Source organism: Blastococcus sp. SYSU DS0617 (assembly GCF_054051075.1).
Window position 1 is genome coordinate 279,610 of record NZ_JBJHAO010000002.1, and the last position, 55,686, is coordinate 335,295.

The window sequence follows — 55,686 nt, forward strand, 5'->3', positions numbered from 1 at the left end:
GTCTGGTCACGGGGCTGGACACCGACCCCGTCCGGACGACCCTGATCCGCTCCCTGGTGGACTTCGCCACGGGGCTGCAGGCCCGGGTCGTGGCCGAGGGCATCGAGACCGCCGAGGAGGCGGCCGCGCTCCGCACGCTCGGCGTGCACTACGGGCAGGGCTGGTACTTCGGACGGCCGGCCGTCCCCGGACCGCGCCCCGCGCACGACGCCGAGCCCGCGAGCGGCATCCCGCTGCCCCGGCATGGTCCCGAGCACACCGGGCCGGTCGACCGGGCGGTGTCGGCCTGAGCCCTCAGTCGCCCGGCGGAGGAATGATGGGCGGCGCGGTCGGCGGCGGTGCGGTCGGCAGCGGTGGGGTCGTCGGCGCCGGGCCGCTGCCCGGCTCCTCGTCGACCTCGGTGATCTCCGCGGCGACGTTGCACTCCGCCAGGTTGACCTCCAGCCGATCCTGCAGCGGCTGCAGCTGACGCACGATCTGGTCGAGCCGGCCGGCGTTGAGCTCGCTGAGCGCCTCCCCCAGGTCGTCCACCACGTCGAACACGTCCTGGGCGGCGTTGACGGTGCGCAGGCACGCGGCGTTCACCACGACCTCACCGGCGGTGTCGACCGGTTCGTCACCCGGTGACGCGTCCGCGTCGCCAGGCGCCGTGGTCCCCGTTGCGTCGCCCGTCGCGGCGGGTGGAACCGTCCCGCCGCCGCTGAGCAGGCCCACGAGCAGTGCCCCGGCCAGCAGCCCGACGACGAAGGCGAGACCGGCCGCCCACCAGCGCGCCGCTCTGGAGAGCCACTGCGGTCCGCCCGGTGACCTGGTCGCGGAGTCGGCCATGCTCGTCCCTTCGTCGCCAAGCACGTCCTGAGCCTCGCCGCTACCCTCCGATCACGGGAACCAACCCGTGAGGCCGCCAGGCTGGAGGCCACGTGAACGCGCCGGCAACGCCCCCCTGGCGGATGCCGTGAGCGCGCCCGCCGCCGGCCGGCCGCGTTCCTGGAAGCCGCTCCGTGCGCTGGCCCGTGGCTACCGCACCGCTGTCGTCTCCGGCCGCTGGTTCGTCGTGCTCGGCTGGATCATCGGCACGGTGCTGGTCTCGACGAATCTGCCGGCGCAGAGCAGCGGGCCCGGTGGTGGAGGCATCGGGTCCCTCGTCCCCGAGGACAGCGAGGCGTTCGCCGTCCAGGAGCGCAGCCTGGACATGTTCCGGATCCCGGTGCTGTCCCAGACGGCGGTCGTGGTGACCGACCCCGGAGGGCTCAGTGCCCTGACCCAGGCCGATGCCGCTCTCTGGGCGCTCTCCTACAGCCAGCGGTTCCTGGACGGCACCGGACCGACCGGCCGCGGCAACATCGCCGCGGCAGTGCCCATCCCGACGTCGACGCCCGACACCCTGGTGACCTACCTGTACGTCACGGGCGGCACGTCGCTGGCGCAGGCCGCCGCCCTGGCCGATGAGTACGCGGCCCACTTCAACAACCAGGACTCGGTGCGCACCTACGTGACGGGGGTGACCCCCGCCCAGGTCCGCCAGGCCCACTACCTCGAGACCCGGCTGCACGTGTTCGAGATCGCCACCCTCGTGCTGATCTCGCTCGTCGTGGGAGTGGTCTTCCGCTCGTTCGTCGCGCCACTGGTGGTGCTGTTCACCGCCGGGCTGGGCTACCTGGTCGCGATCCGCCTCCTCGGCCTGATCGCCGCACAGCTGGGCTTCTCGCTGCCCGACCAGCTGCAGCCGCTGATCGCCGCACTGCTCATCGGCGTGATCACCGACTACTGCGTGCTGTTCTTCTCCGGCCTGCGGCGCGAACTGGACGCGGGCGCATCCCGGCTGGACGCCGCGCGACGAGCGGTCGCCGTCGAGGGGCCCATCATCGCCGTCGCCGGCATCACGGTCGCCGCCGGGACGGCGGCGCTGCTGGCGGCGGACTACAACCTCTTCCGCGCCTTCGGGCCGGCGCTGTCCCTCGCCGTCATCGTCGGCGTGCTCGTCTCGCTGACCCTCGTCCCCGCGCTGCTGGCCATCCTGGGCAGATGGCTGTTCGTGCCCAACCAGGGGCGGGTGGTGTCGCAGGGGGCCGGGCGAGGCGCGGGCCCGCTCGTCCGCATCGTCATCAGCCGTCGGGGCGCGGCCGCGGCAGCGGCGATCAGCCTGGCGATCCTGACCCTGGCAGCCCTGCCGCTGACCCACATGCGGCTGGACCTGTCCTTCACCGGCGGACTGCCGGACGACGACCGGGTCACCCGCGGTGCCATGGCCCTCGAGGACGCGGGCATCCGGGGTGTCGAGGCGCCCACCGAGATCATCATCGAGCAGCCGGGTATCGCCGGCCGGCGGGACCGGCTCGAGCGCCTGCAGGAACTCATCGAGTCCCAGCCGGGCGTGGCCGAGGTGCTGGGCCCGGCGCAGAATCCGCTGCCCGACAGCTACGGCGTGGTGTTCACGCCCGACGGCGGCGCGGCCCGCTTCGTCGTCATCTTCGACAGCGACCCGCTGGCCGCCCCGGCCATCGCCGACCTGGACCGCCTCGAGTCGCGGCTCGCCGGCCTCGCCGCGGAGGCAGGGCTGGGCGACGTCGACCTGGCGGTGACCGGCCAGACTGCGATCGCGGGCGAGCTCGCCGACCTCACCTGGGACAACCTCCGCGTCACGCTGCTGGCCGTGGTGATCGTCGAGCTGGTCATCCTGATGGTCTTCCTCAGGGCGATACCGGCGCCGGTCGTGCTGATGTTCTGCAGCGCGCTGAGCGTCGGGTCCGCGCTCGGGCTCACCGTCCTGGTCTTCCAGGACTGGCAGGGCGACCCGGGGCTGACCTTCTACGCCCCGTTCGCCACGGCCGTCCTGCTGCTCGCGCTCGGCTCGGACTACAACGTCTTCGCCGTGGGCTCCATCTGGGAGGCGGCCTCCCGGATGCCCCTGAGCAAGGCCATCGCCGTGGCCATGCCCAGCACCTCGCGGGCGATCAGCGCAGCCGGCGTCATCCTGGCCGCCACCTTCGCGATGGTGGCGATCATCCCGCTCGACACGTTCCGGCAGGTGGCTTTCACGATGGCCGTGGGGCTGCTCATCGACACCTTCCTCGTCCGGCCGGTGCTGACTCCCGCCGTCCTCACCCTGCTGGGTTCGGCCTCGAGCTGGCCCAGCCGCCGGATCCGCACCGAGGCGGTGTCGGCGGAGGAGCTGCACCGCACCGCCGTGGCCGCCGCCCGCGAGCCGCACCAGTCCCGGACCGGGCACGCGGCCGAGACCGAGATGGCCGGCCGGTGAGCACCGCTGCGCCGCAGACCGGCGACGCGAGGGCACCGAGCCGCCGGCTGCCACGCAGGTCCACGCTGCTCCTCGCCGCCAGCGTGCTCGCCGGGATGCTCCTGCTGCTGTGGGGCGTCGACCGGCTGGCCCGCTGGGGTGCCGAGGCGGTGCTGACCGACCGGATCGCGGCGGAGACCGGGGTGCGGACTCCGCCGGAGGTCGAGATCGACGGCCGCTTCGTCCTGCTGCAGATGCTGCGCGGGCGGTACGAGGACGTGCACGTCGGGCTCGAAGGGATCGCCTCCGGCCCGCTGCGCATCGAGCGGCTGGACGCCGACCTCACCGGCGTCCGGCTGTCCTTCCACGACCTGCTGTACCGCAACCCCGTCCCCATCTACGTCGACAGCACCGAGGAGCGGGCCACCTTGCGGTACGACGACCTCAACACCTACCTGGAGCTCACCGGCCGGCCGGTGCGCATCGAGAACGCCTCCGACGGCGAGGTGCGGCTGACCGGGTCGGTCCAGATCTTCGGGCAGGACGTCTCCGCCTCGGCCCAGGCCGGGCTGACGGCCGACGACGGCCGGATCCTGGTGCAGCCCACGGAACTGCGGACCGGGACGGCGCTGGACGGGGCCAGCCGGCTGCTCCTGCAACAGCGGTTCGGATTCGCGGTGCCGGTGGACTCGCTGCCTTTCGGCCAGCGCCTCACCGCGATCGAACCGCAGGAATCGACGCTGGAGATCGAGGCACGGGGCGACGGGGTGCTCATCAACTCGTGACGCCGTGCCGCCCCACCACTGCGCACAGCGACGCAATGTTGCACCCCGGTGGAGAATCCGCATCCGTCCAGCGGCGTGGGAGCCGTCGCCCTAGCCTCGATCCATGTCCACAACACGCAGTTCGAGGCTCGCGGGCGGTGCCCTCGCGGCCGGACTTCTCCTGCTTCCCCTGACCGGCTGTTCGGAGGACGCACAGGACACCACCGCCGCCGGGGTGACCAGCGCGGCGGAGTCGGCAGCCGCTGCGGCCACGTCCGCGGCGGAGTCGGCGAGCGAGGCCGCGGAGTCGGCGAGCGCGGCCGCGTCGTCGGCGGCCAGCGCGGTCAACGAGCGGGTCGACTGCTCCGGCGATTCGTGCTCGGTGACCGTGAGCACCGGTTCGGACGTGGAGGTCCTCGGGCTGCAGCTCTCCCTGCAGAGCGTCGAGGGAGACCAGGCGACCGTGACCGCCGGAGACAGCACGGTGACCTGCGGCGACGGAGAGACCGTGAGCGTCGGGCCACTCAGCCTCCAGTGCTCCGACATCACCGACGACAGCGTCACGCTGAGCGCGTCGCTGGGCTGATGTGAGCAGCGGTCCCGGCGCTCACGCGCCGGGACCGGGCAGCAGCCCGCGCTCGACCGCGACCATGACCGCCCGGGTCCGGTCGTCGACGCCGAGCTTCGCGAACACCCGCAGCAGATGCGTCTTGACCGTCGCCTCCCCGATGAACAGCTGCCGCCCGATCTCCGCGTTGGTCAGCCCACGGGCCACGCCGGCGAGCACCTCCACCTCCCGCGCGGTGGGGGCGTCGACGGCGGGCGCGCGCATCCGCGACACCAGCCGGGCCGCGACCGGTGGCGCGAGCACCGTCTCGCCCCGCGCGGCCGCGCGCACGGCGTCGGCCAGCTGCGGCAGCGGGGTGTCCTTGAGCAGGTAGCCGGTCGCGCCCGCCTCGACCGCCCGCACGATGTCCGCGTCGGTGTCGTACGTCGTCAGCACCAGCACCCGCACCGCCGGGTGGTCGGCCGCGAGCCGGCCGGTCGCGGTGGCGCCGTCCATCCGCGGCATCCGCAGGTCCATCAGGACGACGTCCGGAGCCAGCGACGCCACCATCGCGAGCGCCTCCTGGCCGTCGCCGGCCTCGCCGACCACGTCGATGTCCGGCTGCGCCGCCAGCCACCCGACCACGCCACCCCGGACGACGGGGTGGTCGTCCACGACGAGCACGCGGATCACGGCTCGACCCCGGTCATCGGACCGGTACCCGCACCGTCACCCGGGTCCCCTCCCCCGGGGCCGAGCGGACGTCGACCGCCCCGCCGACCTCCTCCGCCCGGTCGCGCAGCCCGGCGAGCCCCACGCCCGCGGACACCGCAGGGTCGAAGCCCACGCCGTCGTCCTCGACGTGCACCGACACCTGCGCGCCGTCCCCCGAGCCGACCCGGCTCATGCGGAGCACCACGGCCGAGGCCGCGGCGTGCCGGCGGACGTTGGCCAGCGCCTCCTGCGCGCCGCGCAGCAGCACGATCTCCTCGGCCCGGCTCAGCGCGGGGCCCGTGCTCCCGAGGGCCGCGGTGTCCACCCGCGTCACGATGCCGGTCTCGCGGCCGAACCGCTCCGCCAGCCGCTGCAGCGCCTCGACCAGCGTCGCGGAGTCCAGGGCGACCGGGGCGAAGGCCGCGACCATGGCGCGGGCCTCGGCGAGGTTCTCCCGCGCGACCTCCTCGATGACGGCCAGGCGCTCGGCCGCGGCACCCGAATCGCCCGGCAGCACGGCGGCCGCCGTCTGCGCCAGGACGACGATGCTGGTGTACCCCTGCGCCAGGGTGTCGTGCACCTCGCGGGCCAGCCGCTCGCGCTCGGCGACCATGCCCTGCTGGTGGTGCAGCACCGCGAGCTCGGCGCGGGTGGACTCGAGCTCCCGGATCAGCGCCGCCCGCTGATCGCTGTGCTCCAGCACGCTGAACACCCACGCCCCCATCGCGAGGCTGAACGCCACCCCGACCAGCGTCTGCAGGTCGAAGGGCTCGGTGCCCTGCGCCCAGTGCACCGTGGGGCCGAGGGCTGCGGCGGCACCCAGCGCCAGCGTCCACAGCACCCCGCTGCGCAGGTCCTCCACCATGAACCAGACCTGCGGGAAGGCCAGGAAGAGCAGGAAGAGCAGTTCCGGGAGGATCCAGGCCAGCACGCCGATCACGAGCACCAGGACCAGCAGGTATCGGGCCGCCCGCCGGTGGTCGCGCCGGACCAGCGCCGGGCCGCCGAGGGTCGCGTACGCCAGCACGAGGACGGCGAGCGCCGCGAGCAGGACCGCCTCGCGGGCACCGGACTCCTCGAGCACGGCGTCCACCATCGCGATCGCGACGAGGACCACGACGACGACGTGGTGGACCACCAGCGTCACCTGCCAGCCGCGCTCGGACAGCGGGCGGCCGCCGCCCCCCTCGGTCGGGGAGACGACGGCAGCCCGCCCCAACCAGAGCGTCATCCCTCGCCCCGACGCCAGCGGAACGTGCGCACGCACACCATGACGCCGATGATCACCCATGCGACCAGCACCAGGGCAGTCCTGCCGTGCTCCCAGCCCCCGGCGATCTCGAACGCAGCCGCCTCCTCGGGCAGGAACGCCGACCGCATGCCCTGGGTCAGCCACTTCAGCGGGAACAGCGCCGCGGTCTGCTGCATCCAGCCCGGCAGCTCCAGGAAGCCGAAGAAGACGCCCGAGAAGAACTGCAGCACCAGCGCCAGCGCGGCGATGCCGGTGGACACCGACGAGGCACTCCCCCGCAGCGCCGACACCGCGATGCCCAGCACCGTGCCGGCCAGCGAGCCGAGCGCTCCCACCCACAGGAACGTCGCCCAGTGCGCGGCGTCCACCGGCATCGGCACGTCGTAGGCGTAGCGGGCCACCGGCAGCAGCAGCGCCAGCTGCGCGGCCGTGGTCACCAGCACCTGCCCCGCCTTTCCGGCGAAGTAGGCCGCCGGCGGCGTGCCCAGGAGCTGCAGCCGCTCCAGCTGGCCGGTCTCCCGCTCGTCGGCGATCGCCGTCCCGACGGCCTGGAAGCTGACCAGCATGATCCCGGTCGCGGCGATCCCCGCCAGGAAGTACTGGGTGAAGGGGACGCCGCCGGGCCGTTCGTCGGCGCCGAGGATCGCCGCGAAGATCACCAGCATCACGAGGGGATAGGCGAAGGAGAACGCCACCTTCTGGCGGTCGCGGAAGAACAGCCGCAGCTCCAGACCCACCCGGGACGCCGCGATGCGCGTCGTCGACGGCGGCGCCGGGCGGGTGGGGGTCAGGACGGCGGTCATCGGAGGTCTCCTTCGGGGGTGGCAGTGCCGGCGGGGGTCGCCGTGCTGACCGCGGTGGCCGTGCTGGCGGCGGCGGCCCCGACGAGGCGCAGGTAGACGTCCTCGAGGCCGGGGCGGGTGACCGTGAGGTCCGGGACCTCGGCATGCGTGGCGAGCAGGTCGCGCAGCACCGCGGCGGGCGCCTCGGTGGACACCCGGCGGCGGACGCCCGCCTCCAGCCAGCTGACCGTCGACTCGCGGCGCAGCTCGGCGCCGAGCTCGTCCGGGGGTGCGACGTCGACCAGGCGGCCCCCCGAGACCACCCCGACCCGGTCGGCGAGCTCGGCGGCCTCGTCCAGGTAGTGGGTGGTGAGCAGGATCGTCGTCCCGTCGGCGCGCAGGCCCCGGATCAGCTCCCAGAACTGCCGCCGGGCGACCGGGTCCATGCCGGTGGTCGGCTCGTCGAGGAACAGCAGCTCCGGCCGGCCCTGCACGCCCAGCGCGACGGCGAGCCGCCGGCGCTGACCCCCGGAGAGCCGCTCCACCCGGACGGCCGCCGACTCCGTCAGCCCGACCGCGGCCAGCAGCTCGTCGGTCGGCCGGACCGACCCGTGGTAGCCGGCGAAGTGGTCGAGGGTCTCGCGCACCGACAGTGCGGGGCCGGCCCCCTCACCCTGGCTGACCACCCCGATCCGGTCCCGCCAGCGGCGGCCCGCGACGGCGGGGTCCTCCCCCAGCACGTCGACGTCCCCGCCGTCGCGGGGCCGGACCCCTTCGAGGATCTCGATCGTGGTGGTCTTGCCCGCACCGTTGGGCCCGAGCAGCGCGAAGCACTCGCCCCGCCGGACCTCGAGGTCCAGCCCGTCGAGGACCGGGCGTCCGCCGTACCGCTTGCTCAGGCCGCGCACCGTCACCGCGGCCGGGTCCGGACCGTTGCTCGCGGGCAGCGGTGCCAGCTGTGTCGTCGTCATGCACCGAGCCTGTCGACGCACGAGCCGGAGCGGGACCGCCGGAACGCTGGTCCGCCGTCCACCGACCGGTGGACCCGCCGGCTCCGGCGATCAGGCCGGTCCGGGCGGGAGGAGTGCCGACTCGTCGACCTCCGGGCGCGGCACCGACGCCGCCAGCCGCTGCGGCGCCAGCAGGCAGTAGCTGTCGGTCAGCAGCTCCCCGACCTCGCCCCAGTCGACGCCGTCGTCGAGCCGCAGCCCGACCTCGTCCCCGCGCCAGGGGGCGGCGAAGAACGGCGGGCCGGTCCGGCGCAGTGTCTCCAGCTCCAGCCCCGACGACCGGAAGGTGAGGATCCGGCACGGCCCCGCCGTCCCCGCCGCGCGCGCATGGGACTGCGGGCGCCCGCGCTCGATGGTCAGCAGATGGGCGAACGTCCGCGACCGGACGCGCCAGCGGGTGCCGACCCAGGCCGGCTCCTCGTACGCCTCCGGGAGGGCCAGCGCGATCGCCCGCACCCTCGCGCGCAGCTCGGTCTCCACGTCGCCTCCTTCCGCCGGCCGCACCCGCCGTCATGGTGGACGACCGGTCCGACACCGGGAACTCAGCGGCCCGGCGCCTGGAACCTCCGGGCACCCGGCGCGGCGAGCACCACGGTGCTCCCCATCGGCCAGGCGACGGCGGGCAGCGTCGCGTCCGGCTTCGTGGAGCGGCCGAGCGGCTGCTCGACGGGGTCGCGGCGACCATCGACCGCTGAGCCACGGCGATGTCCGAAACTCGCCGGTCCCCGGCGCTCGCGGCTGCCATGCTCGTGCCCATGACGACGGCGGTGGACCACGAGAGCCGCTACCGGGCCGTGGCCGGACGCGACGCGCGGTTCGACGGCTGGTTCTTCACCGCGGTGCGCACCACCGGCATCTACTGCCGCCCGTCGTGCCCGGCCCGCACGCCGAAGCCGTCCAACGTCTCCTTCTTCAGCACCGCGGCCGGGGCGCAGGCCGCCGGCTACCGCGCCTGCCGCCGCTGCCGACCGGATGCCGCGCCCGGTTCGCCCGAGTGGGACGTGCGCGCCGACGTCGTCGCGCGTGCCATGCGGCTGGTCGCCGACGGCGAGGTGGAGCGCTCGGGCGTCCCCGGTCTGGCGCGCCGGCTGGGCTACTCCGAGCGCCAGCTGCACCGGCTCGTGGTCGGCGAGCTCGGCGTCGGCCCCCTCGCGCTGGCGCGGGCGCAACGCGCGCAGACCGCCCGGCTGCTGATCGAGACCACCGACCTGCCCATGGCCGACGTCGCCTTCGCCGCGGGGTTCGCCAGCATCCGGCAGTTCAACGACACCGTCCGCGAGGTCTTCGCGGCCACCCCGACCGAGCTCCGGCGCCGCCCGGCCCCGGCCGAGGGCGGCACGCCGGGCTCGCTCAGCCTCCGGCTCGCCGCCCGCGCGCCGTACGACGCGGCGGAGGTCCTGCTCTTCCTGGGTGCGCACGCCGTGCCCGGACTCGAGGAGTGGGACGGCACCACCTTCTCCCGCGTGCTCGACCTGCCGCACGGCCCGGGCACCGTCGCCCTCTCCCCCGCCCCCGGCGGCGGCGCCGTCACTGCGCGCCTGCACCTCGCGCAACTGCGCGACCTCGGGGTGGCGGTGAGCCGCTGCCGGCGGATGCTCGACCTGGACGCCGACCCCGTGGCCGTCGACGCCGTGCTCGGCGCCGACCCTGCGCTGGCGGAGCTCGTGGCCGCCGCGCCCGGGCGCCGGGTGCCGGGCTCACCCGACGGTCCCGAGCTCGCCGTCCGCGCCGTCCTCGGCCAGCAGGTCTCCGTGGCCGGCGCCCGCACGCTGACGGCGCGGCTGCTGACCGCGGCCGGCGTTCCGCTGGCCACACCGGTCGGCAGCCTCACCCACGCCTTCCCTCGCCCGGAAGCGCTCGCCGGAGCCGACCTGGGCGCCGTCGGTCTCACCGGTGCCCGCCGGGCGACGGTGCGCGCGCTGGCCACCGCCCTGGCCGACGGCGACGTCGCGCTGGACCCCGGCGCCGACCGCGACGAGGCGGTCCGGGCGGTGCTCGCCGTCCGCGGCATCGGTCCCTGGACGGCGGCGCTCGTCGCGCTGCGCGGCCTGGCCGACCCCGACGTGTGGCTGCCCGGCGACCTCGCGTTGCGACGCTCCCTCACCGCCCTCGGCAGCACCGACGCCGAGGCCGCCGGCCGCTGGCGCCCGTGGCGCTCCTACGCGGTGATGCACCTGTGGGCGCTCGCCGCGCCCTCCTTCTTCACCCGCCCGTCCCAGCCCCTCCGTGGACCCGCCTCCTCCCTCCCCACCACAGCCCTGCCGGCCGCCGCGCCGGCTCCTCCGGAACGGAGCGCCTCATGACCCCTCCTCCCGCCCGCTACGCCACCGTCGACACCCCGCCCGGCCCGTTCACCGTCGTGGTGACCTCCGGACCCGACGGCCACGACGTGGTGCTGGCCAGCGGCTGGACCGACGACGTCGCCGAGCTGCTGTCCGTGGTGCACCGCTCGCTGCGCCCCACCTGGGTCGAGCACGTCGAGGACCTTCCCGTCCTGGACGCGGTGACGGCCTTCTTCGAGGGCGACGTGACCGCCATCGACGGCATCCCCGTCCAGCAGCGCTCGGGCCCCTTCCTCGAGGACGCCTGGGACGTGCTGCGCACCGTGCCGCCGGGCACGCCGGACACCTACGCCTCCTTCGCCGCCCGGTGCGGTCGCCCCACGGCGGTGCGGGCGGCCGCCAACGCCTGCGCCCGGAACGCGGCGGCACTGTTCGTGCCCTGCCACCGGGTGCTCGGCTCCAGCGGCGGGCTGGGCGGCTTCCGCTGGGGGACGCCGGTCAAGCGCCAGCTCCTCGACCACGAGGCGCGCCACGCGCCGGTCGCCGCCGCCTGACCGGTTCTGTCGGACCCCTCCGGCAGCCTCGCGGGCATGGACGCCGCTTCCCTGTTGCTCGGGCTCCTCCTCGGGGCGCTGCTCGCCACCGCCGCCACCCTCGGCGTGGTCGCGCTGCTCGCCCGCCGCCGCCCCACCGACACGGGCCTGGAGCCGGTGCACGAATCGCTCGACCACCTCCACCGCCTGCTGGCCGGCATCGAGCGTGCCCGCGCCACCGCACACGGGGAGCTCCGCGAGCAGATGGGGACCGTCGGCCAGACCTCGGCCCAGCTGCACCAGGAGACGGCCGCGCTCGTCACGGCGCTGCGCACGCCGCACGTCCGCGGCCGGTGGGGCGAGGTGCAGCTCCGCCGCGTGGTCGAGCTGGCCGGCCTGCTCGAGCACTGCGACTTCGTCGAGCAGCCGTCCGGCACCAACGACGAGGGCGCCGGCGTACGCCCCGACCTCGTCGTCACCCTCGCCGACGGTCGCCAGGTCGTGGTCGACGCCAAGGTGCCCTTCACCGGATACATCGAGGCCGTGCAGGCCACCGACCAGGCGGTCCGCGACCAGCGGGTGGCGATGCACGCCCGGCAGCTGCGCACCCACGTGGACGCGCTCGCCGCCCGGCGCTACCCCACCGCCTTCCGGCCGGCCGCACCCTTCACCGTGCTGTTCGTCCCCTCCGACGGCTTCCTGATCACCGCGCTCGAGGCCGAGCCCGGTCTGCTGGAGTACGGCTTCTCCCGGGACGTCGTCCTGGCCACGCCGAGCACCTTGCTGGCGCTGTTGCGCACCGTGGCCTACTCGTGGCGGCAGGAACGGCTGGCGCGTGACGCCGACCAGGTGCTCGAGGTGGGCCGCCGGCTGCACGCACGGCTGTCGACGCTGTCGGGGCACCTCACCCGGCTCGGTTCGGCGCTGGGCACCACGATGGCCCGGTTCAACGAGACGGTCGGCTCCTACGAGCGGTCCGTGCTCACCGCCGCCCGCCGCTTCGACGACCTCGGCATCGCCGAGCAGCCGGTGCCCACCCCCGCCCCGGTGGAGGCGACCGTGCGCACCCTGCGACCGCCGGAGCCGACGGGCGGCACGGACGGCGTCGTGCTCGACGGGGAGGACCGGTTCGACGCCGGACGCCGCTACGGCGACGAGGGACGGGACGACGAAGGGCGGGACGGAACGCACGGCTGACCCCCGTCGCCGCCCGCTCCCGGCGGCCTTCCCGGCGCCCGCGCCGTCCCGCTCGCCCCACCCATCACCCGTGTCGCCACGTCGACACCGCGGGACGGCGACTCGGGCCCGCTTCCGCCGCTGTTGCATTCTCACTCGCTACCGTGACCATCGAGGGACGGCCGTCCGGGCCCGACCGCGGTGGAACGGAGGTGCGCCATGGCCACGGCGAGTACGGCCGACGCATGGCGGCAGGGCGGGAGTGCTCCCGACCGGTCGTTCCCCGGGTCACGCATGCCCCGTGAGGAACGAGCCATGAACCCCGACCGCAGCGCCCGCCCCGGCCGTCCGCCGGTCCCGCCCCGCGTCCGCCCCGCCGACCGGCTGCGGTCCGACCTGGACAGCCGCCCGGTTCCCCCGCGCCGGGAGTCGCTCCGGCCGAACCGCCTCGCCGACCGCGGGGCCGCCGATTCCCGCCCGCCGGCCGGACGTCGGGCCGAGGTCCGGCCGGCGGCACGAGGCCGCGCCGAGGCCCGGCCCGTCACCGGAGGCGGCCGCTTCCGCGGCGCCGTCGCCGTGCTCGGCATCTTCCTGGTGACCCTCGCCGGCGCGTCCATCGACTCGTTCGTCGGCATGGGTCTGGGCGTCATCACGCTGACCGCCCTGCTCACCTCCACCGCCGTCGCCGTGCTCGCGGTCCGCCGGCGCGACCTGCTGTCCGTCGTCGTCGCGCCCCCGCTGGTCTTCGTCGCCGTCGCGGCGCTCAACATCGCCCTGGCGCCGTCGGCCAGCTTCAACCTCCCGACGGTCGCCACGCTGCTCATCCGCGGGTTCCCGACGATGGCCATGGCCACCGGCCTGGCCGTCGTGTTCGCGGCCGGCCGGCTGATCGCCCGCCGCTGACCGTCCCGCGGGTTCTCGCCCGCACGGACGACACGCGCCCCGCTCCGGTGCTGCCGGGACGGGGCGCGTTCTCGTCGCGCGTCGGCCCGCGCATGCGGGCCGGCGGTGTCAGTCGGTCGTGGCGGCGCGCCGCGGCCGCAGCTCGTGCGGCAACGCGAAGACCAGCCGCTCCTCGGCCGCCTTCACGGTCTCCACGTCGGCGAAGCCGCGGGCGGCCAGCCAGTCGAGCACCTCGCTCACGAGGATCTCCGGGACCGAGGCGCCGCTGGTCACACCCACGGTGCCCACGCCGTCGAGCCACGACTCGTCGATCTCGGAGGCGAAGTCGACCAGGTAGGACGCCCGGGAGCCGGCCTCCAGGGCCACCTCCACCAGCCGCACCGAGTTCGATGAGTTCGTCGAGCCGACGACGAGCACGAGATCGCACTCGGCGGCCATCTGCTTCACGGCCTGCTGGCGGTTCTGCGTCGCGTAGCAGATGTCGTCGCTGGGCGGGGACTGCAGACCGGGGAAGCGGTTCTTCAGCTGGTCGACCGTGTCCAGGGTCTCGTCCACCGACAGGGTGGTCTGGGACAGCCAGACGACCTTCTCCGGGTCGCGCACCTGCACGTTGGCGACGTCCTCGGCCCCGTCGACGAGCTGGATGTGGGCCGGCGCCTCACCGGCGGTGCCCTCGACCTCCTCGTGACCGCGGTGGCCGATCAGCAGGATGTCGTAGTCGTCCCGCGCGAAGCGCTTGGCCTCCTGGTGCACCTTGGTCACCAGGGGGCACGTCGCGTCGATCGTCCGCAGCTGCCGGTCGGCCGCCTCCTGGTGCACGGCCGGGGAGACGCCGTGGGCGCTGAAGACCACGACGGACCCCTCGGGCACCTCGGTCGTCTCGTCGACGAAGATCGCACCCCGCCGCTCGAGGGTGGCCACCACGTGCTTGTTGTGGACGATCTGCTTGCGCACGTAGACGGGGGCGCCGTGGATCTCCAGGGCGCGCTCGACCGCCACCACCGCCCGGTCCACGCCGGCGCAGTAGCCCCGGGGATCGGCCAGCAGGACACGTCCGCGCTGATCTGCCATGCACCCAGCGTACGTGGGCCAGGCCGCCTGCCGGGTGCGTCGAACGTGGTCAGGAACACCCTCTCGGCGTACAGCGGCGCCCGGGTGGGGGTGTCGGTGCGCGTTTCCTGGGGCAAGGTGTGCCCATGGCCCGTGAGATCCCTGAGGTTGTCCGCGCCGCTGCCGGCCTGGCTGCGACCGTCGTCGACGAAGCACGCAAGCTGCCCGAGACCCTCCCCGGGCTGCCCGTCCGTGTCATCGGCATGGCCATGCAGCACGCGATGAAGGTGCAGCAGCAGTACGCCGGGTTGGTCGCCCGCGGGGACGAGCTGTTCACCGGGATCCGCGGCGAGGCCGAGCCGGGCCTGGCCACCTTCGACGACGACGGCGACGCCGCGCCCGCCCAGGGCTTCCGCGGCTCGGCGTTCGACCGTGCCGACGTCGTCCCCGACGAGGTCCCCGACCGGGTGGGCGCACAGGCCTCCGTCGAGACCTTCGTGGAGGAGGCACCGGCCACCGAGGAGGTCCTCGACGAGCTGGCCATCGACGAGGCGATCGAGGCGGCCCCCACGCTGGAGGAGACCGCTCCGGTCACCGGCGACGCCGACGCACTGGAGACGGCGCTCGACGAGTCCGGCGACTCCTCCGCGGTCGAGCTGCCGGTCGCCGGTGCGGCGGACGCCGAGGCGATCCCCACCTCCGTGGACGTGCTCACCCCCGACGGCAGCGACGTCACCACCGTCGAGGCCACCGTCACCGACGAGGGCATCGCCACCCCCGTCACGGCCGACTACACCGACGCCGCGGACGACGGCACCGAGGTGGCGCGTGGTGACGGGCCCGTCGCCGCGAACGCCGGGCTGCTCTCCGACGCCGGTGAGGCCGGCACCGGGTCGGAGGACACCGCCATCGCCGCGGGCGCGGCCGTGGAGCCCGGTGCCGAGTCCGCCGGGACGGCGGCTGCCGGCCAGGACGCCGGCGAGCCGGCCGAGGCCCCGATCGACGGGTACGACAGCTTCTCGATCGCCCAGCTGCGCGGCCGGCTGCGCGGCTACACCCTCTCGACGGTGGCCGAGCTGGTCACCTACGAGGAGTCCACGCAGGCGCGGGAGCCCTACCTGCGGATGCTGCGCAACCGGCTGGAGAAGCTCGAGGAGCAGGCGGTCGAGTCCAGCCCCCTGGCTCCCCGCGGCGCCTGATCCACGGCCGGTCCGGGCTGTCGGCGCCGTCTGACACCCTCGGGGCGTGACCGCACCTTCCTCCCCCGAGGCGCCGTGGCCGGTACGGACGGTCGCGCGCAAGGTCGCCGACTGGATCGGCCGGCTCGGCGAGGTGTGGGTGGAGGGCCAGGTCGCGCAGCTGTCGCGGCGCGGCAACGCGGCCACGGTGTTCCTGACCCTGCGCGACCCGGTCGCCGACCTCTCCGTGCCGGTGACCTGCCACCGCGACATCGCCGACCGCCCCGGCCTCGAGCTCACCGAGGGCGCGCGGGTGATCGTCCGCGCCCGTCCCGACTACTACGTGGCCCGGGGGTCCTTCTCGCTGCGGGCCACCGAGATCCGCGCCGTCGGCCTCGGCGAGCTGCTCGCCCGGATCGAGCGCATCCGCCGGCTGCTGGCTGCCGAGGGGCTGTTCGACGCCGCCCGCAAGCGCCCGCTGCCGTTCGCACCCGCCGTCGTCGGGGTCATCACCGGGCGGGACAGCGCCGCGGAACGGGACGTCCTGGTCACCGCCCGCCGCCGCTGGCCGGCCGTCCGCTTCGCCATGCACAACTGCGCCGTGCAGGGGCCGCAGGCGGCGGCCAACGTCATCGACGGGCTGCGCCGGCTCGATGCCGACACCACCGTCGAGGTCATCGTCGTCGCCCGCGGCGGCGGCTCGGTCGAGGACCTGCTGCCCTTCTCCGACGAGGGGCTGGTACGGGCGATCGCCGCCTGCCGCACGCCGGTGGTGACCGCCGTCGGCCACGAGACCGACACCACGCTGGTCGACCACGTCGCCGACGTCCGCGCCGCGACCCCGACCGACGCCGCCCACCGGATCGTGCCGGAGATCGGGGAGCAGCGACGTCTGGTCGAGGGGCTCCGCAGCCGAGCGCGGCACCTGGTCACCGCCCGGCTCGAGCAGCAGGAGCGCTGGCTGGACTCGGTCCGCACCCGCCCGGTGCTCGCCAGCCCCGATCGGCTGCTGCACGGCCGGGCCGACGACGTCGCCCAGCTGCGCACCCGCGCCCGCCGCACGGTGCTGCACCGGGTCGAGAGCGCCGAACGCGACCTGGAGCACGCCCGCGCCCGGGTGACGGCGCTGTCCCCGGCGGCGACGCTGGAGCGTGGCTACGCGGTGGTGCAGCGGGCCGACGGCGCACTGGTCCGCGACCCCGCCGAGGTGGCCGACGGCGAGCGCCTGCAGGTGCGCGTGAGCGGGGGGCGTCTGCCGGTCCGCGTCGACCGGGAGGATGGGGAATCGTGAGCGGACAGGATCGTGAGCATCGCAGCGAGGCGGCCGGTGACAGGGAGGGAGCATCGCAGCGAGGAACGAGCGAGGAGCGGATCGACCGCGGAAGCGGCCTGAATCCTGGAGCGAGGAGCGGAGCGTTCCGCGGCAGCGAACCGAGGACATCGTGAGCAGCACCGAGCAGACGGCCGGGCAGATCGACGAGCCGACGACCACCTACGAGCAGGCACGCGAGGAGCTCGCCGACGTCGTCCGCCGGCTGGAGGCCGGTGGGCTGACGCTGGAGGAGTCCCTGGCCCTGTGGGAGCGCGGTGAGGAGCTGGCGAAGCTCTGCCAGCACTGGCTGGACCGCGCCCGGGAACGGCTGGCGGCCGCCGCTCCCGACGACGCGGACGGCTGAGCTCAGGCCGGGCGACGCCCGGCCGTCGGCCCTGCCGTCGCCACCGGAGCCGCGAGCAGGCCCGCCTCGGCCAGCGCGCCGAGGACCCGGTCGGCCCGCCGCCGGAGGTCCGGCAGGTCCGCCAGGCCGCCACGCTCGACCAGGCACCGGGCCACGAGGTCGCGCACCGTCGGGTTCTCCGCCGTCACCGGGCGGTTCGCCGGGACGCGGGTGACCAGCCCGCACGGGCACGCCCCTCCGGTCGCGGGCGCCACGTGGTTCGCGTTCGCGCAGACGTCGTCGAGCATGTCGGCTCCTCGTCCGGCCGGCTGCCGCGGTGGCGCCGGTGTGGAGGTGATCCTGCGGCGACCGGCACCCCGGCCGCCCGCCGACCAGCCGCCTGTCGATGAGTCGTCCGACACCCGACACGGGACCGCAACAACCGCGCCGTCAGCCCTCCGCCGGCGCCACCGCGGCGGCCACGGCGCGCAGCTCGTCCTCCGGCGCCGACCCGCTGACGACGAGGACGACGTCGCCGTCCCGCCGGGTCAGCGCCGTCTCGCCGCGCTCCGTGGTGAGCCGGGTCCACGGCTCCCCGTCCACGTCGACCGTCCCGTCGTCCGTCGCGCCACCGAGCACGGACTGCACCGGCTCGGCGCGGACGTCGTCGCTGACGGTGAACCCGGCGAACTCCTCCGACGGCGTCAGATAGCCGACCTCGAGGGTCACCGGGGCCCCCTCGTCCGCGAAGCCGGCGTCCGTGCGGGCACTGGTCGGCCGGTAGTCCTCCGGCAGCCCGGTCGGCGCCACCACCGCGTAGTCGGCCCGCTCGGCGGCCAGCCGCACGGTGCTCGTGGGGTCGACCGTGCGCACCGTCTCCTCGTTGCTGGCGCGGAACGCCTGCCACCCCACGAGCAGCAGGCAGATGACGACCAACGGGAGCAGCGAGCGGATCATGTTCGCCGCGCTCATCCGGTCGGCCCGCTCCACCGCCGACGACGGGGGCCCCGCCGGCGCCGGGGCCTCCGTGGGGTCGGCGGGTCGCGGGCTCGTCGGGCCGGCTTCGGTCATGCACATAGGATCGCAGGAGAGCTCCCCCGCCCTGCCGCCATGGCCCCGTCCCGGGTCCCGCCCTGCGTTTGCGAAGGGTGGACGGGACCGGGTCCCTCTCCAGGAGGTCCCGTGTCGCTGCCCGTTCCCGAAGGTCCCGTCTCCTCGAGCGGCCGCGGCTTCCTCGCCGACCGTCCCGCTCCCGACCGCAACCTCGCGCTGGAGCTGGTGCGGGTGACCGAGGCGGCGGCGATGGCCGCCGGCCGCTGGGTCGGACGCGGCGACAAGAACGGCGGTGACGGCGCCGCGGTCGACGCGATGCGGGCCCTCATCGGCACCGTGAGCATGCGGGGCGTCGTCGTGATCGGCGAGGGCGAGAAGGACGAGGCCCCGATGCTCTACAACGGCGAGCAGGTGGGTGACGGTCACGGGCCCGAGTGCGACGTCGCGGTCGACCCGATCGACGGCACCACGCTGATGGCCAAGGGGATGCCCAACGCGATCGCCGTCATGGCCGTCGCCGACCGCGGCGCCATGTACGACCCCTCGGCGGTCTTCTACATGGAGAAGCTGGCCACCGGGCCGGCCGCGGCCGACGTCGTCGACATCACCGTGCCGGTCGCGGAGAACATCCGCCGTGTCGCGAAGGCGAAGAAGAGCTCGGTGGGTGACGTCACCGTCTGCATCCTCGACCGGCCCCGCCACGCGCAGCTGGTCCAGGAGGTCCGCGAGGCGGGCGCCCGGATCAAGTTCATCACCGACGGCGACGTGGCCAGCGCGATCGCCGCCGCCCGCGAGGGCACCGGCGTGGACCTGATCCTCGGCATCGGCGGCACGCCGGAGGGCATCATCGCGGCCTGCGCGCTCAAGTGCATGGGCGGCTCGTTCCAGGGCCGGCTCTGGCCCAAGGACGACGACGAGCGGCAGAAGGCGATCGACGCCGGCCACGACCTCGACCGCGTGCTGCACATCGACGACCTGGTGCGCGGCGACGTCTTCTTCGTCGCCACCGGCATCACCGACGGCGAGCTGCTCCGCGGCGTCCAGTACCGCTCCGGTGGCTGCACCACGCAGTCGCTGGTGATGCGCTCCAAGTCGGGCACGATCCGCTCGATCGAGAGCCTGCACTCGCTGGAGAAGCTGCGCGCCTACTCGGCCGTCCCCTTCGATTCCTGACGCGACCCTCCGGATCGCACCGCGGCCAGGAGCCGTCCCCGGGTGGGTGGAGCCGCTTCGTCCCGCCTGCCCGGGACCCTCCGGGCCCCACTCGGCGCGACAGGACCACCCCGCACGTCAGTTCGGTTCGCCCCGCCTCGCGAGCCGGTCCATGACCTGCCGCCAGCGGCTGGCCGACTCGCCCGGTGCGAGGCTGCGCAGCTTGAGGTCGCCGAACACGCTGCGGGCGTGGACGACGACGCGCGGGGTGCCGGCGACCCGCGGCACCGGCGCCAGGTCGACCTTGCGGTCGCCGAAGATCGTCCGTCCCCGGATCTGCGCGTCCACGCCCTCGGCGACGATCACGTCCACGTCGCCGAAGACCGTCGTCAGGTAGAGGTCGAACCGGTCCGCGTCCGTGCGCAGTCCGCGCAGGTCCATCCGCACGTCGCCGAAGACCGTGGAGGCGCGCCGCGGAACGGTGGGCCCGGCGAGCGTGATGTCGCCGAAGACGCTGGTCTGCTCCTCCGGTGCCCGGGTGCCGACGATCTCGACCGGCGCCTCCGCCGGCAGGTCGGCCACCAGCTCGGCGAGGTCGGCGGTGGTGACCGCGGCGTAGGCGGCACCGGCGCGCTGGCCGAACTCGTCGAGGTCCAGCCGCCCCTCGGCCAGCGCCTGCTGGAGTCTGGCGACCAGGGCCTCGCGGTCCTGGTCGGAGGCCCGCACGCCCGCCACCTCGGCGTCACCGGGACCTCGACCGGCAGGGAGCTCGTCGTCGGGCACGGCTGCGACGGTATCGGAGCCGGGCCGGAGCGGGGAGCCGGTCAGCTGGCCGGCGGGAAGGCCTCCACGCAGTAGACGTCCCGGGCGTCGGAGTTCGACTGCCGGCCGGCGCACGTGCCGCCGTAGAGCTCGTAGGCGGAGTACTCGGGGGACTTCCGGAAGAGCTCGTCGCAGGCCGCCATGTCGCCCCCGTGGCACTCCTCCGCGTAGTCGTCGAGCTCGGGGTCGTCCCCCAGCCCCTCGGGCTCGGAGGTCGCCGCGGGGATCGAGGAGTCACTCCCGCTCCCGGCCTCTCCGCCGTCGCCGGAACGCAGCCCGAGGAACAGTGCGACCGCCAGCCCGGCGATGGCGAGCGCTCCGACGACCGCGCCCACGACGGCCACCTTGCTGCTCTTCCCCGCCCCGGACGTCGAGCCCCGACCCCAGGGCGGCGCTGCCGGGACGCCGGGCTGGGCCTGCCCGTAGGGAGCCGCGCCGTAGGGGGGCCGTCCGTACGGCGCCTGCCCGTACGGAGCCTGCCCGTACGAAGGCTGACCGTAGGGCGATTCGCCGTACGGCGGCTGGCCGTAGGGCGTCTGGCCGTACCGGGGCGGCCCCTCGTAGCCGCCGTCCCCGCCCGGAGGCGGATCACCGGCGCCCGGATAGGTCTGCGCTCCCGGATACGGCTGCGCTCCCGGATTCGGCTGCCCGCCAGGGTCGTGCTGCGCAGCCGAGGAACCGTCCTCCCCCGCCTCGGAACCGCCCGGCGGCGGGTACGGCGGTTGCGACATCGGAACTCCTCGCTCGGGGCAGAGCCTGCCGTCGGCGATGCTAGGTCGTCCCCCTCCGGCAACCCGGCAGCCCGCCCGGGATCTAGGGTCGCTGCCGGAGCCCCTCACCATCCAGACATCTCAGGAGTTCAGCGTGGCCACCCAGCAGGACGGCACGGACTACCGCATCGAGCACGACTCCATGGGGGAGGTCCGCGTCCCCGCCTGGGCGAAGTGGCGGGCCCAGACCCAGCGGGCCGTCGAGAACTTCCCGATCTCCGGCACCCCGATCGAGCGCGAGCTCATCGGCGCCCTGGCCGCGATCAAGGGAGCGGCCGCGGCCGTCAACGCCGACCTCGGTGTCCTCGACGCGGCCGTCGCCGGCGCGATCGGCGAGGCCGCGACCGCCGTCGCCCGGGGTGACTGGGACGAGCACTTCCCCATCGACGTCTTCCAGACCGGTTCCGGGACGTCGAGCAACATGAACACCAACGAGGTCATCGCCAGCCTCGCCACCGAGTCGCTGGGCAGCCCGGTGCACCCGAACGACCACGTCAACGCCTCGCAGTCGTCCAACGACGTCTTCCCGTCGGCGATCCACATCGCCGCCACCCGCGCGATCGTGTCGACCCTGATCCCGGCGCTGCGGCACCTCGAGGCCTCGCTGACCCGCAAGGCCGAGGAGTTCGCCACGGTCGTCAAGAGCGGCCGCACGCACCTCATGGACGCCACGCCGGTCACCCTGGGCCAGGAGTTCGGCGGCTACGCGGCGGCGGTCCGCTACGGCGTCGAGCGGCTGCAGGCCTCCCTCCCCCGCATCGGCGAGCTGCCGCTGGGCGGCACCGCCGTCGGCACCGGCATCAACACCCCGCCCGGCTTCGCCGCCGCGATCATCGAGAAGCTGGCCGGCGAGCTGGACCTGCCGCTCACCGAGGCCCGCGACCACTTCGAGGCGCAGAGCTCGCGCGACTCCCTGGTGGAGGCCTCCGGTCAGCTCAAGACCATCGCCGTCGGCCTTATCAAGATCGTCAACGACCTGCGGTGGATGGGCTCGGGCCCGCGCACCGGCCTCGGCGAGATCCAGCTGCCCGACCTCCAGCCGGGCAGCTCGATCATGCCCGGCAAGGTGAACCCGGTGATCCCCGAGGCGGTCATCCAGGTGGGCGCCCAGGTCATCGGCAACGACGCCGCGGTCACCTACGCGGGCACCACCGGAGTCTTCGAGCTCAACGTGACGCTGCCGCTGATGGCCCGCAACGTGCTCGAGTCGATCCGCCTGCTGGCCAACGTCAGCCGGCTGCTGGCCGACCGCTGCGTCGACGGCATCGTGGCCAACGTCGAGCAGTGCCGGGAGTACGCGGAGTCCTCGCCGTCGATCGTCACGCCGCTGAACAAGTACATCGGGTACGAGGAGGCCGCGATCGTGGCCAAGCAGTCGCTCAAGGAGCAGAAGACCATCCGCCAGGTGGTGCTCGAGCGCGGCTACGTCGAGCAGGGCAAGCTCACCGAGCAGCAGCTCGACGAGGCCCTCGACGTCCTCTCCATGACCCACCCCTGACCGGGCGGAGCGTGCACCTAACCCTCCCGGGCCGGTGCACGCCCGCTCCGGTGGACTGCGGCGTCAGCTCACCGCCGCGGTGAAGACCTTGCGGGTGTCGGGCACGGCCCCCACCGCGCGCTTGAAGTCGGCGAGCCCGGGGTTCAGCCTGCCCTCGTCGTCGGAGGCGGGGCCCAGGTCGACGAGCCTCGCGCCGCGCCGGAGGCAGTCGGCATAGACCAGGTACGCCAGCAGGTCCATCGGCGAGCGCGCCGCACCGGGGTCGTCCGCCCAGTGGACGACCTGGTCGATCCCCTCCAGCACCCGGTAGACCACCGCGCCGGCCACTGCCCGCCCGTCGGTGCGCAGCAGCAGCATCCGGATGCGCTCGGGGAACGCGGCACGCGCCCGCTCGAGGTAGTCCCGTCCGAGCGGCTGCGGCCGGCCCTTCGCCAGCCGGTTCCCGGCGATGATCCCGTGGAGGATGGTCAGGTCGGCTCCGTCGACCACCTCGACCAGTTCGAACGGCTCCTGCAGCGCAGCGCGTACGTACCGTCGCTTGCGCGCCTTGAGCAGCTCCAGGGCGTCGCCGCCGGGGGCGAGGACGCCGAGGTCGACGTGCATGTTCAGGTCGCAGTGCGCGACGGCGAACCCCTGGTCGAGCAGCGCGTACTCCACCAGCGGCTCGGCCGCCGAGTAGGCGTGCGGACGGGCCTTCACCCGCACCTCCCGGAGCCCGTCCGAGCGCATCGCCGCCAGCGCCCCCGTCACCAGCCCGACGACGTCCTCGACCGGGGGGTCGACCCGCGCCAGGTCCGGCCCCCCGAAGGGCGCGCTGTGCCCGGAGACCAGCACACCATCGGTGACCACCCCCTCGAGCACGCCGACGAGCCGGTCGTCCCGGCGGTGCTCGTACCGCCACCGGCGGTCGGCCGGGACGCCGTTCAGGTCGTGGAAGCGGGGGTCGCAGAAGATGAGGCCGTTCACCGGCGCGTCCGGCTCAGGCCGCCCGCCGTGCACGCACGGCGATGTTGGCGCCCATGTCGGGGGGCAGCTCGTCCCCCAGGTCGTTGAGGGCCTGGATGAGCTCGGGCGAGTAGTCGAGCATCATCCCGTTCGGCAGCACCTTGAGGAAGAAGCCCTTGCGCTCGAACGGCTCGAAGCCGGCCGACCGCAGGTCCCGCTCCAGCTCCTCCAGGTCGTAGACCCGCTGGTGGCCGACGAGGTGGTCGCGGGCGCTGAGGGTGTCCAGCTCCGGCTGCAGGCCCATGCTGACGGCGAGCCGCCGGTGCAACGACCGCTTGTTCGGGACGACGACGACGATCTCCCCTCCCGGCGCCACCCAGTCACGGAGGTGTGCGGCCAGGGTGACCGGGTCGTCGACGTGCTCGAAGACGTGCAGCGCGAGGAGCTTGTCGCACGGGGTCTCCGGCCGGTACTCCTCGAAGAGCGCCTCGACCACCTCCACGCCCGGGAAGTCCGACCGCACCCGCGCGGCCAGGCTGGGCGCACCCTCGACCACGACGTAGTGACGCGGCAGCGGGGCGAGCCGGGCGAGGGTGACGCCCTCACCGGCGCCGAGCTCGATGACGGCGTCGCCGGGCGAGACGAGGGAGGCCAGCCAGTCGCAGCAGTACTCCTGGCACGCGTCCTCGATGAACTTGTCGGGCACCTCGTCGTTGAGGTGGTAGTTCTGGGCGATCCGCTCCAGTTCCTGCGTGCGGGCGGCGGTCATGGGTCCTCCGGGGTGGTTCGGGTGGCGGGCAGCGGTCACGAGAGGTCTGCGGCGATCGCCAGACCCTGGACCACCTGGTCGTTCATGGACGTCGCGCCGCCACCGAGCAGCACGCCCGTCAGCAGGGCGCCGGGGCAGGCCACGGCCAGGGCGTCGGACGCGGCGGTCTCGGTCGCCAGCGAGCCGCTCGTGGGCGCCGGCACCGCACCCGGGGCCGCGAGCGCCTTGAGCACGCGGACGTCCGCGGCGGGGTCGGCGATGCCGAGCAGTCGACCGAGCTCGGCGACGAGCTCGGCGGGGACGTCGACGCCTCCCTTGAGGCGGCCGGCCGTCGCCGGTCCTGCCTCGATCACCACGCGGTGCTCCTCGGGGTCCAGACCGGCGAGCGCGTCCTGGTCGGTGACCCGGTACGTGGCGAACTCCCGATCCACCACCGACAGGCAGCCGACCGGATCGGTGATCCCCGACCCACGGACGAGGCAGGCGACGAGGGCGACGGAGGCACCGGACGCCCGCTCGGACACGGGGAGCCCCAGCAGGGACTGCAGCCGGTCGACGCCGACGCCGAACACGGGCCGCTCGGCCGACCAGGCTCCCCCCTCCGTGCGCACCGTCCACCGGGTCCCCTCGCGGCTGATCGAGGTGACGGCGTCGTCGTGCACCTGCACGCGCGGCAGCGCGGCGATCCGCTGCTCGAGGGAGCGCACGACCTCCCCGACGAAGCCCGACGACGTCGTCCAGAACGGGTACTCGCGCAGCCCGGTGGGCCGCCCCGCACAGGCGGCGGCCAGCGTCTCGGGCCAGTAGAGCGGCAGCCAGCCGGCGCGGTGGTACCGCGCGAGCAGCCCCTCTCGGGCCGGCCCGAGCAACTTCTCCGCGAAGGGATCGATGAGCCGGGTCTGGATGTCCGCGCCGTGGTTGACCGACGCCGCCTCGGTGTACAGCAACTCGTCGTAGGCCGGCGAGGTGACCTTGCCCGCCGCGTGGCGGGGGTCGCCCCGATCCAACGGTGGAGGCGGGGTGAAGCCGCCGTCGGCCAGGATGTCGAGGCGGTCGGCGATCAGGTGGTCGGGACGTCGCCGGCCCTCGACGAGGGCCTCCGGCGTCGGGGTCCGCACCCGCTGGACGTGCTCGGCCTGCCAGCGGTCCACGCGCGCCCCGAAGCGCGTCCAGTCGTAACGCACGCGGGGGCGGTAGCTCGCCAGGTCGTCGTCGGCCGTGCTGCCTCCCGATTCGAGCAACACCATGCCCAGGTCGACGTCGACCTCCGGTGTCCGCAGCCCGCGGAAGTGGCCGCCCGGCCCACGACCGTCGGTGACGAGGACGACGTCCTGCCCCGCCGCGCCGAGTTCGGCCGCCGCGACCAGGACGGCGAGGTTGTTGCCGACCAGCAGCACCTCAGGCATCGACCGGCTCCGCATCCATCCACAGCTCCGAGCCCAGGTCGGGCAGCAGCCCGGCGAGCGCGTCGAGGCCGTCGAGCAGCTGCGGGGTGAGGAAGCCGTCGTCGACCAGGCGCTGCATCTGCCCGTGGGTGAACGGCTTGACGAAGAGGCTGCCACGCTCGCGGACGGCGAACCCCGCCGTGCGCAGTTCGGCCTCCAGCCCCTCGGCGTCGTAGATCCCCCGCTGCTGCATGCGGCGCTGGGTCCCCGACGTCGCCGCCGGGTCGGGGATCAGCCCCATGGCCACGGCCAGCAGCCGGTGCAGCGAGCGGGCGCTGGGGACGTTGACGTGCAGGACGCCGCCGGGTGCGCAGAAGCCGCGCGCGGCGCGGAGCAGCAGCTGCGGATCGGGCACCTCGTGCAGCAGGCAGCTCAGGACGACGAGATCGAAGCCGCCGCCCAGCGCCGCCGGGTCGACCCGCTCGGCGAGGTCCTCCACGACGATGACGTCCGGCCGGTCCCCGGCCAGATGACGGGCCCGGGCCGCGAACGCGGGAGTCGGCTCGACGACCACGGACACGACGCCGGGAAGATCGGTGAACAAGGGGGCCTCGCCGCACCCGATCTCGAGGAGGCGCCGGGGGGCGTGGGCGGCGACGCGCGCGAGCACGAGCCTCCGCCGGTAGGCGATCTGCACGGGCTCGAACGGCAGGGCGCGGTACTGCACCGCGTAGTCGACGAGGTCGCGCTGCACTGCGGACACGGATTCCTCTCCCCCGGGCCCGCGGCGGACCGGCCCGGGGTGCCGGTCCGCGACCGCCGCCCGGATGCGGCCAGGGTAGGAGCGGGCGGCACAGGATCGGTCGCACCCGAGGGGCGCCGGGGGCGACGCGGGCACGAGGAACGGATGTGACGGAAGAGCCGTCGGGGCCGGCTGGTCACCGCTCGTCCCGGCCGCCGGAGCTCCGGTCACGGCGGTGCGCACGCCTGCCGATGACCAGGGGCGTGACTGACGACCGACGCTCCCTCGGCCCTGGCAGGCGGGCGACGGACTGGAACCCGCGCCCTTCGGGCAACGCCGCCGGCTGCCGGATCGTCGACCTGCCCCGCATCACCGATCCGCGCGGCAACCTGACCGCGATCGAGGGCAACCAGCACGTGCCCTTCGACATCGCCCGCGTGTACTACCTGTACGACGTCCCGGGTGGTGAGTCGCGCGGCGGTCACGCGCACCGCAACCTCCAGCAGCTCATCGTCGCCGCCTCGGGGAGCTTCGACGTCATCGTCGACGACGGGACGGAGACGGCGCGCTTCCACCTGAACCGCTCCTACCACGGGCTGCTGCTCCCGCGGCTGACCTGGCGGGAGCTGGGCAACTTCTCCTCGGGGAGCGTCTGCTTGGTCCTGGCCTCCCAGGCCTACTCGGAGGACGACTACTACCGGGAGTACGACGACTTCACCGCCGCCCGCCGGGAGGCCGAGGCCACGGGCGAGCTTCGGCCCCACGGCGTCCCGGCGTGAGCACGCCGCCGGCCGCCCCTCGGATCCCCTTCCTCGACCTGGCCGCGGTCCACGCCGAGCTCCGCACGGAGCTGGACGAGGCTGCCCTCCGGGTGCTGCACAGCGACCGCGTGCTCCTCGGTCCCGAGCTGGCGGGCTTCGAGGAGTCGTGGGCGGCAGCGGTGGATGCGCGGTTCGCGGTCGGCGTGGGCAACGGGCTGGACGCCCTGTCGCTGGGGCTGCGCTCGCTCGGCATCGGTCCCGGCGACGAGGTCCTGGTGCCCTCGCACACCTTCATCGCCACCTGGCTCGCGGTCCTGCACGTCGGCGCGGTGCCCGTCCCGGTCGACGTCCGCTCGGCCGCCGGCGACTGGGACATCGACGCCTTGGAGGACGCGGTGACCCCCCGCACACGGGCCGTCGTCCCGGTGCACCTCTACGGGCATCCCCTGGACATCGACGCGGTGATGGCCGTGGCCGCCCGGCACGACCTCGCCGTCCTCGACGACGCCGCGCAGGCGCACGGCGCCCGGCTCGGCGCCCGGCCGATCGGTGGGCTGACCCACGCCACGGCGTGGAGCTTCTACCCCGGCAAGAACCTGGGGGCGCTCGGCGACGGCGGCGCGGTGACCACCTCGGACGAGGGGACCGCCCGCCGGCTGCGCTCGCTGCGCAACTACGGCTCGCTCGACAAGTACCGGCACGACGAGGTGGGCTGGAACAGCCGGCTCGACGAGGTGCAGGCGGCGCTGCTCCAGGTCAAGCTGGCCCGGCTGCAGGAACACAACGCCCGGCGCGACGCCGTGGCCCGCCGCTACCAGGCGGCACTGGGCGACCTGGACCTGGTCCTCCCTGAGCGGCGGCCGGGGACCACCTCTGTCTGGCACCTGTACGTCGTCCGCAGCCCCTCCCGCGACCGGTTGCGGGCACACCTCGCCGAACGGGGGGTCGAGACGCTCGTCCACTACCCCGTGCCGTGCCACCGGCAGCCGGCCTTCGCCGGCACGGAGCTCGCCGACCGGCACCTGCCGATGGCCGACCGGCTCGCCGCCGAGGTCCTCAGCCTGCCGATGGGCCCCATGCTCCGCCCGGAGCAGCAGGACGTGGTCATCGACGCCGTGCGGACCTTCCACCCCTGACCACCGAGCCGAACCCGAAACCCTCGGAGAGGACACCATGACCGATCCCCTGGTCAGCATCCTGATCCCCACCTACAACGGCGAAGCCCACCTGCGGGCCGCACTGCGTTCGGCGCGGGACCAGAGCTACCGCCACGTGGAGATCGTCATCGGCGACGACGCGTCGACCGATCGCACTCCGGAGATCATCGCCGCTGCTGCGGCCGAGGACGAGCGCATCCGGGTGATCCGGCACGAGACGAACGGCGGCGGCTACGACAACCTGCAGTCGATCCTGCGGGCGGCCCGCGGCGAGTACGTCAAGTACCTGCTGCACGACGACGTCCTGGCCACCGACTGCGTCCGCGAACTCGTGCGCGGCCTGCAGTCGACCCCCGGCGCAGCGCTCGCCTTCTCCCGCCGGTCGCTCATCGACGAGAACGGGAAGCCGGTCGCCGGGCACGAGTTCTCGACCCTGCGCGACCGGCCCGGCGCGATCGACGGCCTGGAACTGGGCACCAGCGTCCTCGAGACGTGCACGAACGTGATCGGCGAGTTGTCCACCGCCCTGTTCCGCCGCGACGCGCTCGGGGTCGAGACCCTCTGGGAGCCGGACGGACGGCGGATCGACTCCCTCACCGACGTGAAGGTGTGGTTGGAGCTGCTGGCCCAAGGGCCCGCCTTCTACACCCCGCGCGTCCTGAGCCGCTTCCGCATACACCCGGGTCAGAACAGCTGGCGGCCGTGGATCGGCGCGCGTGCCGAACGGGACTGGGTCCGGCTGATCGACTACGGGATCCGGCTCGGCTTCCTCCCCGAGCCGGCGCAGCGCCGGCGCGCGCACGCCCGCGTCCTGCAGCACGCCACCGCCCGGCTTGCCTCGATCGTCGACGGGCCGGACTACGGGCCGGTGCTGGAGTCCATCTTCCTCAGCACCGCTGCCCTGGTCGAACTGCGTCCCGGCGCCGTCGATGACGTCGTCGACTCCGCCGAACCGCTCTGGGAGCGGGCACACCGCCCGGACCAGCTCGCTCACCTGGCCCAGCAGCTGGAGGTGTGGTCGCGCCTCTTCCCGATCGCCCTGGCTGCGCCGGCGCTCGAGCGCAACGAGGTGAGCGCGACCGTCCAGGCGCTGCGCGACGTCCATGCGGCCGGCGTGGCGGAGAAGCTCGCTATCGCGGTGCCGTCCGCTGCCCTGGAGGCGGCCGTTCCACTGATCGAGCAGGCGCTGGCGGAGGGGGCCGACATCGACGTCGAGCTCGTTCCCTGCGACGACCCCGCCGGCCTCCTGGCGCACCCGTGGCTGGCCGTCGCTCCTCGTGGCAGCCGCTGGCACCTCGACCGGGGAGCGGGCGTGTGGACTTTCGACGTCGCCGCGGACGCGTCCTGAGCCGGGCAGCCGAAGGGATCGCCGGGCGACGACGCCAGGCCCCCCGGCGCGCATCGGAGTAGCGTCCGGATCGATGAGCGAGACAGATGTAGCCCTGCGCTACCCCGGTGGAGAACTGCCCCTTCCCGTCAAGCACGGGACGGAGGGCGCCGACGGCATCGACACGAGCAAGCTGCTGGCCACGACCGGCACGGTCGCCTTGGACATCGGCTTCGTGAACACCGCCGCGTGCACCTCGGCGATCACCTACATCGACGGTGACGCCGGGATCCTGCGCTACCGCGGCTACCCGATCGACCAGCTGGCGGGCAAGGCCAGCTTCCTCGAGGTCAGCTACCTGCTGATCTACGGGGAGCTGCCCACCGCCGACCAGCTGGGCGAGTTCGACCAGCGCATCCGGCGGCACACTCTGCTGCACGAGGACCTCAAGCAGTTCTTCAACGGCTTCCCCCGGGACGCCCACCCGATGCCGGTGCTGTCCTCGGCGGTCAGCGCGCTGTCGACCTTCTACCAGGACAGCCTGGACCCCTTCGACGAGGAGCAGGTGGAGATCTCCACGCTGCGCCTGCTGGCCAAGCTGCCCACCATCGCGGCCTACGCCTACAAGAAGTCGGTCGGCCAGCCGTTCCTCTACCCGGACAACTCGTGCGGCCTGGTCGAGAACTTCCTGCGCATGACCTTCGGTTTCCCGGCCGAGCCGTACGACATGGACCCCGACCTGGTCAACGCGCTCGACCAGCTCTTCGTCCTGCACGCCGACCACGAGCAGAACTGCTCGACGTCGACCGTCCGGCTGGTCGGCTCCTCGCACGCCAACCTGTTCGCCTCCGTCTCGGCCGGCATCAACGCGCTGTTCGGCCCGCTGCACGGCGGGGCCAACCAGTCGGTGCTGGAGATGCTCGAGGCGATCAAGGCCGACGGCGGCGACATCCCCCGCTTCGTCGAGCGGGTCAAGAACAAGGAGCCCGGCGTCAAGCTGATGGGCTTCGGGCACCGGGTCTACAAGAACTACGACCCGCGTGCGGCCATCGTGAAGTCCACTGCCGACACGGTCCTGGACAAGCTCGGCGGCAACAACGAGCTGCTGGACCTGGCCCGCCAGCTCGAGGACATCGCGCTCAAGGACGACTACTTCGTGGAGCGCAAGCTCTACCCGAACGTCGACTTCTACACCGGGCTGATCTACCAGGCCATGGGCTTCCCGACGCGCATGTTCACCGTGCTGTTCGCCCTCGGCCGGCTGCCGGGCTGGATCGCCCAGTGGCGCGAGATGATCGCCGACCCCAGCACCAAGATCGGCCGCCCCCGCCAGCTGTACATCGGCGAGACCGAGCGGAACTTCGTACCGCTCGACCAGCGCTGACCCTGCTCCACCGACCGACCGGGCCGGGCGTCCTCCCCCGCGGAGCGCGCCCGGCCCGATCCGTCTCCGGACCGCGCCCCCTACGGTGAGGGCGCTCCGCACCCGCGGAGGAGTCGCCCACCCCGGAGGTCCGCCCATGGCCGAGCAGCCCGGCGACGACGTCCTCGTCGTGCCGCCCATCCCCCTGGCCAGCGGCAGCATGCTCGAGCCGGAGGGCGACGGGCCGCCGGTCCGCATCACCACCGTCGAGGTGGTGGTCTCCACCGAGGACGGCGGCGAGCTGCGCATCCCCCTCGTGCACCGGCACGGTGCCTGGTGGGCGCCGTGACCGGCCTCGCCCGGTCCTCATCCTTCTGGGCGCCACCCGAGCTTCACCCTCACCCGGAGGGGTGAGAGAACCCCACTCCCCTCTCCGGCGCCCCTCCCGGCACGTCGATACGAGGTCAGAGCCCGGCTGCAGAACGCAGCGGGCCGGCCATCGAGACGACGAGACCGCCGGGAGACGCCGCAGTGCCCGCACCACGCACGCCCGTCCGCCCCGTGCTCAGCGCACGCGAGGCCCAGGCCCTGCGCGAGGCCATGGCCCTGCGGCAGCTGGCCGCGGCCCGGCCCGACCTCACGCCCGCGCAGCTCGCGGCCGCCCGGTCGACCCTGGCCGCGAAGAGTGCGCCGTCCACCCGCACGGCCGGCAACCGCCCCACCACCAAGCGCCCCACCACCGAGCGCTCCACCACCGAGCGCCCCACCACCAAGCGTTCCGCGGCGAAGCGCCCCACCGCCCAGCGACCTGCGGCCCGGCGCCGCACGACCACGGCCGCGAAGGAGCGCACCGGCGCGCGCTGGTCCTCCCGTCTCGGCGTCGTCGCGCTCGGCACCCTGCTCGTCCCCGCCCTGGTCACCGTCGTGCTGCCCGGGGCCACCACGCCCTCGGGCGGGCCGCTCGACGTCACGGCGCTGGCCATGACCGCCCGCAGCTCGCTGCTGGAGGCGGCCGACGGCTACCGCGCCCTGGAGCAGAACGCCGAGCACCGCCGCGACCAGCTGCAGCAGGCCCGCGCCGCCGAGCAGGCCGCCCGCGACCGGGTCGCGGCCGTGCAGCTGACCGTCGGTACCGGAGCCGCCGACCTCTACCGCGCCACACCCACCCTCCGGTACCCGGTGCCCACCCTCGGCGCCACCGGCGTCACCGACGCACTGCTCCGGCAGTCCGTCAGCGAGCGCGCCGACCGAGCACTCGAGGGAGCCGTGGTCCGCGCCGAGCGCACCGTGGCCGCCCTGGCGGACGCCTCCGCCCGGGTCGACCAGGCCGAGGCCGGCGCTGCGGCTGCAGAGGACGAGCTGGCCGGGGCCCTCAAGGCGATGCGCGCCCAGGTCGACGACCTCAGCACCGAGGTCACCGGCCGGCTGGCCTCCCTCGGCGCCATCCCGGCCGCCGGCCGACAGCAGGAGCGCAACCAGCAGGCAGTCGCCCGCTGGCAGGGCTACCTGGCCCAGCTGAGCGGAGCGGGCATCCAGCCGCCCCCCGCCGCGGCGCTCGCCGACCCCGCCGACCTCCCCGCCGGCTTCTCCCCCGCGCTGGACTCCTCCGGCCGGCCCGTTCCCGGCGTGGCCTGGGCGGTCCTGGGCAACAGCCCGGTCACCGTGCTGCCGTCCGAGACGGTCGCCGCGGTCAGCAACGCGCTGTCCCAGCTGGGCAAGCCGTTCGTCGCCGGCTCGACCGGCCCCGAGACCTACGACTGCGGCGGCTTCACCGCGGCGTCGTGGCTGCTCGGGGGCTACGCCCTGCCGGCCACCCCGCAGGAGCAGTGGGCCACCGGCACCGCCGTGCCGCTGGACGGCCTGCAGTTCGGGGACCTGGTCTTCTCACCGGGTGGGCAGGACGTCGGCCTCTACCTCGGTGACGGCGACGTCCTGGGCGCCTCGGCGGCCACGTACCAGGTGGGCGTCCGCTCGGTCGCCGCCGGCTCCACCGCCGTCCGCGTGCCCGTGCCGGGGACCGGGACGCCGAACGCGCCGCTGCCCGCCGGCGGTCCCACCGGACCGTGCGGTGCGCCGCTCCCGGCGCCCGGCATCACCAGCCCGCAGTGGGGCGGCTGGGACAACGGCGAGATCCCCACCGAGGCGCTGTGCCTGCTGGGGGTGTACCGCCACGCGCTCCGCTGCGATGCCGCGGCGGGCTACGCCGCCATGGACGAGGCCTACGAGGCCGAGTTCGGCACCGGCCTGTGCATCACCGACTCCTACCGGTCGCTCGCCAGCCAGGTGGACGCCTTCTCCCGCAAGCCCGCGCTGGCCGCGGTGCCCGGAACGTCCAACCACGGGTGGGCTCTCGCGGTCGACCTGTGCGGCGGGATCCACCGGGGCGGCTCCGAGCAGTGGCGGTGGATGACCGCCAACGCCGGCCGGTTCGGATTCGTCCAGCCGGACTGGGCCGGTCCCGGCGGCGAGAAACCGGAGCCCTGGCACTGGGAGTACGGCTACATCTCCTGAGCGGACCGCCGGTTCAGAGCCAGGGCAGGTCCGCCAGCCGCGCCCACGGGACGGTCACGCTGGCCTCCGAGGTCTCCCCCGCCAGCCGCGCCGCCACGCTCCCGCCGGCACAGGCGACCGGCCGGTGCGGGGTGACGACCACGTGCACGTCGTCGACCGGGAGTCCGGCGTCGGCAACCCGGCCGAGCATGCGCTCGGGTGCCACCAGCACGGTGGTCGCGAGCACCGGCATCGACGGGTGCGACCACAGCGCGACCGGCCCCTCGACCCGGAAGCTCAGCTCCACCTCCCCGGCCCGGCCGGTGGCCGCCGACCGGGTGGCAGCCAGCTGCCCGGGAGCGGTGCCCGGCACCGGGGCCCACGGCAGCGTCAGGTCGCCGCGCCGGACCACGACCCGCCACCCGACCGCGGACCGGGCCGCGTCGGCCCAGTCGAGCACGGCGATCCCGGCGGCGGCCGCGGACACGTCGGCCACCGGTCGGTGCGCGACCCAGGAGTGCAGGGCGGCGGTCATCCCGTCCGGGGTGGGCGCCACGCCGGCCCGGGTCATGTCGTCGGCGAGGTCGGCGAGGTCCACGCGCAGCGTGCGCTCGTCCTCCTCCACCAGGAGAGCCGATCCCGCGGACGCCCGGCGGACCAGCTCCACGCGCACCTGCGGGCCGGCCAGCCCGGGCAGCACCGCGGAGACCACCTCCAGCAGGTCGGCGAGATCGATGCGGGTCGGGCGCAGGCGCTGCAGCAGCCCGGCGGAGCTCCCGGGTCCGAAGGCGCTCACGCCCCGGCCACGCACAGACGGTCGCGCAGCCCCTCGGGCAGCGTGCACAGCGCCAGGACGGCGGTCAGCTCGGCGGCGCTGAGGCGCACGGGCAGCACGTCGGCATCCCAGCCCGTCGCCAGTCGCACCCGGGCAGCGGACGCGGGCCAGACGGCGTCGCGGGCAGCCGCGACGTGCAGCTCGGTGACCACGTCCTGCAGGTGGAGCGCGGCGACCGGGTGGACCGCCGGGTCACCCAGCGCGGCGCGCACGGCGGTGGCCAGCTGGAGACGCTCGGGGGAGGCGAGCCAGTGCGGCACCAGGACCTCGACCCCGGCCTCGCCGGTGGGCATGGCGCTCATCGGGCACCGCCCGGAACGGGTCGCCCGGCAGCCGTCCCCGAGCCGCCCCCGCCTGCGGTGCGGCGGGTCCCGGGGCGAAGCGTCACGAGGTGGATATCGGCAGCACAGAGGCCCGATCGACCCGTCCACGGCGACGAATTGGCCTCGGACCGCCCCGGCCGCCACGAACCGCTCGTCGGCAGGGCGTAACCGGGACGTCCGCGGGCCGTTTCCCTGGTGTCACCGACTGCCGAGGGGCCCCATGCGCCGTGCCACCGCTCCCGCTCTGACCGCCGCCACGCTCGCCGTCGTCCTGGCCGCGACGGGTTCGACGGTGCCCGCCGCCGCGACCGGCGCGCCGGCGGACGACCCACGACCGGTGATGTTCGTGGGCAACAACTGGGAGGGGACCGCGACCGTCGTCGACGCGGTCACCCACGAGCCGATCGCGACGGTCGACACCGTCCCCGACCGCCGGCAACGGTTGTTCGAGATCCTCACCCGGCCGGACGAGCTCGCGTTCTACCTGGCCATCACGGCGGCCATCGGCGAGGGCCACGCGCAGTACACCGACGACATGTACACGACTCACGACGGCCGGCTGCTGGCGGTGAGCCGTCCCAGCTTCGCCGACGTGGTGGGCATCGACCTCGCCAGCGGCGACATCGTGTGGCGCTTCCCGATGGAGGGCTACCGCTCCGACCACATGGGCATCTCGCCCGACGGCGAGCGTCTGCTGGTCAGCGACTCCACCGCGAACAAGGTGCACGAGCTGGACATCCGCACCGGCGCGAAGACCGGCGAGTTCCCCAGCGGGGACAGCCCGCACGAGAACAACTACACCGCCGACGGCTCGCGGGTGTTCCACGCCAGCATCGGCCGCGTCTACACCCCGGTCGACCGGCCGGTGCTGCGGCAGGCGTTCGACACCCTCAAGGGCGAGCAGTTCTTCCAGATCATCCGGACCGACGGGCTGACCGTGGAGCAGCGGTGGGACATGGGCCGCGAGCTCGAGGAGGCCGGCCACCCGGGCATGGCCTCGGCGGTCCGCCCCATGGCGGTGGCTCCCGACGAGCGGTACGTCTACCTGCAGGTGTCGTTCTTCCACGGCTGGATCGAGTTCGACACCCGGGCGCCCGACGCCGACACCGCCCGCACCTACGACGGCGAGCCGGCGGTCGGCGCCGTCACCCGGGTGGTCGACCTGCCGAAGCGGACCACCGAGCCCCGCGAGCGGTACGTGCTCGACTCCGCCCACCACGGCCTGGCCATCGACCCGGCGGGGACGACGCTGTGCGCCGCCGGGACCATGGACGGCTACGCGGCGATCATCGACCGCGAGACCGAGGAGCACCGCCTGGTCGAGGTGGGCGAGAAGCCCTACTGGTCCACCACGGGCGTGGACGACGACGAGTGCTGGGTCTCGGTCAGCGGCACCGACCAGGTCGTCGTCATCGACTACGACACCGCCGAGCGGATCGCCACGATCGACGTCGGCGACCATCCCCAGCGCGTCCGCGAGGGCGTCGTCGCGCACGACGTCCTCACCGCCTGGGAGTAGCGGTCGAGCGCGGGGAACCGCACCTCGCGGCGTCGTGCCGGAGGTGCGGTTCCCCGCGCTCGGTGGCCGTCAGTCGGCGAGCTCGGCCAGCCGGTCCTTGAGGGCCTTCTCCACGCGGTCGGCGTAGACGTTCATGTTGCGCACCGAGGTGTTGAGGTCCGACGACAGCTGCGTCTTGGTCTGCCCGCCCCAGGTGGTGAGGTACCAGGTGGCCCACCCCAGCACGTTGGGCTGGCCGGCGCGCTGGTCGCGACGCGCGTTCGGGTCCGGAGCGCAGGCCGCCGTGAGGGCGTGGGAGAGCAGCGTCTGCTCGGCCTCCCCCATGATCTCGTCGGGCGCCTCGCCGGAGTCGGGCAGCAGGATCTCGGTGCCGTCGGGGCCGCCGTCGAGGGACTGCAGGTTCCGCAGCCCGTTCAGCGTCGCCACGGTCTGCGAGTTGCGCCGCAGGGTGGCCACGCTCTGCCCCATGTAGGCGGCCAGCTCCTTCTCGCTGGGCCGGCGCTGGTGCTCGGCGATGAACGTGGCGATCGCCTTCTGCTGCTTGTGCTCGGTGTCGGCCGCGGTGCGCCCGTGGGCGTTGCGGCCCAGGTCGTGCACCCACTTGGACAGCTGCGTGGCCAGGAAGGCGCCGAAGGGGACGGACTTGGTCTCGTCGAACTGGCCGACGGCCTTGAGCACCCACTCGTACACCTGCTGGCCGAGGTCGTCGGGGTCGGGCAGGTGCAGCCGGATCGTGCTCATGTTGCGCTGCAGGCGCTTGAGGCTGACCGGGCCGTAGTGCCGGCACAGGTCGGCCAGGAACTCCGGGGGCAGGTCCTTGGGCGCGCGGCGCCGGACGTCGGTCTCGGCGCGGAGGCCGACGGTGGCGCAGCCGTGCCGGGCACACCAGGCGCGCACCCAGTCGGCCAGTACCGACGCCGAGCCGCGGGCGCCGTCGACGCGGTAGAGCCCGTCGCCCTGGTCGTAGCTGACCGTCACGCCGTCGGGCAGCTCGGCGCGGAACTCGTCGAGCGGCAGCTCGCGGTCGACGCGGAAGTGCACCCGGTCGCGCGGGGTGATGGGCGCGAGCGCCCAGCCGTCGGCTTCCGGGATGCCACCGAAGACGAGTGGCTGGCGGGCGCGGGCGCGGGGGTCGAGGGTGGACGTGGAGGACGCGAACGAGTCGGACACCGGAACTCCTGGCACTACGGGGAAGGACAGACCCTCGGGGAAGGAGGACTGCGAAGACGCCCGGAGGCGACGTCAGGCCGGGATGCGCTCCCCCGGGCCCGCGGTGCGCGGACTCGGGATCGGCGACCCGGCGGAGGACACGGGCAGGGCCTCGACCACGTCGGCGGCGGTGACGCCGCCGCCGGCCCGCTCGAGGAGCACGGCCGCGGCGGCGCGCTCGGCGCCGCTGGGCTCGGCGACGTACACCGGCATGTGGTCGTAGAGCGACGTGAAGACGGCGCTGACGAACGCGTAGGCGGCCTGCGCCTGCGGCGAGAACTTGGCGACGGCGGTCCGCGGACCGAGGTCCACGCCGACGGTCACCCGGACGACGCGGTCGTCCTTGCTCAGACCCGAGACGGCGAAGGCGACCTCGTCGTGCTCGGCGGCGAGCGACGCGAGTGCGGCCAGGCACTTGCGCGTGGCGCCCCGCCGCGGCCGCAGCTGCACGTGGACCACCACGGACTCCTGCTCACCGCCGTGGTCGCCGTCGGCCTGCGCGTTGGATGCAGTGTGTTGCATGTTGATCGCCCCCTGTCACTTGCTTGGGGAGAAATCTGCCGCATCACCTCGGCAACCGAGGGCACAACACTCGCCGTGTCATACGCACTTCTGCCCTGACTCTTCGGCAGATGTTGCCCGTGTCGCTGACGATGGCGACCACGCGCGCTCCGTCTTGTCAGCGTCTGCCGAAGACCACGGGCCGAGACCGGCGTCTCAGGCCTGCGCGTCCTCCGCCTGCTCGGCCACCGGCTCGGCGCCGACCGGCGCGAAGGCGGCCAGTGCGCCGAGGCTGTCGGCGGTCACCTGCGCGGCGAGCGCGTTGGCCTCCGCGATCTGCCGGTAGACCTCCTCGCGGTGGATGCTGACCTCGCGGGGCGCCTTGAAGCCCAGCCGGACCGTGCCGCCGCGCACCTCGACGACGTGGACCTCGATGTCGTCGCCGATGCGGATGGTCTCGCCGACGCTGCGGGTGAGTGTGAGCACGTGTACCCCTCCATGGGTTGTGTGATGCCGTCCGTGGCTGCCCGCGGAGCGGGCGGTGGGCGGAAGCCCGTCGAAGAGTGTTATCGGCGCACAGGGCACCGGACCGGATGGGTGGGATCGGACAGGACCACCTGCCGCGCCCGGCGGGTGACCGGGTTCACCACCAGCGGCGCCCGGAGGTTGGCCGTCGTCCCGGAGACGTCCCCGTCCGGGACGGTCAGCAGGGCGTAGACCCGCCCGGCCTGGATCGAGGCGAGCCCCAGCTCCGCCAGCGCCGCCCCGGGGAGCGCGGGGGCGTACTCCGGGAAGAAGGCGGCCGCCGGAGCGACGAGGAAGCGGGGCCCGTCGGGCGCCAGCGCCTGCAGCCAGGACAGCAGGCCCGAGGCGTCGGCCGGGACGAGCACGAACTCCCGGTGGTCCGGGAAGCCGGCCAGCGGTTCGGTGAGGTCGACGACCAGCACCGCGGGAACGGCGTCGACGACGCCCTGGGCCGGCACGCTCGCGGGGGCGTGCGGGCGCGCGGCCAGGGTTGCCGGGGACGGGGTCATGCGGAAAGCCTCCTCGGAGCGTCGGCCACGGGGGCGGGGTGGCCGGTCATCAGCGGAGGTAGTCCAGCAGCGTGGGCGAGATGGACTTGGCCGTCGCGGCGAGGGCGGCCTCGTAACCCATCTGCTTCATCTGCACGTCCATGATCGTCTTGGGCAGGTCGATGTCCTCGGCCGCGCCCAGCTGCTTCCGGAGGGTCAGCTGCCGGCTCATGTTGACCTGCTCCGCCTGCTCCAGACGCGCAGCACGGGCGCCGATGTCGGCGAGGGCACCCTTCATCTTCTCGAAGACCGCGTCGAGGGCCCCGAGGTCGCCGGCGAGCGCCGACGTGTCGGTGGTCAGATCGGTGGCGATGCGGCCGACGACGGCGAAGAGGTCGTCGGTGCCGGCGCCGAATGCCTCCGGCCCGGTGAGATCCACCCGCAGCAACTCGCTGTCGGAGACGCGGCGGGTCACCTCGGCCCGATCGTCACCGATGTAATTGCCCGCGGGCCCGTAGGCCGCCGATCCTGCCGTGACACCACCGAACAGGGGCCGGCCCATGACCTTGGTGTTGGCCATGTTGAGCAGGCCGTCGCGCAGCGAGGCGACCTCGATCGCGAGCGCCTCCTGGCTGGCGGGAGAGCTCGCTGCGTTGGACCCCTGGAGGGTGAGGTTCCGGACGCGCTTGACCACGTCCATCATCTCGATCATGGTGGAGCTGCCCTGCTCCAGCCACGCCTTCGCGTCGGTGACGTTGCGGGCCTGCTGTGCCACCGACGCCTGTTCCGCACGGGTCTGCATGGCCGTGTTGGTGCCGGTGGGCGAGTCCGACGGCCGGCTGATGGCCTTGCCCGAGGTGAGCTGCTGCTGCAGCCTGCCCAGGTCCTCGAGGTTGCGGTTGAGGCCCTGGAGGCTGGTGAGCGTGACCGCACGCTGGGTGATGCGCACTCAGATCACAGCCCCACGCGGCCGGTGCGGTTGATCAGCACGTCGAGCATCTCGTCGATCGTGCTGACGAGCCGGCCCGCCGCGGAGTACGCGTGCTGGTACGAGAGCATGTTCGTCATCTCCTCGTCGAGGTTGACGCCGGCGACCGACTCCCGGGAGGCGTCGATCTGGGTCGTGATGACCTGCTGGATCTGGACGCCACGATTGGCCACCGCGGCCTCGACACCGAGCTGGACGACCAGCTTGCGGTAGGTGGCGTCCGGCCCACCGGCCTTGTTGCGCAGCTGCGCGATCTCGTCGGCCTTGCTGCTGTCGGTGTTCGCGCCGCCGGCGAGGCCGGAGGCGGCGATCAGCGCCGGGTCGTCGAACGCCAGGCGGATGCTGGACGCGGTGATCGGACCGGCGTCGGCGGACTCGAAGACGTCGATCCCGGCGTTGCCCAGCTTGTCGTAGGCGTTGGTGGTGTGGACCCCGTTGACCGCGTCGGCGAAGCCCTTGGCCAGCGTGTCGAGGTCGGACTGGTAGGTCGGGAAGATGCCGTTCATCGCGGCGAGCTGCCCGGCCGCCGTGCCGTCTGGCCGCACGGTGTGCCCGCCGACGGCGGTCACGACGCGCACCGGGGAGGTACCGGTGCCCGTCATGTCCAAACTGCCGGCCACCGCCAGCTTCGTGGCGCTGGTCCCGCCGACCAGGGTCACGCCACCGACGATGACGTCGACCATGCCGTCCTTGCCCTGGCGGACGGTCCCGCCCGCCTGGTCGGCGAGCTTCATGACCAGCACGTCGCGCTGGTCGACCAGGGCGTTGACCGGCAGGCTGGTCTGGTTGCCGCGTTGGATGGCCTGGTTGAGGTCGGCGATCGACGCGGCGGCCGCGTTGACGTCGTCCACGAGGACGGTGAGGTTCTCCCGGGTCTGGTTCCACTGCGCGTTCAATGACGCGGAGGCGAAGTGCAGGCCGCCCACCAGCGCCTCCATCTGCTGCAGCACCTGCGCGCGGGTCGCGTCGGTATCCGGGCCGTTGGCCACGGCCTCCCACCCGTCCCACACATCGGCGAGCAGGCTCTGGATGCCGTGCTCGCCCGGCTCGCGGAACGCCGTCTCGACCTGCTCCAGGGCGCCGGCCTGGATGCTCAGGCGCGCGTAGTTCGCGTGCTCGGTGTGGCCGCGTCCCTCGAGGAAGACGTCGCGGATGCGGGTCACCTGCTCGACCGAGACTCCCCCGCCGATCCCGTCGCCGGTCGAGTAGAACGCAGGTACGGCGCTGCCGCCGATGGCCTGCATGTCGGCCCGCTGGCGCGAGTAGCCGTCGGTGTTGACGTTGGCGATGTTCTGGCCGGCGACGTCGAGCGCGCGCCGCTGCGCCCAGAGCGCCGTCGTGGCCGAGTTGAGCGCCGCGAACGTACCGCTCACAGTGCACCGTCCAAGGTGACCGCGCGGTGGTTGCCGTCGTCGTGCCGGCCACTCGCGCCGTAGGTGCCCGAGGCGGAGCGGGTCTGCATCAACGTGTCGCTGATCGCGGCCAGGCCGCCCTCGATCAGCTCCCGGTTCGCGTCCGACAGGCTGCGCAGGTCGGAGATGAGGACCAGCAGCGCCTCGTGGTGCTTGGCGAACAGGTCGTTCCACGGGGCCGGCGCGGCCTCCGCGACCTGTCGCAGCGAGGGGTTCGCGGCCAGACCGAGACCGGCGGCGATGGCCTCGGTGGCCGCCGAGCGCTCCACCTCCAGCGTGCGCAGCTGGTCCAGGACGACCTCGATCTCGTGCGCGATGCGCGCCAGCCAGCGGGTCTTCCCACTGACGATCAGGTACTGCTTCTCCTCCGCCTTGAACAGCAGGAGGTCCAGGAGTTCCTGTTCCCGCCACAGCAACGTCGACAGGTGCTGGTAGTCCACGCGTCCACCGCCTCTCCGTCTCGCGTGCCGGGAGCCGCCCCGGTCGACCCGGTCGGCGCTCCCTCGTCAGAGCTGGCTTCGGCATCCCGGGCCAGCCCCTCAAGCCGAAGCCGGCAAGTGCGTGCTCAAGTCGAGACCGAAAGTTGCCGATGAGCGGTGCCGACCGGCACCGGCTCAGCCGAGAAGAGAGGCGTGAGCCCAGCCCGTGCCCTTGCCGCAGAGCGCGTCCAGCGCGAGCGGGTGCCGCTCGACCGGCCCGCGTCCGGACGCACGCCCCACCCCTCCAGGGCCGCCGGCCAGGCGCGCACCCAGGCCGACGTGGACGCGCTGGTGACCGCGCACCTGCCGCTGGCCGCGTTCGCGGTGAACGCCGTCGCGGCCCGCATCTCGCTACCCGCGCACGTCAGCCGGGACGACCTGTTGTCCTGCGCGCACGTGGCACTGGTGGAGGTGGCCAGGCGGTTCGACCCCTCGGCCGGCGCCTCGTTCGCGACCTACGCGCTCGCGCGGCTGCAGGGCGCCGTCCTCGACGAGCTCCGCTCGGGCGACTGGGCGAGCCGCTCCGTGCGCGCGGCCGCCCGACGGAGCGACGCCGCCGCCGACGCACTCACCATCTCCCTGGGACGGCCGCCCACGCGGGAGGAGCTGGCCGTCGCGCTCGGCGTGCCCCGCAGCGAGCTGGACAGCCTCCAGGTGGACGTCCACCGGGCGGTGATGGTCAGCATCGACGCCGAGACCGGCACCGAGGGCGGGTCCCTGGACCTGCCGGACACCGGCGAATCCCCCGAGCGGGCCCTGCTGCGGGGTGAGCGCGCCCGCTACCTGCACGAGGCGATCCGCGCCCTCCCCGACCGGCTGGACGAGGTCGTCGAGCGCAACTTCTTCGGTGACGAATCCCTGACCGACATCGCGGAGGACCTCGGCGTCACCCTCTCCCGCGTCTCCCAGATGCGGGCCCGCGCACTGACGCTGCTGCACGCCGCGATGAGCGAGGTCTGGGACGGCAGGTCCGTCCCGGCCGACGGCGGCGTGCGCGCCCGCAACCAGCAGCGCAGCTACGTCGACCGGGTCGCCGGCCGGCAGGCGACGTCCGTGCCCGGCCCGCGTAACCCCTGGGCCGGTGTCGCCCGCCCGGCCTGAAGCCGCGCGGGTACCCCTGCATCTCCCCGGAGCCGTCGGCCACCATGGCCGGCGGCTCCGTCGCGTCCGCCGCGGCGTGTGACACCGTCCGTCGGACAGCACGGCGAACGGCCCGGCGACGCCCCCCTGGAGGGGACGTCGCCGGGCCGGTGCGGGCTGCGCGGATATCGCGCGGAGCGGTGCGGCCTCAGGCGCCGATCCGCTGGCTGCGGACCCGGTTGTCCAGGGCCCGGTGCCACGCATCCGCCCACAGCGGGGCGGTGTGCTCGTCCAGGTGGTTCGCGAGGACGACCTCGCGGTTGCGCGCCGCGATCTCGCGCCGGCGGTCGGGATCGTCGATCGCCTTGCAGATGTGGTCCGCCCAGTCACGCGGCCGCTTCGCGCGGAGCCCGAGACCGAGTCGTTCGTAGTCCGCCGTGCCGGCGCGGATCGCGAACACGCCTCTGGCCGAGTACTCGAGCGGCTTGAGCCAGCTCTTCGACTCGTTGAACCGGTCCAGCCGGAGCGGAGCGATGCCCACGTCGAAGAGCTCCCCCATCGCGGTGAGGTACTCGTCGACGGTCTGCTTCCAGGGCACCTCGAGCGGCGGCTCCGGCAGGTGCAGCCGCTGCTGGGCGTCCATCGCCTGCCCGAGGATCATGAACCGGCCCGCCCGGCGGGCACGGTCGAGCCCCTGCTGCAGCCCCGACTCCATGGTCTGGAGGTCGTAGGGGTGACCACCGACCGAGCCGGACCAGCCGACGGTGACCGTCTCGGGGTCCCGCTCGTAGGCCGGTGGCAGTTCCGCGATCCGCCGGGGGATGGCGTTGGGCACCACCACCCCCCGGCCGTGCTTGGCGTACTCGCCGAGCAGCGCCGGGGTGGTCACGGTGACCAGGTCCGCCTCGCGGGCGCAGGTCGCCGCCCAGGAGGCGACGTTGTAGCGCTGGATCGTCGCGTACGACGCGTGGCCGTACGCCAGGCCGCTCATCAGGTCGTCCAGCTCCACGACGACGGCAACCCCCTGCGCCTGGAGCAGCCGGAGCATCTCCAGCGCGGCTTTCGTCTTCGGCAGCTGGAGGACGACCACGTCCGCCCCCTGCGCGTCGACCGAGACGACCGAGGACGACTCGTCCTCGACAGGTCCGTCCATCGTCGTGGCCAGCCCGTAGGTCAGGGTGACCTCGACCCCGAAGCCCCCCTCGTTGACGGCTCGGGCAGGCTCGGCCGCCCGGTAGTACAGGGCGCCCGGGTAACGGGTCGATGAGTACAGGACCTTCATGGCCGTCGGGAGTCCTTCCGGGTCCGGGTGCTCGCTGCCCAGCGGCTCCGGCGCGGACCACGCCGACGGACTGGGGGCGGCCCCACCGGAGCCGCCTGATCTCCATCGGCAGTCGGCGCGCCGCACCGCACCGCACCGCACCGCGGACCGAACCGCCCCGGGTTCCTCGTCGGAGTGAACCCGGACGAAAAAGTTCCGGCGCTCGGGTCAAGGACCGCGCCACTCCGGCCGTAGTCAGTGGTGCGACACCCCGCCAGCACGGATGCCAGCGGAAACAAGTCAGACCCCAGTCCAAGGAGGAACACCATGGGTCTCAGCGTCAACACCAACATTGCGGCGATGAACGCGTACCGCAACCTGTCCAACACGGACAACTCGCTCAACAAGTCGCTGGAGAAGCTCTCCTCGGGCTACCGGATCAACCGCGCCGCCGACGACGCGGCCGGCCTGGCCATCTCCGAGGGCCTGCGCTCGCAGATCGGTGGCCTCAAGGTCGCCATCCGCAACACGCAGGACGGCGTCTCCGTCGTGCAGACCGCTGAAGGTGCGCTCACCGAGACGCACGCCATCCTGCAGCGCATGCGCGACCTGGCGGTGCAGTCGGCGAACGGCAGCAACGACACCGACTCGCGGTCGGCCCTCAACGCCGAGGCCACCGCGCTGAAGGACGAGCTGACCCGTATCGCCGACAAGACCACGTTCAACAACGTGAAGCTCCTCGACGGCAGCTTCTCGGGCAAGGACTTCCAGGTCGGCTACGCCTCCGGCGATGTCATCTCGGTGAACATCAAGGGCACGGCCGCCGGCTCGGGCTTCTCCTCGGCCCACCTGGGTGTCAGCGGCGTCAACCTCAGCACCTCGGGTGGCGCTTCGACGGCGATCGGCCTGCTCGACACCGCGATCAAGACGGTCTCCACCTCGCGTGCAGACCTCGGTGCCCTGCAGAACCGGTTCGAGCACACCATCAAGAACCTCAGCGTGACGCAGGAGAACCTGTCCGCGTCTGAGTCCCGCATCCGCGACACCGACATGGCCCAGGAGATGACCAACTTCTCCAGGAACCAGATCCTGAGCCAGGCCGGTACCTCGATGCTCGCGCAGGCCAACCAGGCCTCGCAGAACATCCTCAAGCTGCTGGGCTGATCCCCCGGGATCACCTGAGCAGCACCTCGCACCACCGGTGAGGGGGGAGGCCTGCGGCCTCCCCCCTCACCGCGCACGTGAGCACCCCGATCCGAGGAGGCGCCGTGGCAGGCATGAGCATTGGCGGACTGACGTCCGGACTCGACACCGCGAGCATCATCGACGCGCTGATCGCTGCTGACGGCAACCAGCAGGTCCTGCTCAAGCAGCGCCTGTCGGCCACCCAGTCGCAGGCCGGCGCCTACCGGGCGATCAACACCCGCTTCGACGGCCTCCGCGTGGCAGCCGAGGCACTCACCAAGGACGCGGCCTGGCAGCCCTCGAAGGCAGGCAGCTCGTCGTCCACGGTCACCGTCAGCTCCACCAGCGGCGCCAGTACCGGCTCGGCCACGTTCAACGTCGACCAGGTGGCCGCGGCGCACTCGCTCGTGAGCTCCACGACGTGGACGGCGGCCGCCGGCCAGACCGCCTTCGACCTCGACTACGGCGCCACCTCGCTCGACCTCGTCATCGGGGGCGCGACCACGTCCGTCAGCCTCGACCGCGACGGCGACGGGACGGCCACGCTGTCGGAGGCCGCCGCAGCCATCAACGCCGCCGGCCTGGGGGTGACCGCGACGGCGCTCAAGGTCTCCGACAACGGCTACCGGCTGTCGATCACCTCCACGAGCACCGGGGCCGCCTCGGCGTTCACCGGCACGGGCTTCACGACCGCCACGCAGGGTCGCAACGCCCAGATCACCGTCGGCGACGCCGCGACCGGCTACAGCATCAGCTCGCCGACCAACACGTTCTCCGGGGTGATGGCCGGCACCACCATCACGGTCTCCAAGCCCGAGACCGGCGTGACCGTCGACGTGACCTCCGATCCCGCCGCGATCACCGCGAAGGTCGAGTCGCTGGTCAACGCGGTCAACGGCCTCCTCGAGAGCATCAGCTCCTACACCGACACCACGAGCAAGTCCGCCGCGCTCAAGGGCGACAGCACGCTGCGCCAGCTGGCGACGAGGACGCTCGACGTCCTCGCCTACGCCATCGGCGGCGACGGGCCGGCCTCGGCGGTCGGCCTCCAGCTGACCAAGGACGGCCGCTACACGTTCGACAAGGCCAAGTTCACCGACAAGCTCGCCACCGATCCCGCCGTCGTCCGGCGCATGTTCGACGGGACCAGCACCACGGGCGGGTCCGACGGCGACCTGGCCACCACCGCGGACAACGTGACCACACCGGTCGGCATCGCGGCCCAGCTGATGGACCTCGCCAAGTCGGCGACCGACTCGACGATCGGTTCACTGACGGTGCTGGCCAAGGGCGCCGACGCCCGGGCCGACACCCTGCAGGACAGCATCGACGCCTGGGACCTCCGCCTGGACATGCGGCGCGCAACGCTGGAGCGGCAGTTCACCGCCATGGAGACCGCCCTGAGCACCCTGCGGAACCAGGGGAACTGGTTGTCCTCCGCGCTCAGCTCGCTCCCGTCGCCTTCCTCGAACAAGAACTAGAGCCCGGCACACCCGGCGCTCCCCGCTGCGGCTCTGACCCTGCGCCTCACCCCCAGCACCAGAAACCAGACACCAAGGAGTCGATCCAGATGAGCCAAGCGGCCCTGCGCGCCCGGTATCTCGGGGACTCGGTCACCACGGCCTCCCCGCAGCAGCTGCTGGTGATGCTGTACGACCGGCTGGCCCTCGACCTGGAGCGCGCCCAGATCGCCATCGCCGACGGCGACCGGACGGAGGCCGTCGAGCAGATCGAGCACGCGCAGGCCATCGTCTTCGAGCTGCTCGCCAGCCTGCGGATCGAGATCTGGGAGGGCGGGCCGCGGCTGGCCGCCCTCTACGACTGGCTGATCCGCGAGCTGAGCCAGTCGGCCATCAAGCTGGACACCAACCGGATCGGCTCCTGCCGTCAGATCGTGGAACCCCTGCGTGACGCGTGGCGGCAGGCTGCGGCGTCCCTGGCCGGCGCCCCGTCATGACCGGCGTGAGCGCGGTCGGCGGCTCGGCCACCGCGGGGTTCGGGTCCAGCCCCTACTCCGCGGCCGCCGAGGCGCGCGGCCTCGCCGCCGGTGGCCGGGAACGTCGCCGGGCACCCGAGGACTGGCGCCAGGCCCTCGACGAGCTCGAGGGTGACGTGCTGGACGCCCAGGATCTCCTCGCCCGAGGCCGCGCCGAGGAGATCGCCACCTGGGGCCGCCGCTCGGAGGACTGGGTCCAGCCCCACGACCTGGGTCCGCTCCCCGAGGACCTGCGCGAGCGGGCCGCCCGCCTGCTCCAGCACCAGCTCGCCGTCGCCGAGGAGCTGGCCGAGCGCATCACCCAGTCGCAGAAGCAGCGCGACGTCGCCGCCCGCATGTCCTACGCCCCCACCCGGCCCGTCGCCTCGTACATCGACCGCGGCCTCTAGCGAACTCCCCGGGCCCAGCACGCACCTCTCCCCCGCCCAGCCCGCCCCAGCTCAGCCCAGCCCCGCCACCGGTACCGCCGGCGGCGGGGCTTCGTTTTCTGCCGGATCTGCCCACCGGCGGCCGTGGAGGCGACGGAAGGTGCCAACTCCCCCGCCCCCGTCGGCGCAGGACACGGCGAGATCACCGCAGGTCACATCCGTCACCGCACCCACTCGCGCGCTCAGCCGTCGCTCGCGGACCACGTCGACGGTCAGCCGGTGCGCCGGCGCTGCCGATGAGGCAGTGGCACGGAGAGCAAGCCCTTTCGCCACGGATCGGCGGACCACGCACTCGTTCGCGAGTGCTCCTTCCGCCTACCCCGGAGGTCGATCGTGTCCCGCTCCCCCGCTCTCCCCGATCGATGATCGGCGAGATCACCCCCGCCGCGCTGCACGCCAGTCTGTCCGGGCTGGCCCAGCGGCAGCGGGTCACCGCCGACAACGTCGCCAACATCAACACCCCGGGCTTCCTCGCCGGCCGCGTCGACTTCGAGGGCTCGCTCCGTGGCGCCCTGCGCAACGGCGAGACCCCGCGGATCGACGGTGGCACCGTCTCGCGCTCGCTGGAGCCGACCAACACGAACGGCAACAACGTGAACCTCGATGCGGAGACCCTCATCGCCACCGAGACAGGCCTGCGGTACCAGCTGGCCCTCAACGCGCTGGACGGCAAGTACAACTCCATCCGCACGGCCCTCAGGACGTCCTGACATGAGCATCTTCGGCACCCTGGGCATCTCCGGCTCCGGCCTGATGACCCACCGCAAGTGGCTGGACGCCGTCTCGGACAACATCGCCAACGTCAACACCGTCCGGCGCACCGACGAGGACGCGTTCCAGCAGCGGATGGTCGTCGCCCAGGCGGTCGACTACGGCACGGGCGAGGGCGGCGTCCGCGTCGCCCGCGCGGAGTTCGGCGACCCCGAGGGCCGCCTGGTCTACGAGCCCACCCACCCGCTGGCCGACGACGAGGGCTACGTGAAGTACCCCGACATCGACCTCGGCGACCAGATGTCCCAGATGATCATGGCGCAGCGCGGCTACCAGGCGAACCTCGCCGTGGTGGAGCGGGCGACCGCGGCCTACCAGGCCGCCCTGCAGCTCGGGAAGGGCTGATCATGACGTTCCCCATCGGGGCCATCCCCGGCATCGGTGCCGCCCTCGGCGCCGGCGGTGTCGCCGGCATCGACCCCGCGGCCGCCGTGAACGCCCCCGGCGCCGCCGGCGGCGACGCGTTCTCCTCGATCCTCGCGTCGTCGTTCGACCAGCTGTCGGCCACCCAGGTGAAGGCGGACGGGCTGGCCGCCCAGGCCGCCACCGGCGAGCTGAAGGACGTGCACGACTACATGATTGCCAGGAACGAGGCGTCCCTGGCGACCGAGATGGTCGTGTCCGTGAAGAACGCAGCAGTTAGCGCCTTCAACGAGATCATGAGGATGCCCATCTGATGGACAAGGCACTCGCCGGGACGCTGGAGCGTGCCCGCTCCACGTTCGCCACGGTCAGCCTCGGGCAGAAGGTCGTCATCGGCCTGCTGCTCGCCGGGCTGCTCCTCGGCGGGTTCTTCTTCTTCAAGTGGATCACCGCGCCGACCCAGGCACCGCTGTTCTCGAACCTGGCCGCCAACGACGCCGCGGCGATCGTCGAGGAGCTCAACGCCGCGGGCGTCTCCTACCAGCTCGCGGACGGCGGCCAGACGATCATGGTGGCCAAGGACGCGGTCTACGACCTGCGCCTGCAGATGAGCGGCCAGGGCCTGCCCGCCGGCCAGGACACCGGCTACGCGCTGCTGGACGAGCAGGGCATCACCACCAGCGAGTTCCAGCAGCAGACGACCTACCGTCGCGCCCTGGAGGGTGAACTCTCCAAGACCCTCGAGGCACTGGACGGCGTCAATGACGCCATCGTCCACGTCGCGCTGCCGAAGGACGAGGTCTTCGTGACCGACCAGGCCGAGCCCACGGCGTCCGTGATGCTGGACCTGGCCGCCGGCACCCAGCTCTCGGGCGAGCAGATCTCGGCGGTGACGAACCTCGTCTCCTCCAGCGTCGAGAACATGTCGCCCGAGCAGGTGACCGTCACCGACACCGCGGGTCAGGTGCTCTCCTCCCCGGGAGCCGGCATCGCCGCAGGCGCCGGGGACGCCCGCTCGCAGGTGGAGATGGAGTACCAGAACCGGCTGGCGGCCAACGCCCAGCAGATCCTCGACCGGGTGCTCGGGCCCAACAAGGCGGTCGTCTCCGTCCGCGCCGACGTCGACCTCGACCAGCGGGCCACCACCTCGGAGACCTACGTCTACGACGAGGACACCCCGCCGCTGTCCGAGTCCAGGATCATCGAGGAGTACGAGGGCGGCGGCGGCGCGATCGTCGGCGGCGTCCTGGGCCCGGAGAACATGCCCGACGCGGGGGAGAACGCCGGGGACGGCGAGTCGACGTACGGCAAGGAGTCGACGACCACCAACAACTCGGTCGGCAAGGTCACCGAGACCGTGCAGGGCACGCCCGGTGTGCTGAACCGGCTGACCGTCTCCGTGGTCATGGACGCCGAGGTCGCCGGCAACCTCCCCCAGGCCCAGATCCAGGCGCTGGTCGGCAACGCCGTCGGGCTGGACCAGGCCCGCGGGGACGCGATCACCGTGGCCGCCATGCCGTTCGACAACGCGGCCGCGGACGCCGCCGCCGCCGAGATGGAGGCCGCCCGCGAGGCCGAGGCCAGCGCGGCGATGTGGTCGATGATCCGCACCGGCGGCATCGCGGCCGGCATCGCGCTGGTCGTGCTGATCGTCTGGCTGCGCTCCCGCAAGCGCGGCGACGTCGAGGAGGACTACGAGCCCCTCGAGCTCACCGACGACATGCTCGCCGAGCTCGACCGCATCCGGATCGCCAGCACGCGCGAGGAGCCGGCCGTCGACAACCGGGCGGCCGAGCTCGAGGCCGCCGAGCGGCAGAAGGTGCGGACCGAGATCTCCACCATGGTCAGTGAACGCCCCGACGAGGTCGCAGCCATGCTGCGCGGCTGGCTGACGGAGAACAAGTCATGACCCTCGCAGGGATGGACCAGCTGCTGGACGCGGGTGGGGCGAACCTGCCCGCCGTCCCGCCCGCTCCCCCGCGACCCGAGCTGCCCGGCCTGCGCAAGGCCGCGGTCTTCCTGGCCCAGATGAGCAAGGAGGAGGCCGGCGTCCTGCTCTCGAAGCTGCGTCCTCGCGAGGTGGAGTCGCTCACCCGGGAGCTGATGCGACTGGGGTCGGTCGAGGCCGAGGACGTCGACGACGTCCTGACCGAGTTCCACGGCCTGATGACCGCGCAGCACTTCATCGGCCGCGGCGGCGTCGACTTCGCCCGCGAGGTCCTCGCCGCGGGCCTCGGCGAGGACAAGGCCGAGGGCATCCTGTCCCGGCTCAACGTCGTCTACACCGAGGTGCCGTTCGCCTCCCTGCGGAACGCCGACGTGCGGCAGCTCGTGACCTTCCTCAAGGACGAGCACGCGCAGATCATCGCGCTCGTGCTGGCCCACCTGCCGGCGGGGCAGTCCGCCGAGGTGCTGTCCGGCTTCGCTCCCGAGCAGCAGGCCGAGGTCGCCCACCGCATCGCCACGATGGACCGCACCTCCCCGGAGATGGTGCGCCTGGTCGAGGAGGAGCTGGGCCGCCGGATGGGCTCGATCCTGGCCCACCAGGACATGTCCACCGCCGGCGGCGTCGAGGCCCTCGTCGAGATCATCAACCGCTCCCCGCGGCCCACCGAGCGCTCCATCCTCGAGTGGCTGGACAGCACCGACCCCGAACTGGCCGACCAGGTCCGCTCGCAGATGTTCGTCTTCGAGGACATCGTCACCATCGACGACCGGTCCCTGCAGCTGGTGCTGCGCGAGGTCGAGGCCAACGACCTGGCCACCGCGCTCAAGGGCGTGCGTCCCGACGTCCAGGACAAGATCAAGCGCAACCTCTCCGAGCGCGCGGCCGAGAACCTCACCGAGGAGATCGAGATGCTCGGCCCGGTGCGCACCCGCACCGTCGAGGAGGCCCAGGCCAAGGTCGTCGGCGTCATCCGCACGCTCGAGGAGCAGGGCGTGCTGACCATCTCGCGCGGCGGGGACGATGAGTTCGTTGCCTGACGTCCGCAGGAGCAACGCGACGCCGACGGCACCGCCGGACTCGATGGCCGTCGTGCTGCGCGGCGCGGATGCCGGTGCGCTGCCGGCCCCCCGGGCGCCGCGCGAGGGCGCCGTGCTGCGCGGTGGCGCGGCGAGCACCGCCCGCCCGTACCGGCAGCTCGGCGACACCCCGGCCCCGCCGGCCGTGCCGCCCCAGGCCTCCCCCGTCGAGCGGCGCACGACGGTCCGCCGTGCGGAGGACCAGCCCGTGGCCGGCGGGCGGCCGACGTTCCGGCTCGGCGAGGTCTACGCCGAGGAGCTCGACCGGCTGCGCCGCCAGGCGCACGCCGAGGGCTTCGCCGCCGGTCACGCCGAGGGCATGACCGCGGCCGCGGGAGTCGTGGCCGAGACCGAGCGCGCCGCGGCCGAGCGCCTGGCCGAGACGCAGCAGCGCTGGGAGCGCCGGATCGCCTCCGCCGCGGCCTCCCTCGGTGCCGCGGCCGCCCGCCTGGAGGAGGCCGCCCTGCCGACGGCCGACGAGATCCGGGAGACCGTGCTGGGTTCCGTGCTCACCCTGGTGGAGGACCTGCTGGGCCGGGAGCTGGCCCTCGCCGACTCCCCCGTCCTGGATGCGCTGCGCCGCGCGCTGACCCTGTGCCCGGCCGACGCGCCCGCGCTCGTCCGGGTGCACCCCGACGACCTGGCGGAGATCCCGGCCGACGCGCTCGCCGGGCTGCCCGACTCGGTGCGCGTGGTCGGCGACGCGACGGTCGAGCGAGCCGGTGCGATCGCCGAGACGGGCTCCCGGCGCATCGACGCCCAGCTCGTCACCGCGCTCGAGCGGGTGCAGGCGGTGTTGTCCTCGTGACCGCTCCCGCATCCGCCATCCCCGCCGCCCTCTTCACCCGCGCCCGCGCCGCCGCCGCCCCCCAGGTCACCGGCGTCGTCACCGGCGCGATGGGGCTGACGCTCACCGTCGAGGGCATCACCGCCGCGGTCGGCGACCTGATCGAGATCAACCCGGGCGACCGCCCGCTGCTGGCCGAGGTCGTGGCCGTGGGCCGCGACCGGCTCACCTGCATGCCCCTGGGCACGCTGTCCGGGGTGCACTCGGGCGCACCCGTGCGCGCCACCGGCAGGCCCCTCCAGGTGCCCGTCGGCGAGGCGCTGCTCGGCCGCGTCCTCGACGGCCTGGGCCGGCCCGTCGACGGGGGGCCGCCGCTGGCCTCGCACGTCTCCTGGGTGGACCTGGCCAGCGAGACGCCGCACGCGCTCGCCCGCACCCGGGTCGAGGAGCCGCTCGCCTTCGGGGTGCGGGCGCTCGACACGCTCGTCCCCTGCGGCAAGGGCCAGCGCCTGGGCATCTTCGCGGGCTCCGGGGTGGGCAAGTCCAGCCTGCTCGCCCAGATCACCCGCGGAACCGACGCCGACGTCCGCGTCATCGGCCTGATCGGCGAGCGCGGGCGCGAGGTCCGCGAGTTCCTCGAGGAGAACCTCGGCCCGGAGGGCATGGCGCGGACCGTCGTCGTCGTCGCCACCTCCGACGAGCCGCCACTGGTCCGGCTGAAGGCCGCCTTCGTGGCCACCCGGATCGCCGAGGCCTTCCGCGACCAGGGCCGCGACGTGCTCCTGCTCATGGACTCGATCACCCGCACCGCCATGGCCCAGCGCGAGGTGGGGCTGTCCGCCGGCGAGCCGCCCGCCACCCGCGGGTACCCGCCGAGCGTCTTCGCGATGTTGCCGCAGCTGCTGGAGAAGGCCGGTACCGGCGCGGTCGGCTCGATCACCGGCCTCTACACGGTCCTGGTCGAGGGCGACGACCACAACGAGCCGATCGCCGACACCGCACGCTCCATCCTGGACGGGCACGTCGTGCTCACCCGCGCGCTCGCCACCGTCGGGCACTTCCCGGCCATCGACGTGCTGGAGTCGATCTCCCGCGTCGCGACCGCCGTGGTGCCGCCGGCCCTGATGACCGACGCACGGGAGATCCGCCGGCTGATGGGCGCGCTGCGCGACGTCAAGGAGCTCGTCGAGATCGGCGCCTACCAGCCGGGCAGCGACCCGCTGGTCGACCGGGCCCGGAGCCTCGCTCCGCAGATCGAGGCGTTCCTGCAGCAGCCCATGGGCGAGTCCACGCCGACGGCGGAGGCCTGGGCCTGGCTGCAGCGGATCATCCGCTCGTGACCATCCATGCGCGGGGTCGCGAGTGGATCGGGACCAGGGCTGCCGAGTCGCGGAGGAGCAGCTCGTGAAGCGGGCCGGATTCCGGCTGCAGCCGGTCCTCGAGCTGCGCCGCACCCAGGAGCACGCCGCCGCCGCGGCCTCGGCCACCGCGGCCCGGGCCGCCGCCGACGCCGCACGGCGCGCCACCGAGTACGAGACGGCGCTCGCCACGGCAGAGCTGCCGCGCTCCCTCCCCTCGGGCGACTTCCTCGCCGCGATGACGCTGCTGCGCATCGCCGCGACCGACGCCTCCGACGCCCGGGCCGCCGCGACCGCCTCCGCCGAGCAGGCCGAGGCGGTGCGCGCGCAGTGGACCGCGGCAGCGCAGCGCACCAAGGCCATGGAGCGCCTCCGCGAGCGGCACCTCGAGGCCCAGCGCTCCGCCGAGGCGGCCGCCGAGGAGCGCGCCGTCGACGACCTGGTGACCGGCCGCGCCGGCCGGGGAACCGCCGAGGAGGAGGTCCCGTGGACGGCCTGACCGCGGTACAGACGAGGATCAGCGAGATCCAGACCCGGTTCACCCCGCAGATCCAGTCGACGTCGAGGGGCTGGGCGTCGGCCGCCGCGGCCGCCGGTCTCACCGGCACCGCGGCCACCGCCGGCTCCGCCCCGGCCGTGGCCGGCACCGCGTCGGAGACGGCGGTCGTCGCCGAGGCCACGAAGTACCTCGGGGTGCCCTACCTGTGGGGCGGCACCGACCCGGCGAAGGGGCTGGACTGCTCCGGCCTGGTCCAGGTCGTCTTCGGCAACCTCGGCATCGACCTGCCCCGCACCTCGTCGCAGCAGGCCACCAGCGGCACCGCGGTGGCCTCGCTCGCCGATGCCCGCCCCGGCGACCTCGTCTTCTTCGACAACTCGTCGTCGCGGGCCGGCATCGACCACGTCGGCATCTACGTCGGCGACGGCAAGATGATCGCCGCCCCGCAGGCCGGCGAGGTGGTGAAGGTGCAGGACGTCGGCTCACCGACCGCCATCCGCCGCGTCCTCCCGGCCGCCGCGCCGGTCGCCGCCTCGTCGTCGTCCGGCGCGGGCGGCATCGGCGGCGTGCCGTACGCCAACCTGTTCACCGCTGCGGCGGGCCGGCACGGCGTGGACGCCGCGCTGCTGGCGGCCGTCGCGTCGAAGGAGTCGAACTTCGACCCGAGTGCGGTCTCCCCTGCCGGCGCCCAGGGGCTCATGCAGTTCATGCCCGCGACCGCCGCCGGTCTCGGTGTGACGCCGCTCGACCCGGCCTCGGCCGTCGACGGCGCCGCCCGCTACCTGAAGGACCTCACCGCCCGGTTCGGCTCCACGGAGCTGGCCCTGGCCGCCTACAACGCCGGGCCGGGGACGGTGAGCCGTCACGGCGGCATCCCGCCCTACCCCGAGACCCAGAACTACGTCCGCGACGTCCTGAGCAAGGCGGAGAGCTACCGATGACCGCACCTGTGATGCCCTCGGCTCCCGCCGCGCGCCCGCCGTCGACCGGCGGCACGTCGGACGCCGGCGGCGCCGAGAGCGCCGCCCCGTTCGCCTCCGCCCTGGACGGCGCCCTGTCCGAGGGCCGCGGCCCCGTCGACGACGGGGCGACCGGCGACGGCGAGCCGCAGGACGCCGAGCACCCGGCCGGGGCCGTCGTCATCCCCGAGGGGACCGCAGTCACCGGGGCACCCGCCCTGGGCGTCGCCACGACGTTCTGGGCGCTCGCCCTCGGGGCACCGCAGGTCACCGCCGCGACGGCGCAGGCCGAGGCAGCGCTCACCGGCACCGCGGTGCCCGGCGTCCCCGGGACCGCGGGAGCCGGCACGGTCCCTGCGGCTCCCGCCGGGGCGACGT

Annotated in this window: 60 protein-coding genes (2 of these 60 cut by a window edge); 35 read left to right on the forward strand and 25 right to left on the reverse strand. The window is 73.7% G+C overall.

Going from position 1 to position 55,686, the window contains the following annotated elements; genetic code table 11:
• Positions 1-290 carry the 3' portion of an EAL domain-containing protein gene (locus tag ACI793_RS04005; RefSeq protein WP_456605066.1) on the forward strand. The gene continues 964 nt to the left of window position 1, outside the view, so only the last 290 of its 1,254 coding nucleotides appear in the window; its start codon lies beyond the left edge, outside the window; the stop codon is at positions 288-290.
• A gap of 4 nt (positions 291-294) precedes the next feature.
• Here the strand turns inward: ACI793_RS04005 and ACI793_RS04010 are convergent, their stop codons facing one another.
• The gene (locus ACI793_RS04010; RefSeq protein ID WP_456605067.1) at positions 295-828 is read right to left on the reverse strand and encodes a hypothetical protein; all 534 of its coding nucleotides are present in this window, start codon (positions 826-828) and stop codon (positions 295-297) included.
• Between the two features lie 127 nt (positions 829-955).
• Between ACI793_RS04010 and ACI793_RS04015 the strand changes: the two genes are divergently transcribed.
• From ACI793_RS04015 to ACI793_RS04025, 3 genes are all read left to right on the forward strand, one after another.
• On the forward strand, positions 956-3,259 hold the full coding sequence (locus ACI793_RS04015) for an MMPL family transporter (RefSeq protein ID WP_456605068.1): 2,304 nt from the start codon (positions 956-958) through the stop codon (positions 3,257-3,259).
• Positions 3,256-4,023, forward strand: coding sequence for an LmeA family phospholipid-binding protein (locus ACI793_RS04020; RefSeq protein ID WP_456605069.1), 768 nt, complete (start codon positions 3,256-3,258; stop codon positions 4,021-4,023). The genes ACI793_RS04015 and ACI793_RS04020 overlap by 4 nt, the downstream gene beginning before the upstream one ends.
• Positions 4,024-4,126: 103 nt before the next feature.
• The gene (locus ACI793_RS04025; RefSeq protein WP_456605070.1) at positions 4,127-4,588 is read left to right on the forward strand and encodes a hypothetical protein; all 462 of its coding nucleotides are present in this window, start codon (positions 4,127-4,129) and stop codon (positions 4,586-4,588) included.
• A 21-nt stretch (positions 4,589-4,609) separates the two neighbouring features.
• On the opposite strand, the gene ACI793_RS04030 is transcribed toward ACI793_RS04025, so the two are convergent.
• The 5 genes from ACI793_RS04030 to ACI793_RS04050 all read right to left on the reverse strand — a co-directional run bounded on the left by ACI793_RS04030 (position 4,610) and on the right by ACI793_RS04050 (position 8,787).
• Positions 4,610-5,242 carry a response regulator gene (locus ACI793_RS04030; RefSeq protein WP_456605071.1) on the reverse strand — a complete coding sequence of 211 codons (633 nt, stop codon included), beginning with the start codon at positions 5,240-5,242 and terminating at the stop codon, positions 4,610-4,612.
• A gap of 13 nt (positions 5,243-5,255) precedes the next feature.
• Positions 5,256-6,494 (reverse strand): sensor histidine kinase, encoded by a 1,239-nt coding sequence (locus tag ACI793_RS04035; protein ID WP_456605072.1) that lies wholly within the window; start codon positions 6,492-6,494, stop codon positions 5,256-5,258.
• Entirely contained in the window at positions 6,491-7,318 is an 828-nt protein-coding gene (locus ACI793_RS04040) for an ABC transporter permease (protein WP_456605073.1), read from the reverse strand. The genes ACI793_RS04035 and ACI793_RS04040 overlap by 4 nt, the downstream gene beginning before the upstream one ends.
• Positions 7,315-8,268 carry an ABC transporter ATP-binding protein gene (locus ACI793_RS04045; protein WP_456605074.1) on the reverse strand — a complete coding sequence of 318 codons (954 nt, stop codon included), beginning with the start codon at positions 8,266-8,268 and terminating at the stop codon, positions 7,315-7,317. Before ACI793_RS04045 ends, ACI793_RS04040 begins: the two co-directional genes overlap by 4 nt.
• Before the next feature lie 90 nt (positions 8,269-8,358).
• Positions 8,359-8,787 carry an MmcQ/YjbR family DNA-binding protein gene (locus ACI793_RS04050; protein WP_456605075.1) on the reverse strand — a complete coding sequence of 143 codons (429 nt, stop codon included), beginning with the start codon at positions 8,785-8,787 and terminating at the stop codon, positions 8,359-8,361.
• 275 nt (positions 8,788-9,062) lie between these two features.
• Between ACI793_RS04050 and ACI793_RS04055 the strand changes: the two genes are divergently transcribed.
• The 4 genes from ACI793_RS04055 (at position 9,063) to ACI793_RS04070 (ending at position 13,201) form a co-directional block, all read left to right on the forward strand.
• Positions 9,063-10,610, forward strand: a complete 1,548-nt coding sequence (locus ACI793_RS04055) for an AlkA N-terminal domain-containing protein (protein WP_456605076.1) — start codon at positions 9,063-9,065, stop codon at positions 10,608-10,610.
• Positions 10,607-11,143 (forward strand): methylated-DNA--[protein]-cysteine S-methyltransferase, encoded by a 537-nt coding sequence (locus ACI793_RS04060; RefSeq protein WP_456605077.1) that lies wholly within the window; start codon positions 10,607-10,609, stop codon positions 11,141-11,143. Before ACI793_RS04055 ends, ACI793_RS04060 begins: the two co-directional genes overlap by 4 nt.
• Before the next feature lie 36 nt (positions 11,144-11,179).
• Complete coding sequence (locus ACI793_RS04065; protein ID WP_456605078.1) at positions 11,180-12,319, forward strand: DNA recombination protein RmuC; 1,140 nt, start codon at positions 11,180-11,182, stop codon at positions 12,317-12,319.
• 294 nt (positions 12,320-12,613) lie between these two features.
• Entirely contained in the window at positions 12,614-13,201 is a 588-nt protein-coding gene (locus tag ACI793_RS04070; protein ID WP_456605079.1) for a DUF6542 domain-containing protein, read from the forward strand.
• 108 nt (positions 13,202-13,309) lie between these two features.
• Here ACI793_RS04070 and ACI793_RS04075 read toward each other — a convergent pair whose 3' ends face one another.
• Positions 13,310-14,272 carry a 4-hydroxy-3-methylbut-2-enyl diphosphate reductase gene (locus tag ACI793_RS04075; RefSeq protein ID WP_456605080.1) on the reverse strand — a complete coding sequence of 321 codons (963 nt, stop codon included), beginning with the start codon at positions 14,270-14,272 and terminating at the stop codon, positions 13,310-13,312.
• 125 nt (positions 14,273-14,397) lie between these two features.
• On the opposite strand from ACI793_RS04075, the gene ACI793_RS04080 reads away from it, so the two are divergent.
• The 3 genes from ACI793_RS04080 to ACI793_RS04090 all read left to right on the forward strand — a co-directional run bounded on the left by ACI793_RS04080 (position 14,398) and on the right by ACI793_RS04090 (position 17,105).
• Complete coding sequence (locus ACI793_RS04080) at positions 14,398-15,450, forward strand: hypothetical protein (RefSeq protein WP_456605081.1); 1,053 nt, start codon at positions 14,398-14,400, stop codon at positions 15,448-15,450.
• A 46-nt stretch (positions 15,451-15,496) separates the two neighbouring features.
• Positions 15,497-16,720: an exodeoxyribonuclease VII large subunit gene (xseA, locus tag ACI793_RS04085; RefSeq protein ID WP_456605082.1), complete on the forward strand. Its 1,224-nt coding sequence runs from the start codon at positions 15,497-15,499 to the stop codon at positions 16,718-16,720.
• A gap of 151 nt (positions 16,721-16,871) precedes the next feature.
• Positions 16,872-17,105 carry an exodeoxyribonuclease VII small subunit gene (locus tag ACI793_RS04090; protein ID WP_456605083.1) on the forward strand — a complete coding sequence of 78 codons (234 nt, stop codon included), beginning with the start codon at positions 16,872-16,874 and terminating at the stop codon, positions 17,103-17,105.
• 2 nt (positions 17,106-17,107) lie between these two features.
• Here the strand turns inward: ACI793_RS04090 and ACI793_RS04095 are convergent, their stop codons facing one another.
• The gene (locus ACI793_RS04095; protein WP_456605084.1) at positions 17,108-17,392 is read right to left on the reverse strand and encodes a hypothetical protein; all 285 of its coding nucleotides are present in this window, start codon (positions 17,390-17,392) and stop codon (positions 17,108-17,110) included.
• A gap of 142 nt (positions 17,393-17,534) precedes the next feature.
• Positions 17,535-18,155, reverse strand: a complete 621-nt coding sequence (locus ACI793_RS04100) for a DUF4245 domain-containing protein (protein ID WP_456605085.1) — start codon at positions 18,153-18,155, stop codon at positions 17,535-17,537.
• A 111-nt stretch (positions 18,156-18,266) separates the two neighbouring features.
• On the opposite strand from ACI793_RS04100, the gene glpX reads away from it, so the two are divergent.
• The gene (gene glpX, locus ACI793_RS04105; RefSeq protein ID WP_456605086.1) at positions 18,267-19,310 is read left to right on the forward strand and encodes a class II fructose-bisphosphatase; all 1,044 of its coding nucleotides are present in this window, start codon (positions 18,267-18,269) and stop codon (positions 19,308-19,310) included.
• A gap of 117 nt (positions 19,311-19,427) precedes the next feature.
• On the opposite strand, the gene ACI793_RS04110 is transcribed toward glpX, so the two are convergent.
• Positions 19,428-20,072: a DUF1707 domain-containing protein gene (locus ACI793_RS04110; RefSeq protein WP_456605087.1), complete on the reverse strand. Its 645-nt coding sequence runs from the start codon at positions 20,070-20,072 to the stop codon at positions 19,428-19,430.
• Positions 20,073-20,113: 41 nt separating this feature from the next.
• Entirely contained in the window at positions 20,114-20,446 is a 333-nt protein-coding gene (locus tag ACI793_RS04115; RefSeq protein ID WP_456605088.1) for a hypothetical protein, read from the reverse strand.
• Positions 20,447-20,975: 529 nt separating this feature from the next.
• On the opposite strand from ACI793_RS04115, the gene ACI793_RS04120 reads away from it, so the two are divergent.
• Positions 20,976-22,379 (forward strand): class II fumarate hydratase, encoded by a 1,404-nt coding sequence (locus tag ACI793_RS04120; RefSeq protein WP_456605089.1) that lies wholly within the window; start codon positions 20,976-20,978, stop codon positions 22,377-22,379.
• Between the two features lie 63 nt (positions 22,380-22,442).
• Here the strand turns inward: ACI793_RS04120 and ACI793_RS04125 are convergent, their stop codons facing one another.
• From ACI793_RS04125 to ACI793_RS04140, 4 genes are read right to left on the reverse strand one after another with little or no spacing between them, the layout of a single operon-like run.
• Positions 22,443-23,345: a GNAT family N-acetyltransferase gene (locus ACI793_RS04125; protein ID WP_456605090.1), complete on the reverse strand. Its 903-nt coding sequence runs from the start codon at positions 23,343-23,345 to the stop codon at positions 22,443-22,445.
• 13 nt (positions 23,346-23,358) lie between these two features.
• The gene (locus ACI793_RS04130) at positions 23,359-24,093 is read right to left on the reverse strand and encodes a class I SAM-dependent methyltransferase (RefSeq protein ID WP_456605091.1); all 735 of its coding nucleotides are present in this window, start codon (positions 24,091-24,093) and stop codon (positions 23,359-23,361) included.
• A 35-nt stretch (positions 24,094-24,128) separates the two neighbouring features.
• Positions 24,129-25,499: a hypothetical protein gene (locus tag ACI793_RS04135; RefSeq protein WP_456605092.1), complete on the reverse strand. Its 1,371-nt coding sequence runs from the start codon at positions 25,497-25,499 to the stop codon at positions 24,129-24,131.
• Positions 25,492-26,241, reverse strand: a complete 750-nt coding sequence (locus ACI793_RS04140) for a class I SAM-dependent methyltransferase (RefSeq protein ID WP_456605093.1) — start codon at positions 26,239-26,241, stop codon at positions 25,492-25,494. The genes ACI793_RS04135 and ACI793_RS04140 overlap by 8 nt, the downstream gene beginning before the upstream one ends.
• A gap of 242 nt (positions 26,242-26,483) precedes the next feature.
• Between ACI793_RS04140 and ACI793_RS04145 the strand changes: the two genes are divergently transcribed.
• The 6 genes from ACI793_RS04145 (at position 26,484) to ACI793_RS04170 (ending at position 33,339) form a co-directional block, all read left to right on the forward strand.
• On the forward strand, positions 26,484-26,999 hold the full coding sequence (locus ACI793_RS04145) for a sugar 3,4-ketoisomerase (protein WP_456605094.1): 516 nt from the start codon (positions 26,484-26,486) through the stop codon (positions 26,997-26,999).
• Complete coding sequence (locus ACI793_RS04150; protein ID WP_456605095.1) at positions 26,996-28,117, forward strand: DegT/DnrJ/EryC1/StrS family aminotransferase; 1,122 nt, start codon at positions 26,996-26,998, stop codon at positions 28,115-28,117. Before ACI793_RS04145 ends, ACI793_RS04150 begins: the two co-directional genes overlap by 4 nt.
• A gap of 37 nt (positions 28,118-28,154) precedes the next feature.
• On the forward strand, positions 28,155-29,486 hold the full coding sequence (locus tag ACI793_RS04155; protein ID WP_456605096.1) for a glycosyltransferase family 2 protein: 1,332 nt from the start codon (positions 28,155-28,157) through the stop codon (positions 29,484-29,486).
• Positions 29,487-29,559: 73 nt separating this feature from the next.
• On the forward strand, positions 29,560-30,849 hold the full coding sequence (locus tag ACI793_RS04160) for a citrate synthase (protein WP_456605097.1): 1,290 nt from the start codon (positions 29,560-29,562) through the stop codon (positions 30,847-30,849).
• Positions 30,850-30,985: 136 nt separating this feature from the next.
• Positions 30,986-31,177, forward strand: coding sequence for a hypothetical protein (locus tag ACI793_RS04165; protein WP_311347203.1), 192 nt, complete (start codon positions 30,986-30,988; stop codon positions 31,175-31,177).
• A gap of 212 nt (positions 31,178-31,389) precedes the next feature.
• Entirely contained in the window at positions 31,390-33,339 is a 1,950-nt protein-coding gene (locus tag ACI793_RS04170) for an NlpC/P60 family protein (protein WP_456605098.1), read from the forward strand.
• Positions 33,340-33,352: 13 nt separating this feature from the next.
• On the opposite strand, the gene ACI793_RS04175 is transcribed toward ACI793_RS04170, so the two are convergent.
• Positions 33,353-34,114, reverse strand: a complete 762-nt coding sequence (locus tag ACI793_RS04175) for a hypothetical protein (RefSeq protein WP_456605099.1) — start codon at positions 34,112-34,114, stop codon at positions 33,353-33,355.
• The gene (locus tag ACI793_RS04180; protein WP_456605100.1) at positions 34,111-34,455 is read right to left on the reverse strand and encodes a hypothetical protein; all 345 of its coding nucleotides are present in this window, start codon (positions 34,453-34,455) and stop codon (positions 34,111-34,113) included. The genes ACI793_RS04175 and ACI793_RS04180 overlap by 4 nt, the downstream gene beginning before the upstream one ends.
• A 241-nt stretch (positions 34,456-34,696) precedes the next feature.
• On the opposite strand from ACI793_RS04180, the gene ACI793_RS04185 reads away from it, so the two are divergent.
• The gene (locus tag ACI793_RS04185; RefSeq protein ID WP_456605101.1) at positions 34,697-35,995 is read left to right on the forward strand and encodes a YncE family protein; all 1,299 of its coding nucleotides are present in this window, start codon (positions 34,697-34,699) and stop codon (positions 35,993-35,995) included.
• A gap of 69 nt (positions 35,996-36,064) precedes the next feature.
• On the opposite strand, the gene ACI793_RS04190 is transcribed toward ACI793_RS04185, so the two are convergent.
• The 7 genes from ACI793_RS04190 to ACI793_RS04220 all read right to left on the reverse strand — a co-directional run bounded on the left by ACI793_RS04190 (position 36,065) and on the right by ACI793_RS04220 (position 41,558).
• Positions 36,065-37,165, reverse strand: coding sequence for a flagellar biosynthesis protein FliA (locus tag ACI793_RS04190; protein WP_456605102.1), 1,101 nt, complete (start codon positions 37,163-37,165; stop codon positions 36,065-36,067).
• Between the two features lie 72 nt (positions 37,166-37,237).
• The gene (locus ACI793_RS04195; protein WP_456605103.1) at positions 37,238-37,726 is read right to left on the reverse strand and encodes a hypothetical protein; all 489 of its coding nucleotides are present in this window, start codon (positions 37,724-37,726) and stop codon (positions 37,238-37,240) included.
• 195 nt (positions 37,727-37,921) lie between these two features.
• A complete protein-coding gene (gene csrA, locus ACI793_RS04200) occupies positions 37,922-38,191 on the reverse strand; it encodes a carbon storage regulator CsrA (RefSeq protein WP_456605104.1) in 270 nt (89 codons plus the stop codon).
• 80 nt (positions 38,192-38,271) lie between these two features.
• Positions 38,272-38,739, reverse strand: a complete 468-nt coding sequence (fliW, locus tag ACI793_RS04205; RefSeq protein WP_456605105.1) for a flagellar assembly protein FliW — start codon at positions 38,737-38,739, stop codon at positions 38,272-38,274.
• A 49-nt stretch (positions 38,740-38,788) separates the two neighbouring features.
• Positions 38,789-39,667, reverse strand: coding sequence for a flagellar hook-associated protein FlgL (gene flgL, locus ACI793_RS04210; protein WP_456605106.1), 879 nt, complete (start codon positions 39,665-39,667; stop codon positions 38,789-38,791).
• Between the two features lie 5 nt (positions 39,668-39,672).
• Positions 39,673-41,079, reverse strand: coding sequence for a flagellar hook-associated protein FlgK (flgK, locus tag ACI793_RS04215; RefSeq protein ID WP_456605107.1), 1,407 nt, complete (start codon positions 41,077-41,079; stop codon positions 39,673-39,675).
• Entirely contained in the window at positions 41,076-41,558 is a 483-nt protein-coding gene (locus tag ACI793_RS04220; protein ID WP_456605108.1) for a flagellar protein FlgN, read from the reverse strand. Before ACI793_RS04220 ends, flgK begins: the two co-directional genes overlap by 4 nt.
• A gap of 192 nt (positions 41,559-41,750) precedes the next feature.
• Here ACI793_RS04220 and ACI793_RS04225 point away from each other — a divergent pair, with 192 nt between their 5' ends.
• Positions 41,751-42,698 (forward strand): sigma-70 family RNA polymerase sigma factor, encoded by a 948-nt coding sequence (locus ACI793_RS04225; RefSeq protein WP_456605109.1) that lies wholly within the window; start codon positions 41,751-41,753, stop codon positions 42,696-42,698.
• Between the two features lie 187 nt (positions 42,699-42,885).
• Here ACI793_RS04225 and ACI793_RS04230 read toward each other — a convergent pair whose 3' ends face one another.
• Positions 42,886-43,959: a hypothetical protein gene (locus ACI793_RS04230; RefSeq protein WP_456605110.1), complete on the reverse strand. Its 1,074-nt coding sequence runs from the start codon at positions 43,957-43,959 to the stop codon at positions 42,886-42,888.
• 306 nt (positions 43,960-44,265) lie between these two features.
• Between ACI793_RS04230 and ACI793_RS04235 the strand changes: the two genes are divergently transcribed.
• The 14 genes from ACI793_RS04235 to ACI793_RS04300 all read left to right on the forward strand — a co-directional run.
• Positions 44,266-45,102 (forward strand): flagellin N-terminal helical domain-containing protein, encoded by an 837-nt coding sequence (locus tag ACI793_RS04235; RefSeq protein WP_456605111.1) that lies wholly within the window; start codon positions 44,266-44,268, stop codon positions 45,100-45,102.
• A gap of 113 nt (positions 45,103-45,215) precedes the next feature.
• Positions 45,216-46,604: a flagellar filament capping protein FliD gene (gene fliD / locus ACI793_RS04240; RefSeq protein ID WP_456605112.1), complete on the forward strand. Its 1,389-nt coding sequence runs from the start codon at positions 45,216-45,218 to the stop codon at positions 46,602-46,604.
• 89 nt (positions 46,605-46,693) lie between these two features.
• Positions 46,694-47,080, forward strand: coding sequence for a flagellar export chaperone FliS (gene fliS / locus ACI793_RS04245; protein ID WP_456605113.1), 387 nt, complete (start codon positions 46,694-46,696; stop codon positions 47,078-47,080).
• Positions 47,077-47,508, forward strand: coding sequence for a hypothetical protein (locus ACI793_RS04250; protein WP_456605114.1), 432 nt, complete (start codon positions 47,077-47,079; stop codon positions 47,506-47,508). The genes fliS and ACI793_RS04250 overlap by 4 nt, the downstream gene beginning before the upstream one ends.
• A gap of 401 nt (positions 47,509-47,909) precedes the next feature.
• Entirely contained in the window at positions 47,910-48,257 is a 348-nt protein-coding gene (gene flgB, locus ACI793_RS04255; protein ID WP_456605115.1) for a flagellar basal body rod protein FlgB, read from the forward strand.
• Position 48,258: 1 nt separating this feature from the next.
• A complete protein-coding gene (flgC, locus tag ACI793_RS04260; RefSeq protein WP_456605116.1) occupies positions 48,259-48,663 on the forward strand; it encodes a flagellar basal body rod protein FlgC in 405 nt (134 codons plus the stop codon).
• 2 nt (positions 48,664-48,665) lie between these two features.
• Positions 48,666-48,995, forward strand: a complete 330-nt coding sequence (gene fliE / locus ACI793_RS04265; protein WP_456605117.1) for a flagellar hook-basal body complex protein FliE — start codon at positions 48,666-48,668, stop codon at positions 48,993-48,995.
• The gene (gene fliF / locus ACI793_RS04270) at positions 48,995-50,590 is read left to right on the forward strand and encodes a flagellar basal-body MS-ring/collar protein FliF (protein ID WP_456605118.1); all 1,596 of its coding nucleotides are present in this window, start codon (positions 48,995-48,997) and stop codon (positions 50,588-50,590) included. The genes fliE and fliF overlap by 1 nt, the downstream gene beginning before the upstream one ends.
• Entirely contained in the window at positions 50,587-51,666 is a 1,080-nt protein-coding gene (gene fliG, locus ACI793_RS04275) for a flagellar motor switch protein FliG (RefSeq protein WP_456605119.1), read from the forward strand. Before fliF ends, fliG begins: the two co-directional genes overlap by 4 nt.
• Complete coding sequence (locus ACI793_RS04280; protein ID WP_456605120.1) at positions 51,659-52,513, forward strand: FliH/SctL family protein; 855 nt, start codon at positions 51,659-51,661, stop codon at positions 52,511-52,513. The genes fliG and ACI793_RS04280 overlap by 8 nt, the downstream gene beginning before the upstream one ends.
• On the forward strand, positions 52,510-53,832 hold the full coding sequence (locus ACI793_RS04285) for a FliI/YscN family ATPase (protein ID WP_456605121.1): 1,323 nt from the start codon (positions 52,510-52,512) through the stop codon (positions 53,830-53,832). The genes ACI793_RS04280 and ACI793_RS04285 overlap by 4 nt, the downstream gene beginning before the upstream one ends.
• Positions 53,833-53,896: 64 nt before the next feature.
• On the forward strand, positions 53,897-54,349 hold the full coding sequence (locus tag ACI793_RS04290) for a flagellar export protein FliJ (protein ID WP_456605122.1): 453 nt from the start codon (positions 53,897-53,899) through the stop codon (positions 54,347-54,349).
• On the forward strand, positions 54,337-55,290 hold the full coding sequence (locus tag ACI793_RS04295; RefSeq protein ID WP_456605123.1) for an NlpC/P60 family protein: 954 nt from the start codon (positions 54,337-54,339) through the stop codon (positions 55,288-55,290). The genes ACI793_RS04290 and ACI793_RS04295 overlap by 13 nt, the downstream gene beginning before the upstream one ends.
• Positions 55,287-55,686 carry the 5' portion of a flagellar hook-length control protein FliK gene (locus tag ACI793_RS04300; RefSeq protein WP_456605124.1) on the forward strand. 971 nt of this gene lie beyond the right edge of the window, so the window shows 400 of its 1,371 coding nt (coding positions 1-400); its start codon is at positions 55,287-55,289; its stop codon lies off the right edge, out of view. Before ACI793_RS04295 ends, ACI793_RS04300 begins: the two co-directional genes overlap by 4 nt.

What these genes read in the sequence shown, in the direction of transcription:
- ACI793_RS04010 (WP_456605067.1), bottom strand. Translation starts at nt 828, where the DNA reads ATGGCCGACTCCGCGACCAGGTCACCGGGCGGACCGCAGTGGCTCTCC.
- ACI793_RS04060 (WP_456605077.1), top strand. Translation starts at nt 10,607, where the DNA reads ATGACCCCTCCTCCCGCCCGCTACGCCACCGTCGACACCCCGCCCGGC.
- ACI793_RS04195 (WP_456605103.1), bottom strand. Translation starts at nt 37,726, where the DNA reads ATGCAACACACTGCATCCAACGCGCAGGCCGACGGCGACCACGGCGGT.
- ACI793_RS04235 (WP_456605111.1), top strand. Translation starts at nt 44,266, where the DNA reads ATGGGTCTCAGCGTCAACACCAACATTGCGGCGATGAACGCGTACCGC.
- ACI793_RS04135 (WP_456605092.1), bottom strand. Translation starts at nt 25,499, where the DNA reads ATGCCTGAGGTGCTGCTGGTCGGCAACAACCTCGCCGTCCTGGTCGCG.
- ACI793_RS04230 (WP_456605110.1), bottom strand. Translation starts at nt 43,959, where the DNA reads ATGAAGGTCCTGTACTCATCGACCCGTTACCCGGGCGCCCTGTACTAC.
- ACI793_RS04080 (WP_456605081.1), top strand. Translation starts at nt 14,398, where the DNA reads ATGGCCCGTGAGATCCCTGAGGTTGTCCGCGCCGCTGCCGGCCTGGCT.
- ACI793_RS04075 (WP_456605080.1), bottom strand. Translation starts at nt 14,272, where the DNA reads ATGGCAGATCAGCGCGGACGTGTCCTGCTGGCCGATCCCCGGGGCTAC.
- ACI793_RS04065 (WP_456605078.1), top strand. Translation starts at nt 11,180, where the DNA reads ATGGACGCCGCTTCCCTGTTGCTCGGGCTCCTCCTCGGGGCGCTGCTC.
- fliW (WP_456605105.1), bottom strand. Translation starts at nt 38,739, where the DNA reads ATGACCCCGTCCCCGGCAACCCTGGCCGCGCGCCCGCACGCCCCCGCG.
- flgB (WP_456605115.1), top strand. Translation starts at nt 47,910, where the DNA reads ATGATCGGCGAGATCACCCCCGCCGCGCTGCACGCCAGTCTGTCCGGG.
- ACI793_RS04155 (WP_456605096.1), top strand. Translation starts at nt 28,155, where the DNA reads ATGACCGATCCCCTGGTCAGCATCCTGATCCCCACCTACAACGGCGAA.
- ACI793_RS04040 (WP_456605073.1), bottom strand. Translation starts at nt 7,318, where the DNA reads ATGACCGCCGTCCTGACCCCCACCCGCCCGGCGCCGCCGTCGACGACG.
- ACI793_RS04095 (WP_456605084.1), bottom strand. Translation starts at nt 17,392, where the DNA reads ATGCTCGACGACGTCTGCGCGAACGCGAACCACGTGGCGCCCGCGACC.
- fliG (WP_456605119.1), top strand. Translation starts at nt 50,587, where the DNA reads ATGACCCTCGCAGGGATGGACCAGCTGCTGGACGCGGGTGGGGCGAAC.
- flgC (WP_456605116.1), top strand. Translation starts at nt 48,259, where the DNA reads ATGAGCATCTTCGGCACCCTGGGCATCTCCGGCTCCGGCCTGATGACC.
- ACI793_RS04165 (WP_311347203.1), top strand. Translation starts at nt 30,986, where the DNA reads ATGGCCGAGCAGCCCGGCGACGACGTCCTCGTCGTGCCGCCCATCCCC.
- ACI793_RS04070 (WP_456605079.1), top strand. Translation starts at nt 12,614, where the DNA reads ATGAACCCCGACCGCAGCGCCCGCCCCGGCCGTCCGCCGGTCCCGCCC.
- ACI793_RS04025 (WP_456605070.1), top strand. Translation starts at nt 4,127, where the DNA reads ATGTCCACAACACGCAGTTCGAGGCTCGCGGGCGGTGCCCTCGCGGCC.
- ACI793_RS04185 (WP_456605101.1), top strand. Translation starts at nt 34,697, where the DNA reads ATGCGCCGTGCCACCGCTCCCGCTCTGACCGCCGCCACGCTCGCCGTC.
- ACI793_RS04180 (WP_456605100.1), bottom strand. Translation starts at nt 34,455, where the DNA reads ATGAGCGCCATGCCCACCGGCGAGGCCGGGGTCGAGGTCCTGGTGCCG.
- ACI793_RS04035 (WP_456605072.1), bottom strand. Translation starts at nt 6,494, where the DNA reads ATGACGCTCTGGTTGGGGCGGGCTGCCGTCGTCTCCCCGACCGAGGGG.
- ACI793_RS04045 (WP_456605074.1), bottom strand. Translation starts at nt 8,268, where the DNA reads ATGACGACGACACAGCTGGCACCGCTGCCCGCGAGCAACGGTCCGGAC.
- fliS (WP_456605113.1), top strand. Translation starts at nt 46,694, where the DNA reads ATGAGCCAAGCGGCCCTGCGCGCCCGGTATCTCGGGGACTCGGTCACC.
- ACI793_RS04055 (WP_456605076.1), top strand. Translation starts at nt 9,063, where the DNA reads ATGACGACGGCGGTGGACCACGAGAGCCGCTACCGGGCCGTGGCCGGA.
- ACI793_RS04160 (WP_456605097.1), top strand. Translation starts at nt 29,560, where the DNA reads ATGAGCGAGACAGATGTAGCCCTGCGCTACCCCGGTGGAGAACTGCCC.
- ACI793_RS04250 (WP_456605114.1), top strand. Translation starts at nt 47,077, where the DNA reads ATGACCGGCGTGAGCGCGGTCGGCGGCTCGGCCACCGCGGGGTTCGGG.
- fliE (WP_456605117.1), top strand. Translation starts at nt 48,666, where the DNA reads ATGACGTTCCCCATCGGGGCCATCCCCGGCATCGGTGCCGCCCTCGGC.
- ACI793_RS04100 (WP_456605085.1), bottom strand. Translation starts at nt 18,155, where the DNA reads ATGACCGAAGCCGGCCCGACGAGCCCGCGACCCGCCGACCCCACGGAG.
- fliF (WP_456605118.1), top strand. Translation starts at nt 48,995, where the DNA reads ATGGACAAGGCACTCGCCGGGACGCTGGAGCGTGCCCGCTCCACGTTC.
- ACI793_RS04130 (WP_456605091.1), bottom strand. Translation starts at nt 24,093, where the DNA reads ATGACCGCCGCCCGCACGCAGGAACTGGAGCGGATCGCCCAGAACTAC.
- fliD (WP_456605112.1), top strand. Translation starts at nt 45,216, where the DNA reads ATGAGCATTGGCGGACTGACGTCCGGACTCGACACCGCGAGCATCATC.